The 57,671-nt window shown below is 45.1% G+C and carries 55 protein-coding genes and 6 pseudogenes (1 of these 61 only partly in view); 51 read left to right on the top strand and 10 right to left on the bottom strand.

Features of this window, described 5'->3' with window-relative positions:
- The 13 genes from QFZ78_RS05160 to QFZ78_RS05100 form a co-directional block, all read left to right on the top strand.
- Positions 1–852: the 3' portion of an NAD(P)-dependent alcohol dehydrogenase gene (locus tag QFZ78_RS05160; protein ID WP_307545967.1), read on the top strand. It extends 189 nt beyond the left edge of the window; 852 of the gene's 1,041 nt are visible here — the last part of the coding sequence; the start codon falls outside the window, past its left edge; it ends in the stop codon at positions 850–852.
- A 373-nt stretch (positions 853–1,225) separates the two neighbouring features.
- Positions 1,226–1,375 (top strand): hypothetical protein, encoded by a 150-nt coding sequence (locus tag QFZ78_RS05155; protein WP_307545966.1) that lies wholly within the window; start codon positions 1,226–1,228, stop codon positions 1,373–1,375.
- 246 nt (positions 1,376–1,621) lie between these two features.
- On the top strand, positions 1,622–2,821 hold the full coding sequence (locus QFZ78_RS05150; protein WP_307545965.1) for an ROK family transcriptional regulator: 1,200 nt from the start codon (positions 1,622–1,624) through the stop codon (positions 2,819–2,821).
- Positions 2,814–3,803, top strand: coding sequence for a Gfo/Idh/MocA family protein (locus QFZ78_RS05145; protein WP_307545964.1), 990 nt, complete (start codon positions 2,814–2,816; stop codon positions 3,801–3,803). Before QFZ78_RS05150 ends, QFZ78_RS05145 begins: the two co-directional genes overlap by 8 nt.
- Before the next feature lie 62 nt (positions 3,804–3,865).
- Positions 3,866–4,453 (top strand): Gfo/Idh/MocA family protein, encoded by a 588-nt coding sequence (locus QFZ78_RS05140; RefSeq protein WP_307545963.1) that lies wholly within the window; start codon positions 3,866–3,868, stop codon positions 4,451–4,453.
- Positions 4,443–4,796, top strand: a complete 354-nt coding sequence (locus QFZ78_RS05135; RefSeq protein ID WP_307545962.1) for a Gfo/Idh/MocA family oxidoreductase — start codon at positions 4,443–4,445, stop codon at positions 4,794–4,796. Before QFZ78_RS05140 ends, QFZ78_RS05135 begins: the two co-directional genes overlap by 11 nt.
- Before the next feature lie 65 nt (positions 4,797–4,861).
- A complete protein-coding gene (locus tag QFZ78_RS05130; protein ID WP_307545961.1) occupies positions 4,862–5,830 on the top strand; it encodes an ABC transporter permease in 969 nt (322 codons plus the stop codon).
- A gap of 15 nt (positions 5,831–5,845) precedes the next feature.
- On the top strand, positions 5,846–6,727 hold the full coding sequence (locus QFZ78_RS05125) for a carbohydrate ABC transporter permease (protein WP_307545960.1): 882 nt from the start codon (positions 5,846–5,848) through the stop codon (positions 6,725–6,727).
- 33 nt (positions 6,728–6,760) lie between these two features.
- Positions 6,761–8,386 carry an extracellular solute-binding protein gene (locus QFZ78_RS05120; protein ID WP_307545959.1) on the top strand — a complete coding sequence of 542 codons (1,626 nt, stop codon included), beginning with the start codon at positions 6,761–6,763 and terminating at the stop codon, positions 8,384–8,386.
- 217 nt (positions 8,387–8,603) lie between these two features.
- Entirely contained in the window at positions 8,604–9,341 is a 738-nt protein-coding gene (locus QFZ78_RS05115; protein WP_307545958.1) for an endonuclease/exonuclease/phosphatase family protein, read from the top strand.
- A 9-nt stretch (positions 9,342–9,350) separates the two neighbouring features.
- Positions 9,351–9,593, top strand: a complete 243-nt coding sequence (locus QFZ78_RS05110; protein WP_307555496.1) for a DUF2716 domain-containing protein — start codon at positions 9,351–9,353, stop codon at positions 9,591–9,593.
- Positions 9,594–9,731: 138 nt separating this feature from the next.
- Positions 9,732–10,061: an HIT domain-containing protein gene (locus QFZ78_RS05105; RefSeq protein ID WP_307545957.1), complete on the top strand. Its 330-nt coding sequence runs from the start codon at positions 9,732–9,734 to the stop codon at positions 10,059–10,061.
- A 284-nt stretch (positions 10,062–10,345) separates the two neighbouring features.
- On the top strand, positions 10,346–10,642 hold the full coding sequence (locus QFZ78_RS05100) for a hypothetical protein (protein ID WP_307545956.1): 297 nt from the start codon (positions 10,346–10,348) through the stop codon (positions 10,640–10,642).
- 255 nt (positions 10,643–10,897) lie between these two features.
- On the opposite strand, the gene QFZ78_RS05095 is transcribed toward QFZ78_RS05100, so the two are convergent.
- On the bottom strand, positions 10,898–11,542 hold the full coding sequence (locus tag QFZ78_RS05095) for a hypothetical protein (RefSeq protein ID WP_307545955.1): 645 nt from the start codon (positions 11,540–11,542) through the stop codon (positions 10,898–10,900).
- 218 nt (positions 11,543–11,760) lie between these two features.
- On the opposite strand from QFZ78_RS05095, the gene QFZ78_RS05090 reads away from it, so the two are divergent.
- The 3 genes from QFZ78_RS05090 to QFZ78_RS05080 all read left to right on the top strand — a co-directional run bounded on the left by QFZ78_RS05090 (position 11,761) and on the right by QFZ78_RS05080 (position 14,600).
- A complete protein-coding gene (locus tag QFZ78_RS05090; RefSeq protein ID WP_307545954.1) occupies positions 11,761–12,042 on the top strand; it encodes a hypothetical protein in 282 nt (93 codons plus the stop codon).
- An 816-nt stretch (positions 12,043–12,858) separates the two neighbouring features.
- Positions 12,859–13,428 carry an SF0329 family protein gene (locus QFZ78_RS05085; protein ID WP_047680329.1) on the top strand — a complete coding sequence of 190 codons (570 nt, stop codon included), beginning with the start codon at positions 12,859–12,861 and terminating at the stop codon, positions 13,426–13,428.
- A 563-nt stretch (positions 13,429–13,991) separates the two neighbouring features.
- A complete protein-coding gene (locus QFZ78_RS05080; RefSeq protein WP_307545953.1) occupies positions 13,992–14,600 on the top strand; it encodes a DUF4309 domain-containing protein in 609 nt (202 codons plus the stop codon).
- Positions 14,601–14,927: 327 nt separating this feature from the next.
- On the opposite strand, the gene QFZ78_RS05075 is transcribed toward QFZ78_RS05080, so the two are convergent.
- Complete coding sequence (locus QFZ78_RS05075; RefSeq protein WP_307545952.1) at positions 14,928–16,373, bottom strand: alkaline phosphatase PhoX; 1,446 nt, start codon at positions 16,371–16,373, stop codon at positions 14,928–14,930.
- Between the two features lie 151 nt (positions 16,374–16,524).
- Between QFZ78_RS05075 and QFZ78_RS38410 the strand changes: the two are divergent.
- The 3 genes and pseudogenes from QFZ78_RS38410 to QFZ78_RS05065 form a co-directional block, all read left to right on the top strand.
- Positions 16,525–17,042: pseudogene (locus QFZ78_RS38410) on the top strand (DDE-type integrase/transposase/recombinase); the annotation flags it as partial.
- A 396-nt stretch (positions 17,043–17,438) separates the two neighbouring features.
- The gene (locus tag QFZ78_RS05070; protein WP_307545951.1) at positions 17,439–17,885 is read left to right on the top strand and encodes a DMP19 family protein; all 447 of its coding nucleotides are present in this window, start codon (positions 17,439–17,441) and stop codon (positions 17,883–17,885) included.
- A gap of 287 nt (positions 17,886–18,172) precedes the next feature.
- Positions 18,173–18,952, top strand: coding sequence for a class I SAM-dependent methyltransferase (locus QFZ78_RS05065; RefSeq protein WP_307545950.1), 780 nt, complete (start codon positions 18,173–18,175; stop codon positions 18,950–18,952).
- Here the strand turns inward: QFZ78_RS05065 and QFZ78_RS05060 are convergent, their stop codons facing one another.
- On the bottom strand, positions 18,953–19,312 hold the full coding sequence (locus QFZ78_RS05060; protein WP_307545949.1) for a DDE-type integrase/transposase/recombinase: 360 nt from the start codon (positions 19,310–19,312) through the stop codon (positions 18,953–18,955).
- Between the two features lie 231 nt (positions 19,313–19,543).
- Positions 19,544–20,065 carry a DoxX family protein gene (locus tag QFZ78_RS05055; RefSeq protein ID WP_307545948.1) on the bottom strand — a complete coding sequence of 174 codons (522 nt, stop codon included), beginning with the start codon at positions 20,063–20,065 and terminating at the stop codon, positions 19,544–19,546.
- Positions 20,066–20,384: 319 nt separating this feature from the next.
- Between QFZ78_RS05055 and QFZ78_RS05050 the strand changes: the two genes are divergently transcribed.
- The 8 genes from QFZ78_RS05050 to QFZ78_RS05015 all read left to right on the top strand — a co-directional run bounded on the left by QFZ78_RS05050 (position 20,385) and on the right by QFZ78_RS05015 (position 28,144).
- On the top strand, positions 20,385–20,789 hold the full coding sequence (locus QFZ78_RS05050) for a hypothetical protein (protein ID WP_307545947.1): 405 nt from the start codon (positions 20,385–20,387) through the stop codon (positions 20,787–20,789).
- A 403-nt stretch (positions 20,790–21,192) separates the two neighbouring features.
- Positions 21,193–21,591 (top strand): MarR family winged helix-turn-helix transcriptional regulator, encoded by a 399-nt coding sequence (locus QFZ78_RS05045; protein WP_307545946.1) that lies wholly within the window; start codon positions 21,193–21,195, stop codon positions 21,589–21,591.
- 47 nt (positions 21,592–21,638) lie between these two features.
- Complete coding sequence (locus QFZ78_RS05040; protein ID WP_307545944.1) at positions 21,639–22,982, top strand: SCP2 sterol-binding domain-containing protein; 1,344 nt, start codon at positions 21,639–21,641, stop codon at positions 22,980–22,982.
- A 43-nt stretch (positions 22,983–23,025) separates the two neighbouring features.
- Positions 23,026–23,157: a hypothetical protein gene (locus QFZ78_RS05035; protein WP_307545942.1), complete on the top strand. Its 132-nt coding sequence runs from the start codon at positions 23,026–23,028 to the stop codon at positions 23,155–23,157.
- Positions 23,158–23,245: 88 nt separating this feature from the next.
- Positions 23,246–24,028: an SDR family oxidoreductase gene (locus QFZ78_RS05030; protein ID WP_307545940.1), complete on the top strand. Its 783-nt coding sequence runs from the start codon at positions 23,246–23,248 to the stop codon at positions 24,026–24,028.
- A gap of 411 nt (positions 24,029–24,439) precedes the next feature.
- Positions 24,440–25,567 (top strand): NADH:flavin oxidoreductase, encoded by a 1,128-nt coding sequence (locus tag QFZ78_RS05025; RefSeq protein ID WP_307545938.1) that lies wholly within the window; start codon positions 24,440–24,442, stop codon positions 25,565–25,567.
- Between the two features lie 764 nt (positions 25,568–26,331).
- A complete protein-coding gene (gene msrA, locus QFZ78_RS05020; protein WP_307555495.1) occupies positions 26,332–27,342 on the top strand; it encodes a peptide-methionine (S)-S-oxide reductase MsrA in 1,011 nt (336 codons plus the stop codon).
- 373 nt (positions 27,343–27,715) lie between these two features.
- The gene (locus QFZ78_RS05015; RefSeq protein WP_307442810.1) at positions 27,716–28,144 is read left to right on the top strand and encodes an organic hydroperoxide resistance protein; all 429 of its coding nucleotides are present in this window, start codon (positions 27,716–27,718) and stop codon (positions 28,142–28,144) included.
- A gap of 275 nt (positions 28,145–28,419) precedes the next feature.
- Here QFZ78_RS05015 and QFZ78_RS05010 read toward each other — a convergent pair whose 3' ends face one another.
- Complete coding sequence (locus QFZ78_RS05010) at positions 28,420–29,568, bottom strand: glycoside hydrolase family 26 protein (protein ID WP_307555493.1); 1,149 nt, start codon at positions 29,566–29,568, stop codon at positions 28,420–28,422.
- On the opposite strand from QFZ78_RS05010, the gene QFZ78_RS05005 reads away from it, so the two are divergent.
- The 18 genes and pseudogenes from QFZ78_RS05005 (at position 29,567) to QFZ78_RS04930 (ending at position 49,935) form a co-directional block, all read left to right on the top strand.
- Positions 29,567–30,313 carry a DUF5110 domain-containing protein gene (locus QFZ78_RS05005; protein WP_307545936.1) on the top strand — a complete coding sequence of 249 codons (747 nt, stop codon included), beginning with the start codon at positions 29,567–29,569 and terminating at the stop codon, positions 30,311–30,313. The genes QFZ78_RS05010 and QFZ78_RS05005 overlap by 2 nt on opposite strands.
- Before the next feature lie 41 nt (positions 30,314–30,354).
- Complete coding sequence (locus tag QFZ78_RS05000; RefSeq protein WP_307545934.1) at positions 30,355–31,338, top strand: ABC transporter permease; 984 nt, start codon at positions 30,355–30,357, stop codon at positions 31,336–31,338.
- Between the two features lie 59 nt (positions 31,339–31,397).
- Complete coding sequence (locus QFZ78_RS04995; RefSeq protein WP_373460401.1) at positions 31,398–32,237, top strand: carbohydrate ABC transporter permease; 840 nt, start codon at positions 31,398–31,400, stop codon at positions 32,235–32,237.
- A gap of 64 nt (positions 32,238–32,301) precedes the next feature.
- Positions 32,302–33,876, top strand: a complete 1,575-nt coding sequence (locus tag QFZ78_RS04990) for an extracellular solute-binding protein (RefSeq protein ID WP_307545930.1) — start codon at positions 32,302–32,304, stop codon at positions 33,874–33,876.
- A 98-nt stretch (positions 33,877–33,974) separates the two neighbouring features.
- Positions 33,975–35,705, top strand: a complete 1,731-nt coding sequence (locus QFZ78_RS04985) for a sensor histidine kinase (protein ID WP_307545928.1) — start codon at positions 33,975–33,977, stop codon at positions 35,703–35,705.
- Between the two features lie 3 nt (positions 35,706–35,708).
- Positions 35,709–36,449, top strand: a complete 741-nt coding sequence (locus tag QFZ78_RS04980) for a response regulator transcription factor (protein WP_307545926.1) — start codon at positions 35,709–35,711, stop codon at positions 36,447–36,449.
- Positions 36,446–38,773: a glycoside hydrolase family 95 protein gene (locus QFZ78_RS04975; protein ID WP_307545924.1), complete on the top strand. Its 2,328-nt coding sequence runs from the start codon at positions 36,446–36,448 to the stop codon at positions 38,771–38,773. Before QFZ78_RS04980 ends, QFZ78_RS04975 begins: the two co-directional genes overlap by 4 nt.
- 1,206 nt (positions 38,774–39,979) lie before the next feature.
- Positions 39,980–40,420 (top strand): annotated as a pseudogene (locus QFZ78_RS04970) (aldo/keto reductase); the annotation flags it as partial.
- A 78-nt stretch (positions 40,421–40,498) separates the two neighbouring features.
- A pseudogene (locus QFZ78_RS38405) lies at positions 40,499–40,606 on the top strand (IS1595 family transposase); the annotation flags it as partial.
- Between the two features lie 75 nt (positions 40,607–40,681).
- Complete coding sequence (locus QFZ78_RS04965) at positions 40,682–41,446, top strand: IclR family transcriptional regulator (RefSeq protein ID WP_307545922.1); 765 nt, start codon at positions 40,682–40,684, stop codon at positions 41,444–41,446.
- 86 nt (positions 41,447–41,532) lie between these two features.
- The gene (locus QFZ78_RS04960; protein ID WP_307545920.1) at positions 41,533–42,414 is read left to right on the top strand and encodes a fumarylacetoacetate hydrolase family protein; all 882 of its coding nucleotides are present in this window, start codon (positions 41,533–41,535) and stop codon (positions 42,412–42,414) included.
- Between the two features lie 49 nt (positions 42,415–42,463).
- Positions 42,464–43,933 (top strand): alpha-ketoglutaric semialdehyde dehydrogenase GucD, encoded by a 1,470-nt coding sequence (gene gucD, locus QFZ78_RS04955; RefSeq protein WP_307545918.1) that lies wholly within the window; start codon positions 42,464–42,466, stop codon positions 43,931–43,933.
- A gap of 46 nt (positions 43,934–43,979) precedes the next feature.
- Entirely contained in the window at positions 43,980–45,962 is a 1,983-nt protein-coding gene (locus QFZ78_RS04950; protein ID WP_307545916.1) for a YjhG/YagF family D-xylonate dehydratase, read from the top strand.
- A gap of 15 nt (positions 45,963–45,977) precedes the next feature.
- A pseudogene (locus QFZ78_RS04945) lies at positions 45,978–46,427 on the top strand (family 43 glycosylhydrolase); the annotation flags it as partial.
- 415 nt (positions 46,428–46,842) lie between these two features.
- Positions 46,843–46,914 (top strand): annotated as a pseudogene (locus QFZ78_RS38400) (PEP-utilizing enzyme); the annotation flags it as partial.
- 5 nt (positions 46,915–46,919) lie between these two features.
- On the top strand, positions 46,920–47,126 hold the full coding sequence (locus QFZ78_RS04940; protein ID WP_307545914.1) for a hypothetical protein: 207 nt from the start codon (positions 46,920–46,922) through the stop codon (positions 47,124–47,126).
- Between the two features lie 470 nt (positions 47,127–47,596).
- Entirely contained in the window at positions 47,597–49,645 is a 2,049-nt protein-coding gene (locus QFZ78_RS04935) for a hypothetical protein (RefSeq protein WP_307545912.1), read from the top strand.
- Positions 49,642–49,935, top strand: coding sequence for a hypothetical protein (locus QFZ78_RS04930; RefSeq protein ID WP_307545910.1), 294 nt, complete (start codon positions 49,642–49,644; stop codon positions 49,933–49,935). The genes QFZ78_RS04935 and QFZ78_RS04930 overlap by 4 nt, the downstream gene beginning before the upstream one ends.
- Before the next feature lie 15 nt (positions 49,936–49,950).
- On the opposite strand, the gene QFZ78_RS04925 is transcribed toward QFZ78_RS04930, so the two are convergent.
- From QFZ78_RS04925 to QFZ78_RS04915, 3 genes are all read right to left on the bottom strand, one after another.
- Positions 49,951–50,580, bottom strand: coding sequence for a hypothetical protein (locus tag QFZ78_RS04925; RefSeq protein WP_307545908.1), 630 nt, complete (start codon positions 50,578–50,580; stop codon positions 49,951–49,953).
- A gap of 763 nt (positions 50,581–51,343) precedes the next feature.
- On the bottom strand, positions 51,344–51,868 hold the full coding sequence (locus QFZ78_RS04920; protein WP_307545906.1) for a hypothetical protein: 525 nt from the start codon (positions 51,866–51,868) through the stop codon (positions 51,344–51,346).
- Positions 51,865–52,131, bottom strand: coding sequence for a DUF4236 domain-containing protein (locus tag QFZ78_RS04915; protein WP_307545904.1), 267 nt, complete (start codon positions 52,129–52,131; stop codon positions 51,865–51,867). Before QFZ78_RS04915 ends, QFZ78_RS04920 begins: the two co-directional genes overlap by 4 nt.
- Positions 52,132–52,495: 364 nt before the next feature.
- Between QFZ78_RS04915 and QFZ78_RS04910 the strand changes: the two genes are divergently transcribed.
- The 6 genes from QFZ78_RS04910 (at position 52,496) to QFZ78_RS04885 (ending at position 56,170) form a co-directional block, all read left to right on the top strand.
- Positions 52,496–52,930 (top strand): hypothetical protein, encoded by a 435-nt coding sequence (locus QFZ78_RS04910; protein ID WP_307545901.1) that lies wholly within the window; start codon positions 52,496–52,498, stop codon positions 52,928–52,930.
- Between the two features lie 103 nt (positions 52,931–53,033).
- The gene (locus QFZ78_RS04905; RefSeq protein ID WP_307545899.1) at positions 53,034–53,387 is read left to right on the top strand and encodes a hypothetical protein; all 354 of its coding nucleotides are present in this window, start codon (positions 53,034–53,036) and stop codon (positions 53,385–53,387) included.
- 561 nt (positions 53,388–53,948) lie between these two features.
- A complete protein-coding gene (locus QFZ78_RS04900; protein WP_307555491.1) occupies positions 53,949–54,683 on the top strand; it encodes a beta-galactosidase trimerization domain-containing protein in 735 nt (244 codons plus the stop codon).
- A 117-nt stretch (positions 54,684–54,800) separates the two neighbouring features.
- Entirely contained in the window at positions 54,801–54,980 is a 180-nt protein-coding gene (locus tag QFZ78_RS04895) for a DUF6431 domain-containing protein (protein ID WP_307545897.1), read from the top strand.
- 235 nt (positions 54,981–55,215) lie between these two features.
- Positions 55,216–55,773 (top strand): DJ-1/PfpI family protein, encoded by a 558-nt coding sequence (locus QFZ78_RS04890; protein ID WP_307545895.1) that lies wholly within the window; start codon positions 55,216–55,218, stop codon positions 55,771–55,773.
- An 85-nt stretch (positions 55,774–55,858) separates the two neighbouring features.
- Positions 55,859–56,170, top strand: a complete 312-nt coding sequence (locus QFZ78_RS04885; RefSeq protein ID WP_307545893.1) for a P-loop NTPase family protein — start codon at positions 55,859–55,861, stop codon at positions 56,168–56,170.
- 565 nt (positions 56,171–56,735) lie between these two features.
- On the opposite strand, the gene QFZ78_RS04880 is transcribed toward QFZ78_RS04885, so the two are convergent.
- Together QFZ78_RS04880 and QFZ78_RS04875 are read right to left on the bottom strand one after the other, a co-directional pair.
- The gene (locus tag QFZ78_RS04880) at positions 56,736–57,335 is read right to left on the bottom strand and encodes an NADP-dependent oxidoreductase (protein ID WP_307555488.1); all 600 of its coding nucleotides are present in this window, start codon (positions 57,333–57,335) and stop codon (positions 56,736–56,738) included.
- A gap of 3 nt (positions 57,336–57,338) precedes the next feature.
- Positions 57,339–57,614, bottom strand: a pseudogene (locus tag QFZ78_RS04875) (alcohol dehydrogenase catalytic domain-containing protein); the annotation flags it as partial.
- Positions 57,615–57,671: the final 57 nt, after the last annotated feature.

Genomic DNA, 57,671 nt, shown 5'->3' with positions numbered 1-57,671 from the left:
GAGATTGCCGGAATAGTCATCCAGGTTGGTTCGGAAGTTACAAAGTATGCCGTTGGCGACCGAGTAGGGGTAGGCTGCATGGTTGACTCCTGCAGAGAATGTGAACACTGCCGTAAGGGAGATGAACAGTATTGCCTCAGTGGAAATACCGGCACCTACGCCGCGATCGATAGGTACGGGCAATATACGCAGGGCGGTTATTCCACTCATATCGTCGTAACCGAAGAATTCGTGGTCCGAATTCCTGACAGCCTTGGGCTTGACGTTGCCGCTCCGCTGCTGTGCGCCGGTATTACAACGTACTCGCCGCTGCGCCACTGGGGAGCTGGCCCTGGCAAGAAGGTAGCCGTTGTTGGATTTGGTGGGCTTGGCCATATGGCAGTAAAGCTCGCTCATGCCATGGGGGCAGAGGTTACGGTTTTATCACAGAGCCTGAAGAAGAAAGTAGACGGTTTGCGTCTTGGTGCGGACCAATATTATGCCACGAACGATCCAGAGACGTTTAAGACATTGGCGGGTTCGTTCGACCTTATCGTCAATACAGTAAGCGCGAAGATTGATATTAGTGCCTACCTTTCGTTGCTGGCGCTGGACGGTACACTGGTCAATGTCGGTGCCCCAGCCGAGCCGATGGAGGTTAACGTATTTCCGCTTATCCTTCAGCGTCGGTCGTTTGCCGGCTCAATGATCGGCGGCATTCGCGAAACGCAGGAAATGCTTGATTTCTGCGCTGAACACCACATTGCTCCTGAGATTGAGGTTATTGCTGCTAAGCAGATTGATGAAGCTTGGGCGCGCGTATTAGCTTCCGATGTCCGGTATCGCTTCGTGATCGACATCAACACGATGTAGAATGAATAACGAGTAATGGGCACGAAGAAGAAGATCCATGAATTATGATCCAAAAAAAAGTAGCAGCAGCAATGGGGAAAATGTATGGATATTTGTGTCAAAAATGCAGGGAGTTTTGTGTCATTAGATGTAGGGTGACAAGAACATATTCTCATTAATAGTCGCGTAAATCGCGGCTTTTATATTTAATGGGATCAAGTTCTTTCTTCTTCATCAGTGGAGGTCTTCCGGTTCTCGTACGCAAGGATGTTTGCCTGCCGCGCTGAGATCTCGCAGAACACTACAAGGATGAGCTTTTCTCGTGAAAGTGGGATGCTCCAACAGGATACACCCTAGAAAGCCCAATTCGCAAGGAAAGGAGAGGGTATTGATTATGACTAAGCTGAGCAAAAGGATTAAAGTAACGACGATCTTAGGGATTTCCTTGTCTTTTGTCATGGCATCATGCTCGACGAAGGATATGGCAGTCAGGCAATCGCCGTTTCCCTCGAATGCCGGTTACAGTGGTTCGAGTTCAAAATAGGTAAAGAATCTACCTATGTTGACGGCATCCACACGGCGACAGGTAATTACGGGAGCCGCGACTCGTCCATCTCCGTGACTATCACCATGGTTGATGACGTTATTTCAAATTTTTATAATTTTCAAAATATATTATAAAATTCGAATAATGTGTGAAGGAATTTTCAAAAATTCATTGAATATCTTTAAAATACTTAATTTGTTCATTGGAAAAAGTAACTGTGAAGGGGAAGGGGCTAATTTATTGATGAATACGGAAATGGCTCGGACCGGGAATCTCCAGCTAATGAAAGAAATTAACCAGGCATTGATATTTAATGCCATTCGGGAGAAAGGGCCTTTGTCCCGTTCCCAATTAGCAAAGGATTTGCGGTTAAGCCCGAGCACGGCAACAGTGATCGTCGATCATTTCATTGCCATTGGTTTCGTAAAAGAAGTAGGTAAGGGAGATTCCAGTGGAGGAAGGAAGCCAATATTGGTCGAGCTGGCAAAGGATGCCGGAATGGTGGTCGCCATAGATCTGGAGCAAAGCCGTGCCGCCATCCTCAATCTGAATGCCGAATTCCTGATCACTAAACCGATTCCTGCCATCAAGCAAGGAGACCTTATCGCGATCCTGCTTGAGGTTATTCACGAAATGGTCCGGAAAATTCAAGGTCCGCGCTTGCTTGGTATTGGCATTGCCGTACCGGGCATCATCGATCCGAATAAGAGCAGGGTCATAACCGCCTCAAGCTTGAATATTAACCACTTGTCGCTGAAAGAGGAGCTGGAGAGGCATTTTCAAGTTCCGACTCTATTGGAGAACGATGCAAATGCAGCCGCCTATGGAGAATTTCTTTATGGCCGAAGCCAGAATGTACAGAATTTTCTTTACCTTCACGTGGGCAAAGCGGTTGGAGCTGGACTGTTTCTCTCAGGTAACTTGTTTACCGGAGGTGCTGGAGGCGCCGGGGAATTCGGGCATATTTCCGTTGACGAATCCGGTCCCCTTTGCCATTGTGGCAACATTGGGTGCCTTGGGAAGCTGATTGGGGCCGAGATGTTGATGGACCAATGGCGTAGCTGGACTGGCAGTGAGGATGTTCCCTCACTAGCGGAGCTCGCTCGGCTTAGCAACGAGGGGGAGTTCCATGCATTACGCTTGATGGATTATGTGGGAGAGATGCTGGGAAGAGGGATTGTGACTCTAGTACATTTGTTTAATCCTTCGTTAATTCTAATAGGAGGTGAGCTTGCATTAAATAACGAGCGTTTGTTCGATCAGGTTAAAAAGCAAGTGAAAACACGCAACATGCGAGTGTTTTCAGAGCACGTACAAATTGAGGAATGTTTGACCCGCTTAAACGCCGGGATTATTGGCGCGGGGTCGCTAGCCTTGAACCATTTTTATCAAAATGTCAGTTTCGAAATGGGAGACAGAACGGAGAGGGCGCATCATGATTAAAATAGGCTTGGTGGGAGCTGGTACGATGGGCAATACGCACCATCGGGCGTATAGGCAGCTAACTGACGTAACCATTGAAGCGGTTTGCGATGTAGACGCAGAAAAGGCGCAGAAGATTGCTGGCGGATGGAATGCCGATATATACAGCAGTCTGGAGGATTTGTTGAAAAATGCAAACATCGATGCAGTCGATATTTGTCTGCCCACCGATCTTCACCGTGAGGCGGTAGAGCTTGCAGCTGCATATGGCAAGCATGTTTTCTGCGAGAAGCCTATTGCGCTTACAGTGGATGACGCTACGGCCATGATCGAAGCCTGCAAAAAGGCAGATGTGACACTGATGGTGGGTCACGTCGTTCGATTTTTCCCGGAATATCGCTCGGCGAGAGAGCTGCTGCAATCCGAGAGGCTAGGCAAGCCGGGCGTTGTTCGGACGATCCGCTCCGGCGCATTTCCCAAATGGTCAACCTGGTTCGGCGATTATGCGCGAAGCGGGGGACCGATTATCGATCTCGCCATTCATGATATTGACTATTTGCGTTGGTGCTTCGGGCCGGTCCGCCGGGTATTCAGCCGGACGCTCGGCGGGAAACACGAAAAATTCGATCATTCGCTTACGCTGATTCGCTTCGAGAGTGGCGTTATGGCGCACGTAGAAGCAAGCTGGGCTTACCCGCAGGGCGCGCCTTTCCAGACTTCACTGGAGATCGCGGGCACCAAAGGAATGGTTCAATACGATAGAGATAAATCAAATTCCGTCGTTCAGTTCAGCGCCACTACAGCGGCAGCTGGCGTGCCGGATAGCCCGCTCGCGAAAAGCCCTTATGCACTTGAACTGGAACATTTTGTTCACTGCGTAAAGAATAAGGAAGTTCCACTTACCTCAGGCGAGGAAGCTTTGGAGTCGCTTAAGATAGGTCTCGCAGCATTGCACTCCGCACAGAGCAACAAACCGGTCGATTTGGAGGTTGTCAATCGATGAACAAGCTGAGGATCGGAATGATCAGTTTCGCCCATATAGGCCATGCTAATAGCTATGCGGCGGTGCTGCAGACTATTGAAGGCGTAGAAATTACCGGAGTTTTCGATGATGACCCGCAGCGCGGACAAGAAGCTGCCAAACGCTTCAACACAACCTTTTACCCCGACTATAAACAGCTCTTGCAGCAGATCGACGGGGTCGTCATCTCTTCCGAGAATAAAAAGCACTTTCCTTTGGCCATCGCAGCGGCTACAGCGAAAAAGCACATTCTGGTCGAAAAGCCGATCACGACAAATGGGGGGGAGGCCCGTGAGCTGATTGACTTGTGCGCTAAGCAAAATCTCGTGCTGCAAACCGCCTTTCCCGTACGTGAGAACGAATCGGTGAAATTAGTCAAACACCAAATCGACTCCGGCGATATCGGCGATATTGTTGCCATTGCGGCAACGAATCACGGAAAAATGCCGGGAGGCTGGTTTGTCGACAAGGCTCTGTCCGGCGGCGGTGCGGTTCTCGACCATACGGTCCACGTTGTAGACCTAATGAGATGGTTCCTCCAGAGTGAAGTGAGAGAAGTATACGCAGAGGCCGATACTCTCCTGCATGATATCCCGGTCGACGATTGCGGGCTGCTTTTCAATGATCTTTGATAACGGCGTAATCGCTACTTTGGATACGAGCTGGTCAAGGCCTGAATCGTTCTCCACTTGGGGCGACGTAACCATGAGGATCATTGGAAAGGAAGGCGCCATTCACTTGGACGCGTTCGCGCAGGCGGGCAGCTTATGGGAAAACGGATCAACCAATTCACATAAAAATGTGAACTGGGGCGATAAGTCCAACACTGCTCTGGTTGCGGAGTTTATCGCCAGCATTCGTGAAAACCGCCAGTCCAGCATCACCGGCTTGGATGGACTGCGTGCCGCCGAGGTGGCATGGTCCGCTTATGAATCTGTCGAGCAAGGCAAGACGATACAGGTAAAGCATTACTGATCTTCCAGCACCCTGATGAAGACAAGGGTACGATATGTTCTATACTGTGCTTTAGGAAGAGGTGAATGTTTTTGCAGGACACTTCATTGCAGCCGCAAAAGGTTGTTCAGCCCAAATCGAGAACGCGGACGATCTTAAAGCCTTACCTTAGAAACTGGGAGCTATATTTGCTCATTTCCCCAGTTCTAGCTTACTTTATCATTTTTGAATATATTCCGATGTACGGTGTTCAAATCGCTTTCAAAAATTTTGTCGCCACCAAAGGAATATGGGGCAGTTCATGGGTAGGCATGAGGCATTTCGAGCGCTTCTTCGACAGCTATTTCTTCTGGCGGCTCATTACCAATACGCTGGGAGTCAGCTTATATCAGCTGGTGGTGGGGTTCCCGGTGCCTATCATTCTTGCTTTAATGATTAATGAAGTAAAGCAATCGAGGATATTTTTCAAAAAAATAGTGCAAACGGTTACATATGCGCCGCATTTTCTTTCCACGGTTGTGCTCGTCGGCATAGTCGTTATGTTTCTCGCTCCGGAAACCGGCATGATCAATAAGTTAATCGTGCTTTTCGGAGGACAGCCTATTTCGTTTATTACGGAGCCGGCTTGGTTCAAAACGATTTACGTCGGATCGGGTGTGTGGCAACAAATGGGGTGGAGCTCAATCATTTACCTTGCGGCGCTGGCAGGCATCGATCCTCAGCTTCACGAAGCGGCCAAGGTAGACGGGGCTACGCGGCTGCAGCGCATTTGGCACGTCAATTTGCCGGGGATTATGCCAACGATTGTCATATTGCTGATTCTAAACATGGGATCGATCATGGGTGTTGGCTTCGAAAAAGTTTTTCTCATGCAGAATGATCTTAACTTAGAAAGCTCCGAAGTCATTTCCACTTACGTGTACAAAAGCGGTATCATCCAGGCGCAGTACAGCTTCTCCGCAGCAATCGGTCTTTTTAACTCGATCATCAACTTTATTCTTTTCATACTCGTGAACTTTGCAGCCAAACGAATGAATCAAACCAGCCTATGGTAATGGAGGGGACACCACATGGATAATAGCCGGGGAGACCGGGTGTTCGATACCATTAATACCCTATTGCTTGTACTAATTACCGTTATTGTTTTGTATCCTCTTTTGTTTGTACTAAGCGCGTCCATCAGTGAACCCTCCGTGGTAGCTAGAGGCCAGCTTTGGCTGCTACCCAAGGGTATCAACTTTATCGGTTACGAGCGCGTATTTCAAAATAAGGAGATATTGACCGGGTACATGAATACGATTGTATACACCCTGGTCGGTACGGCGATCAACCTCGTGCTAACGATATGCGCAGCGTATCCTCTATCGAGACCGGACTTCCGCGGACGCTACGTTATTACCGCTATTATCGTATTTACGATTTTTTTCAGCGGCGGATTGATTCCGTCGTATTTGCTGGTGAAAAATCTGGGCATGCTCAACACCATTTGGGCGCTGATTATTCCGAATGCGATTTCGGTATATAACGTGATCATCATGAGGACGTTTTTCCAAAGCAGCATTCCTCACGAGATACAAGAGGCAGCTTCGATAGACGGCTGCAATAATTTCCGGATTTTACTGCGTGTGGTGCTGCCGTTGTCTATGCCAATCATTGCGGTCATGATTCTGTTCTACGCGGTCGGACACTGGAATGCGTTCTTTAACGCCTTGATCTATTTATCAGATCGTGCCAAATACCCGCTGCAGCTCATCCTGAGAGAAATATTAATTCAGGGGCAAATGGCGGCCATGATTGATATGGCTGATGATTCACTAGCGAAGAAGCTCATGGAAGTCGAAGTCATCAAGTACGCCGTCGTCGTAATCGCCAATTTGCCAGTGCTTTTGCTATATCCGCTTTTACAAAAGTATTTCGTTAAGGGTGTAATGATAGGAGCCCTTAAAGGATAAATCATGTTTCATTAAAAACAGGGAGGTTTATCTATGAAATCGAAAAAATGGGTATATTTGATCCTGACAACGGCGGTATCCGCCGGACTTGTCACAGGCTGTGGGGACGGCGACGCCGGATCAGGCAATAAGAACTCGTCGGCTCCCGCCGGGAACGACAAGGTTAGTGCTACCGGGTTTCCGATTGTGAAAGAGCCGATTAAGCTGACGATGATGGCCGGTAAAGCTCCAACAACGGCCAACAATTGGAATGAAACAATGCTGTGGCAGGAATACGCCAAAATGACCAACATTCATGTAGACTTCCAGCTCGTACCTTTTGACGCGCTGACGGAGAAGCGAAATTTGATGATGGCAGGCGGCGATTACCCCGATGCGGTTTACCTGGGAAGATTTAACACCGACGATTTAATGAAGTACGGCAGCCAAGGCGCGTTAATCAAACTGAACGACCTGATCGACAAGCATGCGCCTAACTTCAAGAAGATCATGGATCAAAATCCTGAAGTTAAAAAGGCGATCACGATGCCGGACGGCAACATCTACAGCTTCCCGAACATGCTCTCTCCTGATTTCCCGTCTGTTCGTATGGGCGCCAAGCTTTGGCTGAAGAAGGAATGGCTTGATGCATTAGGGATGAAGGAACCGAACACGACCGAGGAATTTTACAACTATCTGAAAGCGGTCAAAACCACCGATTTGAACAAAAACGGCAAGCAGGATGAAGTTCCATTGAGCGCGCCTAAACTGAAGGATATATTTCTCCACTTCAAAGGATACTTCGGCCTTCAAAACCGTGGATCAAGCCATTCTTTCGTCGACATGGGAGAGAACAACCAGCTGCGCTTTATTCCGACAGACGACCGCTATAAGGAACAGCTCACTTATTTCAATAAGCTGTGGAGCGAAGGGTTGATCGATAAGGATATCCTGGTAAACGAAAAGGATCAAAACAAATTTTTCGCCAAAGGGGCCGAAGGCGTGTTTGGCGCAATTCGCGTAAGCAGCCCGTTCACTCTGATGAAGCAAACCGGATATTTCGGCGCTCCTTCACTTGCAGGTCCAAGAGGCGACAAACTGCACTCCGAATTCCGTCCGGCCGTTGCGAATCCAGGCGCGTTCGTAATTACGAACAAAAACAAAAATCCGGAAGCGACCGTTCGTTGGATGGATTACTTCTTCAGCGAAGAAGGCAACAAATTATTCTTCATGGGCTTCAAAGACAAAAGCTACATCGAAAAGCCGGATGGAAACGTCGAATATACGGATGAAATTAACAAGAACCCGCAGGGCTTGACCTTTGAACAGGCTCTTGTCAAATACGTGACTTGGCCGGGCGGCGGTTATCCGGGCATCGTGAGAGAGAAATATTTCAAGGGAGCGGAAAGCTTGCCGGAATCTCTGGAAGCCGCGAAGAAAGTTGCAGCGGAGCTGCCTAAGGAAGTTTGGCCGGCATTCAGCTACACTGACAAAGAAACAGATAGAATGCAGGCGTTGAACACCGATATTACCGCATATGTGGATGAAATGACAACCAAGTTTATTACCGGCGCAGTTCCATTATCCGATTGGAACAAGTTTGTCGATACAATCAAGAAAATGGGTCTCGACGAATATTTGAAGATTTACCAAGCCGCATACGATCGTTACAAAAAGTAATAAAAAAACCAGCTAAGTAAATATCCTATCGTTTCATCCTTTAATCAACCGCTCTCCAATTTGGGAACCGAGAAAAGGGAGCTTCTGGAAGCAGATATCGAAGTGAATGGCACCCTAGTCCGTACTTCACGACACACATATATATGTGATGGCCACCGCGGATGACGGATTGACCACCAAAGAATATCGAGTTCATTTCACAGGGGAGAAAACAGACTTGCATTTTCCAATTAAAGTGATGTCGTATAACATTCATCACGGTGCCGACCCGTTTGAAAATTACAGTCTGGAAAGAATTGCCGATGTCATTAGGCAGTCCGGCGCGGAGATCGTCGGACTGCAGGAAGTGGACCGCTATTATTCCAGCCGCAGCAACAACGAAGATACGATTCAAAGATTGTCCGATATGCTTGGGATGCAGTTCGCGTACGGGGCTAATCTGGACCGTCCGCCGTCACAACCGGGGCAGCCTCGAAGACAATATGGCACAGCTGTTTTGAGCAAGTACCCCATCGTGCAGAATCAAAACTACTGGCTTACGAGCTATGGCCAGGAGCAGCGCGGGGTGCTCGAGACGACCATTGACATTCAAGGGGTTCAGCTAAGCTTCTATTCCACTCATATGGGGCTGGATGCCGTTCAGCGCAATACCCATGCGAATGAAATCTTAGCCATTATGGCGAAGCGAAGCGGGCCGAAAATTCTCGTGGGGGACTTCAACGCGAGACCGTATGTTCCGGAAATGACCAAATTCACGAAGGAACTTCAGAATCAATTCGCAGACCAACCAAACGCGTTTACCTTTGATTCGATCAACCCGTACACCACGATTGATTATATTTTGGCTTCCAGCGACGTAAAGCTCGGCGAACGCGAGAATGCCCGCGTTATTCAGACGCAAGCATCCGACCACTTCCCGATCATCAGCAACTTGTATTTGGAACGGCAGTTGTGACAGCTTACGCTGGACAGGACCGATTGGAAGACTGAATCGTTTCATTACAATCCTCATTTGGGTCCACCGAGGACAATTTCCTTTTATCCAGATGGTGATTATTATCTCTTTATAAATAAAGATTTCTTATGGGGTTATTTAGGGCATCCATGGGAACAAACAATAAGTATCTTTGGCGGAGATCTAATTCATCAGTTTGAAATTAATAGGCCAAAATTGTTTGGCGAAGTAGTGATTAGGGGATTATGCTAAACGGAGGACGATAGCGCAAAAAACACACCACGACGAGGCTGCCGAAATAATAGGCAGCTTTGTTGCGCTAACGGGCAGGATGCTGTCAAAGTTTTACGAATTTTAAAACAAGGAGAATGAGAGGCGGAGGTGATATGTTTGACTGAGGATTTTTATTGCGATGAGGTATTAAGTGGTCGTACTTCTGTACAAAAGGTATTGGAGACGGATAACGTTCTTGCATATCATCACACTCGGCCTTTTTATCCCGTTCACATTGTTACGATTCCTAAGAAGCATATCTCATCACTTCTTACACTGGAAGAAAGCGACAATGAGCTCTTAATTGAGTTGATTGACGTCGTTAAAAAGGTGGCATCGCAGGTGCTGTCTGAGCATGGAGCATGCAGGGTGCTGACTAATTTGGGGAAATACCAAGACTCAAAACATCTTCATTTTCATGTATTTTACGGCGAGCCATTACGCTAATCGTATTTGTCTTGCTCGATGAACTATCGTCTACTGGATGATGCCATAAAGCATAAATCCGACTGGCTATACATCAGTGGGCATTGGCTGACTGAGTTACCTAAACGAATCCGCGATCTTACAGAGATGCGGGATCTTGAAATTTTTGAGCAGGATCTTTAGCGTCTACCGGAGGGGTTGTTCGAGTTAAGAAAGCTTGAACGCTTAAGCATCCTGACGGCTGAATTGGAGAGTATTCCTGCATCCATTGCCAGGCTCAAGAATCTGAAGCAGCTTTGCATACAGTGTGCGAGCTCGGATCGGCCGACTCCCGGGTGGCGGTCAAGCCGAAAGAAGAGATCAGCCTAAACCGCATCCCACCGGAGATTGGGGAGTTGGAGCAACTGGAGCAGCTTACGATTCAATACACCTCGATCCAGGAACTACCGCTCGAGTTAGAGAGGCTTAAGAACCTGCATATCTTGGACTTAGGAATGTGTATGATCAGTCAAAATCCCGATTTCCTCAATGGTATGAAGCAATTGAAATACATAAATATTTCAAAGGATTCGTTATGGGAAACGATTGAATCAGAGCAATAGCTTAACTAACGGGCAAATGCATTAAGCAAGCTAAACCGAGGGACGGAGAACGATAGTGTAGGAGCTTGCCTTGCGGCAGCCCTTTTTTTGTTCATTTAAGTAACGTACGGGAGACCGGAAGCGGCATACGCTGGTAGGCAAGTGTGGTAGGGGATGAAGATAACCGGAAAAACGTATAGCAGCTTGCAAAGGGCGAATACAGAGCATGGCGGGATAACCACCGTTGCTCTGTATTTTTTATGCCATCGAATCCACTTAGAAACCACACTGTATGATACAAACCGTCTGCGCGGTGAAACAGATCGGAGCGCATAAGGCAGCGAAGATGCCGCATGCAGCCCGGCAATTGTTTCCAATCTGAACACATCTTGCTCTGCAATCGGGATCGGCAGCGCCTCTGCGTCTACGTGGAATCAGCTTCTTTAGTTCACGCTCAAGCTTCGTGAATAGTCTCTTCAGGGCAAACTCAAGCGATTTGTCGATGGAGATCTTCAACGTTGTGCCGTCTTTGAATCGTACTTTTTTCGTACCCGTGCAAGAGCACCCGTTTTGACAGCCGCAATGAAATTTAATGGGAACGATGGCTTTTTTATTAATGAATCCTCTAGCGGTGAGCTTGCCGTTCTTATCTTGGAGAAGGATGTTGGCGTCGGAGACGCCCTTCACTGGTTTGCCGAAGGAAGCGGTGAGTCTGCTGCTTGTGCGCGTCAGCGATTGGATTTTGATCGTTGCGAGGTTGCATGCATTCTGCGTGATGTTCAGGAAGAAGTCCGAGACGCCGCGGCTGGCATTCGTGACCAATTCGATGTTCGCGCTTAAAATGCCTGCTTGCTTGGATCTCAAGCTTGCCGTTGCGAAAAGGGTGGTCGTTCCGTTGACTGTGCGTAACAGTCCGGGCATAGCTATCACTCCCTCAATACGAATAATGTGTGATCTCCCACAACATATTCGGAACCGATAGACTTGGAGTGGGGGAATAACTAGAGGGGCCAGTAAATTAAGCCTTCTTGGCTGTTTCCGGATGTGAAATTTCGACGACATAGGTATTTGTCCACTCCGAACACTCCTTTAGCACTTTGATGGTGTATACACCATCAAAGTGCTAAAGGAGCATGATCATGCCGGGTTTATTTCGAACGATCGGTGGAACGACTTCCATGACGGCCGCAGCTAGCTTGAAGTACAAAGAGGCGGGCATTTTAAGCGCAACGTTGGGACTGGTGGTTAATCAACAGCGCGGCGTGTTTGATTTTCTGCTGAACATTACGCAAAACGCATGCAACTTGGCCACGATTAAGCTTCGGTCGCTGAACCCTACGCAGAGCAGGCTCACCGCTTCCTTTGGCAAGCAAGTCAAAGGGATAACCAATGCGAATATACATCAGTGGGCATTCGGCTGACTGAGTTACCTGAATGAATCCGCGATCTTACAGAGATGCGGGATCTTGAAATTTTTGAGCATGATCTTTATCGTCTACCGGAGGGGTTGTACGAGTTAAGAAAGCTTGAACGAAAGCATCCTTGTCCAAACATGGAGTTACTCATAGATAAGGTAAATTCCGATAGGAAAGAAATATTGAAAAATTTAATGACATTTTATTTACACGACTTATCCGAATTCAGTAGATTTGCAATTAGTCAGGCACAAACCAACACTCCAGCCGTAAAATTTTTGTCTATGTAGCATATGGAGTAGTTCCTTATGAAAAAGAAGAAATTGAGGATGGAATAAAGGTAGTATATCAATACTTCAAAACACATTCATCATTCAACTAACGGAGAACGATAGCAATAAAACAGCGGCAGTCTAGACTTTATTTTCTCATCCATGCTGCAGCTGTTTCTTTTATTGGGGTCAGTCTAATACTTATTTTTACGAAGTCTGACGAGATTGTAATTCGAAAAGACGCGTGGGATCAACTCATCCAGTCTAAATACTTTATTTTCTTTCAACACCAACTTAGGCAGTTTCGATGACACCCCATAAAGGGTTTTAGGAATAGACGTGGCAAACCCGCTTCTATAGGAGTTGGATGTTGATGGTAAGAAGCCCCGATTTCAACTTGTGCTATAAGTAAATGGGGGAGGTTCACTATGATCGAAGTGTTGGTTATTGTATTATGGATAATAGAACGACTTGCCTCAATAGGATATAGAAGCCTTTATGGAATTCGAGGTGTTAGATGGCAAGTTCACTCATTAAATAGGAGGATTACATGGCCTGGAGCAAATTGAAACAACTTCTGGAAAGCTTTCTCTGTCCTGCGCTATATGGAAGGTTTGAATACCGCGCAACCAGCTACCGTTATTTACCTGATAAAGCAGGACTTTGTTATATTGCGGTAGATAAAAAGAACGTACTCAATATGAGTGATATAACTACCTTAATCAGATGGTATCATACGGAGCTGGAAATAAAGAATGATCCAGATATCCAAATTCCTATCAACAATGAAGAAATTGAAGCTGTCAGAAAAGATACCAAGGGGATAGTTCCGGAGGATCGTCTCAAAGTAATTGCAAGAAATAGAAAAATATCAGAATATGCAAAGGAGCTTTTATCAGAACAGTCAGCATTAAGTAAATCTAATTTTATTGTTGTAGCAAATAAGTTTTTATCTATTTCTATAGAGGAAAGCCTAGAGAGCAATGATATCTTATTGAATATTTTAGCTTTGGTGGACAGAAGAGTTGGAAAAAAGCGAATTTTAAACATGACCGAGAAGATGAAGTTAAAGCATCCAATTGTGCAGTATTTTTATGAGCTACGGCTTAGCACGTTATGAATGTTAATAAATAGTGTTTATTATGTTACATGCTGGAATTTAATATTTATCCCCCAACCCCCTAAACGCTACTACATCGAAACAACAAAAATATATCATAATTCACTATTCGGTATTAACATTTTCTAGTCCTAAAACCGACGGGCTACGGCAAAACGACTCTACTAAGTGAATCATACAAGTGAATACACACATGGGGAGAGTGGGTCATTTCACTCTTTTTTTTTGAGTTTGACGCGGAAAGGAGTAGTTGTCGGAAATTAAAGTAAAATAGATGTATCTGTTTATGAAGCAATCATAATGTATCAATACACTCGTGCATTCCCATTCGGTTTGCACTGAACTGATGGCATGGAATGAGCAATTGGAAAGCGGGAATTAAAAATACAACAAGAGTGTCATCACTATTTATACCGATTCATTATGTTAACGGGCAGGATAATGGATAACAATCTGCCTAAATTACATTAATATTATTTTGAAACAATATCTCAATATATTCGTCTAATTAGAAATTGATCAATAAAGAATCGAGCAGTAGAAAAGGAAGATAAGGGGAAAAAATGAAACTAAAATCTAGTATATTACTTTTTTGTACTCTAAGTTTGTTACTTACAGGATGTTATGAAGGCAAAGTTGATGCAATTAATGAACCAAACGAAATTATCAAGACTACAGCATTGGATCAGCAAGTTACTGTAAAACCAGTAGAAAAGCCCTTAACGCTGGATGCAGAATTTTTGGAAAACGTTAAAAAAGGATATATTCCAGGAATAGAGTTTGGGCTAACTACCAATTTAGACAATATAAAATCCAAATGGGGAGAACCGCAAGAGAGAAGAATATTGGGCTTTGAACCTAATGACAAGGCTTACCGTTGGAAAAATTACCAGTACCATTACCTAAAGCTGGACAATCAAAATGAACGAGCGTATAGAATGGAAATATCTGGGAATGTATTACCATATTCACTAACAGATGTAATTAATATGCTCGGTAAACCGAATACAGACAAATTAGATACTGACGGGAACCATTATATTGTTTATCTTATCGGTTACAATACATTATCATTTCACGCGGAAACAAAAACATCTTCTATAAAATATGCTTCACTTAACATAAACCAGCCCGAAATAGACTTTGAAAAGTATCAGAAAGAAAAACTGTAGCTGTACATTAAACAGCGCAATGACTTAAAATTTTATTAAGAAGCAGATTCTATTTTTTCAGACACAACATCTACTTTTTAAATAAAACGTTTTTTCACTGATTTTATAAAATATAGTAAACCGTTTTTACAATGACGATTGTGGTACTGACAGGTGGTATAACCGACGAGACAGCTGTATTTAAAGCAGAAGTATAAAAAGAGGTCTGGGGGTTTTCTATGAAACTCTCCCAGCCATTTACTTTTAAATGAAATTAGTAAAAAGAAAAGATGTAAACCATACAAAGTATTGGCTTACTCTTTTTTTAATTGAATCCTGTAAAACAGTTTAAATCATCTTCACTCCGTGGCGCTCAAATGCTGCAGCTTCTAGAATTGACATCCCTTGACTCTCGGCAACTTGAGCCAGTTTGTCCGAAACTTGCGGTGCAAAATGCTTCGCAGGAGCAGCATAAGACATTTCCCTTGCGCGCGCAGAGTTTCTGCGTTGGAACGGTCCCCAGATAGCAAAGGTTTTGCCCGGGCTTTGAATATTGACAAAAAGAGTGTTTCCGTCAGGTGAGAAGATAGGTCCTGCCAATTCAGATCCACTTAGACGGTTGTGGGCAAAAGGATAGATTTTGCCTTCTGGTGTAATCCCCATAATTCGATCATCACCTGAACCATCTTCTGCAAACCAAAGGTCGCCCCACGGAGTCATGCAAATATTATCTGGATATTCCATGTCATTTGCATCCCTTCCCTCATAGAAAAGCTCCAAGGTATTGGTTGCTGGGAAATAGCGGTAAACGCGTCCAAGTTTTTTGTCACCGGCAGAGGTGTCATCGAACCAGAAGACACCCGCTTGGAAGAACGCTCCCTCTAGTCTACTGAATTCAATACAGCCTTGTGCCTTGGCATCCTCGCGGCAGAGATGAGGATCTAGTTCCTTCCAAACAATCTGAAATTTTTGTCCTGTTTTAAATGTGCTTGCTGCTGGATCAGTTACCGCTTCAATCGCTGCCGCATAAAGCTTTCCGCCTTTTTGTAACGCACCCGGATTTTGGCTCTTGTCATTTGGGATAAAACGGTATAGGTAACTTGGGCTAGCATCCTCGGTTAAGTATACAAATCCTGTCGCTGGGTCAATCGCGCAGGCTTCATGAGAAAAGCGTCCCATATCCTTGATTGGGGTTCTGGACATTTCGTTCTCCGGCTGCTGCGGGTCCACTTCGAATACGTATCCATGTGTCGCGGAACGTGTTTCTTCACAAGTCAGCCAGGTACCCCAAGGTGTCGCTCCTCCGGCACAATTTCGGATTGTACCTGAAGAGGTTACATATTCTTTGATGACTTCTCGATTTGGACCAACAACTATAGCTGTTGTACCACCTATAGCGGCAGGATTATAAGGGTTGATTCCAACTACCGGATTGGCTCCGCTTGTCCCTAATTCATGATTGCGAACAAGAATGGTTGTATGGTTAGGTCCTTCAAAAGCTGCCATTCCATCAAAGGCTCCAGGGATTTTTTCGCCGTTTGTCAGCTGACCACCCTCTTCGGAAATAATTTTGTAATGAAAACCCTCTGGAAGATCAAGAATACCGTTTGGATCCGGTACTAAAGGACCATACCCGCCAAAGCCGCTGGTTGGATTATTGGTTGTATCCGCAGATGTTTTTGAACCGAGTGCTAATACTCCAGTCGATCCAAGGGTAAGAGCAAGTGTGCCCATTCCTCCCGCTTTTAAGAAATCTCTCCTATTCATGCCATTATTAGATGTTTGACTACTCATAAAGTACATGTCTCCTCACCAATAATTTTTTAAATCTAGTAATAGTTTAAATGGCAATTGTTAAAGAAAAACCTGAGTTTTGTAAAACTCCAGTAATCAATCAGTTAAGAAAATGTAAAAAAGAAATTTTGGAAAGTAAATGCCCTACTAGAAGAGCAACCCTTATAAAAAAATGTTGAAAGCTACCCAAGAACACTCGTCCCTATCAAATTTACTAAACCGAGAATTCAAACAAGATATCCCAGGTAAGGTACTACTTACTGACATTACTTATTTATATTGCGGAAAGGGACAAAAGACTTATTTGTCCACTATTAAGGATAGTTCAACGAATGAAATATTGGCTTATAACGTTTCAAATGGACATACGCTAGATTTAGCTACGGATACATTGATAGAATTAAAGAAAAATAGACGATTAAAGTTTGCAGAAGGAGCCTTTATTCATTCAGATCAAGGAGTACACTATACTAGTCCCACTTTTCAGCGGCACGTAAAAAACTAGGGCTAGGAAAATCAATGTCAACCAAGAGGAAACTTTTGGGATAACGCTCTACAAGAGTCTTTTTGGCCATTTTAAAGATGAGGCATAATAAAACCGTGTAATTCTTTAGAAGAACTCAAAACGGAAATATGAACTACTATAACAATTTCAGATGTATCCATTAAGGTAAATGGTTGAACTAACGGAAACTATAGTTCAATAAAAGAGCAATTTTATAGAAGTGAAGGTGAGTGTTTGAAAAAAATATTGAGTTTAGAAATACTTCTGTACTTCTTGCTATAACAATTAGAATTAGCTCAAGTACCTGTTGAAACTCTGATCTCTTTCCCATTGTTGAGTGCTGAATATACCATGGAAAAAGAAAGAAAGGATGATAATCTTGAATGATCTTGCTCATTTTATATTGTTTGTAACTTTTGGGATCATGCAGAACGAAAGTTCAATCAATAAGGGCTGCCAAGAGGTGGCTCTTTGCTCCGCTAACGAGCAGAATTCTTAAAGAAGGTAGATGGAAATATTTATTGAAATTATATGTAACTTAAATGAAAAGAGGGGCTTTAATGGTCTTATTACAGTATGAAGATTGGCAACCGCATTGGCAAAAGTTATTTGAAAAACTTGATAAGGAAAGCTATAGTAATTTGACCACTGATGAAAGAATTTGGTACAACGTAAGAGGTGTCATTGATAGTATCAGCGACGGTGGAATCATTAGTTTTTATTACAATTCTGGTGCTGATACAATGGAAGATACATTGGAAGACCTGTATAAAATTAACGCCTCACAAGTAGTTGACCAATTAAAAAAAGTGAATTTATTATTTCCAAATGGCAAAACACCCCAAAATATTGATGAAAGAAATGAAGTAATTAATTCATGGAATGATGGAGAACACGATCACTTATTTGAATTATTTGAAACGCTAGACAATCAGTTCTATAACGAACTCAGTGAGGACTTGGAAACGAAGTTAAAAACTGTTGTAAAACGAATTATACAAACTTGACCATTCAACTAACGGAAACGATAGCTCCATAACATCAAGACGAGGCTGCTGCGGGATTAAAACGGCAGCCTCGTTGAAGTTACGGGAGAATGTTTTAATAAACAGAAACTTTCCGTTGTCCAGTTTTTTTCTGCGATGTATTCTAAAGGTATCCTTTTAGAAAGCGAGTGATTATCGTGAAAAATATTAAATATGTTGGCAACGCAATTATTTTTGAGGTGCGGAAGGGATAATCACTAGCAGTGTTCTCCTCCGTGCAAAGCCCAAATCACGGAGGGAGAGCATATATGTCTTTCAGTAATTACGGTGAACTATGCACAGAGGTCTATGACCTAACCAAGAAAATTGGGCAATCATTAGGCGGAGACATTGAGTATTATCGCGAAAAGCTTAAGCATTGCAATGGGCGCATTCTGGAGGCCATGGTTGGCTCTGGACGTGTGATCATTCCTCTTCTTGAATTGGGCTTGATTGTAGACGGCGTGGATTATTCCCCGCAAATGTTGGCTTCATGCCGAAGTCATTGTGAAGAACGCGGACTAACTCCCAACTTATATGAGGCAAACTTACAAGAACTTTCTTTGCCGCACAAGTATGAGGCAATCATCATTCCCGCGGGCTCATTTTTGTTGATTGAACAACGGGAAGAGTCGTTGCAGGTTTTACACCGATTGTACGATCATTTGGAATCAGGCGGGCAGTTGATCCTCGATTTGTTCTTGCCAGACAACAAATACAACAATTCCGAGCTTGGAAGATGGGGAGGATTCGTAACATACCACTTGCCTAACGGTGATATAATCACGATGGAAAGCAAGTGCATTGAAGCTGATTTATTCTTTAATCAATACCGAGTAAGTTACTTGAAATATGAAAAGTGGCGTAATGGGACATTAGTCCAAACGGAACTGCAGCGTTTTGCATTGCGCTGGTATGGAGTTGAGGAATTTAAATACGTCCTTGAGAGCGTTGGGTTTTCAAATGTAATCGTTTTCGCAGATTTTGACGATGAAAAAAAGCCGACCGGCGGTAATCAGAGATTTATCTATCAAGCTGTTAAATCATAATTAAGAAAGCCCCCTGTACAAGATGGTCAAAGACCCCAAATTGTAGACAATGAAAAAAAGCCCTATGCTGCAAGCTGGCGCCGATATTCTATCGGTGTCAGCTTGTTTAGCTAACTGTAATCCTTGATCGCTATGAACGATCACTCCAGTCACGTCTTTGTGTTGTTTAAAGGCCTTGTCAAACGTCTTTAACACTAACTCGTTGTCGTTACGATGGCTGATGTGAAATGCGACTATGTCGTTGCCGTATAGATCCTTGATGGCCGACAAATATAGTCGCTGATCTCCCACACGGTACGGTGTGACGTCGGTAACCCATTTGTCATTCGGCTTACCTGCCGTGAAATCTCTATTTAACAAGTTTTTAAAGTATGCATATTTATATCATTTACTTACCAAAAGGAGAGTGCTTGTGCGTATAAATAAGGAAGTAAAAAAAGCCTATATCGATTAGGCTTTTTAACTTATTATCCTATACGTCAATCTCCTGATACATCTGAATGAAATGAAATAATTGAAATTGGAGATCAATTACAGAAAGTAAGTATTAATATTTTAGGATAAAGGTAAAGTTTTTGCAGCTTATTTAGTCTAAGTGGTTTGGGATTGTATGGAAGATTGCCCGTTCCGAGAAAGTTTTCGGGCATATTTCCTAACCCAAGGAATAACCCAGTAATCCCCGCCGAAGCGACCCGCGTTCATCCCCGCTGCCAAGAGGAAAAATTGGATGAGGATCAGGTTCGGATTGAGGCTAATCGTCCCGGCAAACAAAAAATTGAAGTTCATGAAGATGCCCATGAATGCCGCGAACGTGGTGAGAGTACCTGTGATCAAGCCAAGACCAACGAGAAACTCGCCCCATGGGATCAGGAAATTAAAAACATCCACATTCGTCAGGGTGAAATCTTGAAGGAAGTCCCCGTACCATTGTTGAACAATAGGCTTTTCTCCACCCGCTTTGGCAATCGCTCCCTTCATAAATCCGGAAGCATCGAACGGCTTGTCGCTGGATAATTTTCCCCACCCGGCTGAGATGAATTTCCATCCCACATACAGCCGTAACACAGTCAAGAGTCCTGCCGCCGTCATACTGTTTCGCAACCAATTCATCATGAAAAATCCCTCCAAAATACGTATTTGGTCATCATTATTCGACCAGAAAAGAATTGTGCACTGTTTGCAACTTTGTTAAACCACTCCCCCTATGTTTCCCTATGGAATAACTTTAAACATAGGTACACATTTTTGCATTAGGGAAACTTTTGATGATTTTAATATACGCTGAAGAAAGGTTTTTGTAAACCGAAATTTACTCGCGGCAACTCCTATTTTTGTTCATTCAAGTAACGGGCAAGTTTAACGCAACTTTCTGACTGCTGGAGGAGTCAATAAAGATGTTAAGAAATAGAGATCATCAGAGCAGGTGGATAATTTGAAACGTTTACTCTCCCTGATAATGGCTTTTACAATGGTCTTCTTTTTTTCAAATGAACAAGATGTTAAAGCTTTGTCGTGCGTTGATGTGGGAAGTCCCCAAGCAGCTTTAGAAATGTTTGGTGGAGCTGTTTACGGTGAAGTTAAGCAAATAAAGGTGGACTTGAAGCAAGAGGGGTTTTCGGGGACAAAAGAGAAAATTAGATATATTTTAGTTGAAGTTGAACGAAGTTGGATTACTGAAGTTGATTCGCAAATTATTGTAGCAACTGATTACACCTGGGGCTATGAATTCAAGGAAGGGAATAAATACTTAATATACATTAGCGAAGTGGATGGCGAATTAAGCAGCAGTTCGTGCAGCACGACAATTGAAATAAGGCAACCCTACGCAAGTAACTGAACTGTTCGGTGAAGGATTACGACCAATACTACAAGTAAACGTAGAACACAAGATGTGGTTTATGTTTGAACAGGATATTGATGTGTACATTGTTGTAGTTGCATTAGTGTTCGTAGTGATCGCTGTCCGTTTCATGAGAGCAAGTAAGAAAAAAGGTTAAGGGTACGAATAGCAAACATTGCGCTAACGGGTACGATGCTTCATAAACAAATTGTAAAAGAAGAAAGCGGCGGGATATTTCCAGCCGCTTCTTTGTACATAATAAAAAAGGATACGTTCAGGTTTAAGATGATTATAAAGATTGACGTCGACACAATATGTGTATATACTCATATTTATGAGAGAACATAATTCAACTTCAGATTTTTCAGGGACGACCGATTATACAGCAGAGTGCGCTTGCTTGAATTTAAGAAAAGCGTCCCGGTTCATTACCAGTTTATATGATGAATATTTAAGACCAGTCGGGCTTCGGGCAACCCAATTGTCTGTCCTTATGGCACTTGAACAGGCCGGGTCTGTCACCATTACATCTCTCTCCGAAATACTTCTGATGGATAGGACCACATTGCCACGGGATCTCAAGCCGCTTGAGAGACAGGGCTGGGTGTCGATCACGGAAGGGGAGGATCGCAGGAAACGATTTATTGCTCTGACACCCGACGGCCGGGACCTGCTTAAGCGTACGCTGCCGTTATGGGAACAGGCGCAAATCCGTATTCGAGACTATATGGGCGATGACCCTTATAAAGGTTTGCTTGGTCAATTGTCTGATATCGTTAAGCTGAATAGGCGAGATTAATTTTTTTTCACCTAAAAGGTGTATATACACTTAATGAGAAAGGATAGATGAAAGTGGCCGATATGAAAAAACATCCAACAGTTGTGCGTTACTACGAATCCTCTGCGCAATCCGCCACTCTTGACAACGAAACGCTTGATTATGAGTGGATACGTGAATTGTGTCTTGAGGCCGGAGCTGACGATGTCGGGGTTATATCCATTGAACGCTCCGAATTGGATGATCAGCGTGATGACATTCTGTCCGTATTTCCGCATGCTAAGACGATGATCAGTTTCGTTGCCAGAATGAATCGAGAACCGATCCGCACACCAGCGCGATCCCTTGCCAATATTGAATTTCATCATACCGGCGATAAGGTAGCTGAGACAGCCCATCATATCGTGTCCGCGTTGGAAGCGAGAGGAATACGGGCTTTAAATGCAGCAATGGGTTTCCCGATGGAGATGGATAAGTTTCCCGGCAAGACCTGGGTCGTATCGCTCAAGCCTGTTGCCGTTGCGGCAGGGTTAGGCCATATGGGCATCCATCGCAACGTGATTCATCCGAAATTCGGAAACTTCATTCTGCTTGGCGCCGTTATGATCGATGCCCGGGTCAACAAGGAAGACCGGCCGATTGACTACAACCCGTGTCTGGAATGCAAGCTTTGCGTATCTGCCTGCCCTGTGGGCGCGATCGGTGCGGACGGACAATTTAATTTTTCTTCATGCGCTACGCACAATTATCGTGAGTTTATGGGCGGTTTCAGCGACTTTGTGGAAACGGTCGTGGACAGTAAGAACTTCAAAGAGTACCGGAATGAAGTACCGATAACCGAAACGACTTCCTGGTGGCAAAGTTTGAGTTTCGGGGCTAACTACAAAGCGGCTTATTGTTTATCGGTTTGTCCGGCGGGCGATGATGTGATCGGGCCGTTTCTGAAAGACCGTAAAGGGTTCATGAATGATATATTAAAGCCGTTGCAGGCCAAAGAGGAGACGATCTATGTAACCCCGGGCTCCGATGCGGAAGCGTATGTCATGAAACGTTTTCCCCATAAAACGGTAAAACGCGTCGGGAATGGACTCAGGCCGAACACGATCCGCCTTTTGATCACCCTGATGCCTCATGCATTCCAGCCGAAGCAGGCGTCGGGTTTAAACTGCACCTATCATTTTACTTTCACCGGAGATGAAACGAAACAAACAACAATCGACATCCGTGACAATAAGCTCCAGATTAGGGACGGTTTTCACGGCAAGCCGGATATTCAGATTACGGTGGATAGCAAAACGTGGCTTAAGATCGTGGCGAAGGAAAAAAATGTGGCTGCGGCATTGTTGACAAGAAAACTTCGGATCAAAGGGAACCCCAAATTGTTGATGAAATTTGAGAAATGCTTTGCTTAATAAGAGTGTGTATACACTATTATGCATAGTGGGATTGAATCCGATGCATTATTGGAGAAAGACGGCAATCATTGGTGGTTCGATGAGAAGCATGAAAAAACATTCAAAACCGAAGGCGGCGAACGATATGCCTATCTCACAAACCATTGATCAATTAGCGATCGATATGATTTAAGTTGAAGGTTGTCGATCGACGCTTTGAACCACGCCGGGCACATTCGTTCGAGCGGAATCAATCATTTATAGAGAAAGGATTGATTTTTATGAAAATGGATTCCAACACAATTCTTATAACGGGTGGAACATCCGGGATTGGATTCGAGCTTGCTACTCAGCTCGTTCAGCTTGGGAACACCGTAATTATTACCGGGCGGGATCAGTCCAAGCTGGATCTAGCAAAAAAGAAACTTCCATACGTTTACACATTTCAGTGTGATGTAAGTGATCCAAAGGCCATTTCCGACCTTTTTGAAAAAGTAACCAGTCAATTTCCAGAACTGAATTTTCTGATCAATAACGCTGGGGTTATGCGTAAATTGAACTTTCATACCAAAGAGGTTGATTTAGAGGATATCAGTAGCGAGATTGAAATTAACCTCAGCGGTTCGATCCGGATGGTGAACCAATTCTTATCGCATTTAAAGGCGAAGAAATCCTCTGCGATTATGAATGTCTCATCCGCACTTGCATTTGTTCCTTATCCGGTATTGCCGGTATATTGTGCGACGAAAGCCGGTATTCATTCTTTTACACAATCACTGCGAATGCAGCTAAAAAATACGAATATTAAAGTGTTTGAATTAGCGCCTCCAACTATTCAGACCCCTTTAATTAAAGCTCTTGATGGTTACGAGATCAAAGGCGTAAAGCCAATGGATGCCGGTAAGATGGTTAGGTACGCAATCAAGGGTTTGGAAAAGGATCGCTTTGAGATCCTGCCGGGCCAGAGCAGTGCGCTGAAGTTTATGAGTCGTGTTGCACCTCAGTTTATTTTAAATCAGATGAGTAAAACCGTTGATAAAATGCTGGCTCAAACCAAGAGTTAACTATACGGAACTGTATTCACGCATCGGTCCATTCGGGCCTAGATGCCAGAAGTCGATTAAGCTAACGGAGAACGTTAGTTGAATAAAACTGCGACAGTCTAGGACTTTATTTTCCTGTCCATAACTGTCGCTGTTTCTATTTCAGGGTCAGTCTAATACTTATTTTACGGGACCTTACGTTCTAAATATTAAAATGGCCGCCTAGGATCGGCAAGGTCAGTCTAATACTTTGTTTTCCTTCTACACCGACGCAAGAACCGCGGCTGCGGTATGCAGAAAACAGTAAGTAAAAAGTAGTGCTTTTGGAGAAAGTATGGTATAGTAAATTCAATAACTGTAATATTTTACATGACAGTTTAAGTGGCAAGGCTTATGAAATCAGAATTTATTCATAATGGAGGTAATGCTAAAATGAATAATCAAAAAATCCAACCTGCCTCCAAGCTAGGACCTTTATTCGAGTCCTCCAAGCTTGGAACTTTGAACCTAAAGAACCGGGTCGTCATGGCTCCAATGACGAGAGCTTTCTCTCCAGGAGGAGTGCCGGGTCCTGATGTGGCCGCTTATTACCGTCGCCGTGCTGATAACGGTGTTGGGCTTATTATTACGGAGGGTACTCTGATCAATGATCCGGCTGCCACCAATAATCCGAATATTCCGAATTTCCATGGGGAGGAAGCGCTAAAGGGTTGGGCTCGCGTCGTCGCGGAAGTACATGAAGCCGGCGGGCTGATTATGCCGCAGCTATGGCATATCGGCACGGACCGTAAGGTAGGAGCCGTTCCGAACCCGGAGGAGCTGCCGATCGGACCTTCAGGCTTGGATCTCGCGACCGGGGAAAAAGTCAATGAGCCGATGAGTCAGGAAAGGATCGATTCCGTTGTTGCCGCTTACGCACAAGCGGCGGCGGATGCCAAACGGATCGGCTTTGACGGGATTGAGCTTCATGGCGCCCACGGCTATTTGATCGATCAGTTTTTCTGGGAGAGAACGAACCAGCGCACCGACAGCTATGGCGGAGACCTTGTGAAAAGAACCCGTTTTGCGGCTGAAATTATTGCGGCTTGCCGTCGCGCGGTAGGACCCGATTTCCCTATCCTACTACGGATATCGCAATGGAAATCAAGTGATTACGAGGCGAAATTAGCAGCCAATCCGGATGAACTGGCCAAATTCCTTGCGCCGCTTGTAGAAGCGGGTGTTGATGTATTTCACTGCTCGACCCGCCGCTTCTGGGAACCGGAGTTCGCCGGTTCCCACCTGAATTTCGCAGGCTGGGTTAAAAAATTAACCGGCAAACCTACAATCACTGTGGGCTCCGTAGGTCTGGATAATGAGTTTCTATCTTCGTTTAGAGGGGAAAACGCAGGTACGGCGAACGTGGATACCTTGACCGACAAGCTTAACAATAGAGAGTTCGATCTGGTTGCAGTCGGCCGTGCGCTGCTGGTTGATCCGGCATGGGCGGCTAAGGTCCGCGATGGCCGGCTTGACGAGCTGAAGCCTTTCACCCCTGAAGCGCTGCGTTCGCTATCTTGATTCTGCTGTAATTCTAACCTTTTGTTTATATGATTGGGCACTCCGAGTTAGTGGGAGAGCCCGTTTTTTTGTTTGACGACTTAACATGTGTTATAGCCATTCCTGCAATTGGCGATAGCGGGCGGAATTGATCGGTGGCCTTTTCAGAACTAACGGGCAGGATAATACGGTAAGTTAGTGAATTTATTATTATGGAATCTTGCTGGAATTTCTCTAAAGAGTGGTGAGTAAAGTCATGGATCTAAACAATTTCTTATGTAAAATCTTTATTGATACTGATGTACAATACGAGTATTTTAGAACGCAAGCTGCGCTATTCTCAGTTCGCCATCTATTATAATTGAAAGAGCATGACTTTTGGCATAGAGCATGAAATTTATCATGCTTTAGCGATCAAATGTTGTGCTCTTTTTGATGTAAAGACATGACTTTCCACAGGTTTGCATGCGCGCTATTCTTGTTAAAATCTAAGTAATGAAAACAAAAGAAGGATAGGCGTGAAAATACTTGGCTTAACGGTTCGATTCGTCCTTGTGGTTGTTGTTATTACATTAGTGGTTGGAACTTTGTATGAAGTAATTTGTTTTCTGAACTATTAAGAGACTAGGGTGTACGCTATCCAAATATGTACCGCGGAGGTGTAAGGGAACATGAAGGTAACAAACCGCAAATTAATGGCGCTGTCCATAATTCTACTTGTCTTTCTTGGTTACTCCTTTTTCAGTTCAAATCACAAAAAAGACATCGTGAAAGCTCAAGATGCGATGACAACAACGAATGAAATTTCGAACACGCCAGACGAAACGGCTATTTTTGCAGGTGGCTGCTTCTGGTTGATGGAAGAGGTATTTGAGAAGCTTGATGGTGTGTTAGGCGTTGAAAGCGGCTATACGGGAGGCCATAAAGAAAATCCTACTTATGAAGAAGTGGGGTCTCAAACTACGGGACATCTCGAATCGGTGGAAGTTCGATATAACCCGAATCAGATTTCGTATGATAAACTACTGCAAATTTTCTGGCGAAACGTTGATCCAACGGACGCAGAGGGACAATTTGCTAATCGCGGCAGCGAATATCAAACCGCCATATTTTATAAAAACAATGAACAAAAGGAGTTGGCTGAGGCGTCCAGAGATGCTTTAGTAGCTTCAGAAAGGTTCAAAAAACCGATTATAACGAAGATTGAATCTGCATCGACGTTTTACAAGGCGGAAGCAGAGCATCAAAACTTTTTCAAGAATAACCCGATCAGTTTCAAAATCAATTTGCTCGGCTCCGGCCGCGATGCAAGCTTAGAAAGAATCTGGGGGAGTGACAGAAACGTGAACATTCAAAAAGGTTTTAATAAGGAAGAAAAGCTGAAAACGCTGACCAAACTCCAATATGAGGTCACTCAACATGGGGTGGACGAAGAGCCATTTAACAACGAATACTGGGACAACAACGAGCAAGGCATTTACGTGGATATCGTTTCCGGCGAGCCGCTGTTTAGCTCGAAGGACAAATTTGATGCAGGTGTAGGCTGGCCAAATTTCACAAAACCACTGGAGCCCAACAATCTGATTGTGAAAAATAGCTATGGCTTTGTGTCTGTAGCTCCCGAGGTTAAAAGCAAGAATGCCGATTCATTTCTTGGCCACAAGTTCAATAACGGTCCCAAACCAACGGGAGTACGATACTGCATTAATTCAGCGGCTTTAAAATTTATACCGAAGCATGAACTTGAAGAAAGAGGCTACGGTGCGTATGTCCAGCTTTTTGATGAACAGTCATGATGAGTTCGATTTTCATAAACCAAAAACAGCTTTCGAAATTTGATTTACTCCATTTACGGTAGAGTAGTTAAACCAGCTATTGGAGTTGGAACAAATTTAGAGCAACTGTCGCCGCATAATTTGCCGCATGCTTGGAAGGTGCGATGGGTACTATATTTAAGGATGCGAGTGGTTATGTACTAGCCATGAATATGAGCATCGCTATCAGAGGGCATATAAATCAGAGTGGTTGTGGAAAGCGTTCGCGGAAGCCCATCTAGTTTGCCTTATGCCAAAGCAACCCGTGGTAATATCGAATTAGTACCGAACGCAGTTGGTTTATCAGCGCACAAAAAGTATAAAATAATCCAGTAATAAAAGGAGAGTTTCGGAAATGGTAAAAATGGAAAAGAAATTGTATACGGCTACTGTAAACGTTAAAGGCGGAAGAGATGGCAAAGCTGTTTCCAATGATGGCAATCTTAACTTGGACTTGAGATATCCTAAGGAATTAGGGGGTAACGGAGCTGGAACAAATCCAGAACAACTCTTCGCTGCAGGATTTGCCGCATGCTTTGAAGGTGCGATGGGTACTATTCTTAGAAAAAAGAATATTAAAGCGGAAGGTATAACAATCGTTTCTAATGTTACGCTTGGCAAGGATGCGAGCGACGGCTATGTACTAGCCATGAATATGGACATCACTATAAGTGGCGTAGAAACAAGCGTGGCTGAGGAAATCGTCGCGGAAGCCCATCTGGTTTGCCCATATGCTAAAGCAACCCGTGGCAATATCGAAGTAGTAACAAACGTAGTTGGTTAATCAGCACTTACTTCGTCGTGATACATATTGATCCATACGTGTATCCGGTTTTGGTTGTGATTACTTTCACGGTTTATGCAGCAATTTTCTGGGTCGTTCGATACGTTAAACGAAAGAACCTGTAAGCTTTCGATGAATGAATCAATGATTCGTTACGCTAACGGAGAACTATAGGCTGAATAACAAAAGGTCAGTTTGCTTTTGCAGACTGACCTTTTGTTATTGTTTTCTTATCAGGGGGATCGCTATTCATGAAGGCCCTGTCTCACTTTGCACTATTTGTAAGCACCCGTGCTGATAGCAGTTACTTCCATCTTGGCATTGTAAGCCAACGCGTACCAAGGTTCTGAGCCCGATTCAGTACTTACTTGAATTTCTATTTCCCAAGGAGCCTCATAACTGACGCCAAGAAACTGATTGCCTTGGTAAATGGCGATTGCAAATGGGGGTTCACCCAGCTCATTCTCAAGCGTAGGATATACAAGAACGTTTTGTTTCCCAGTAGGAAGAGAACGACCTAGGAATGGCGTATAGCGGTATTGAATTGGATCCACACCCGGCTCGATTTTACTTAAAAACCAATCTGATGCTATCAGTCTTTGATAAAACCCGTCCATGAATGGATTCTCCCCGATATCGTACACGTAATTTCCGTTCGTTCGAACCGCCTGTGATCGGCTGAAGTTAAAGTATGTGATGGCTTTAACCTGAGGAAACAATCGCGGCAGCAAACCGTACATGTACCCCAACTGGCTTTCCGCCCAGCTCCAGTAAGCTTTGTTAGTGGGTAAATACGTGTGAGCAATAGCTCCCTCTGAAATCATAATAGGCTTATGACGATAGCGGTCGTAGAGAGGGGCGAAGGTATCGATAACGGTGCCCTTTAGCTGTTCTTGACCTGCTGAGAAGGGGGTGCTATACAAGGGAAAACCGACCCAGTCCACGTAAGAGTCCCCTGGATAGTAGTCATCGATCGTATCCGGCGGCCAGAAATTAGGAGACCACACCATAGCTACATTTGGAGCATCTTCGGCCATAATGTCGTGAATAAGACGGAATTTCTCAATATATTTCTGGGGTTCTCCGTGCCATGGCACCCATGCTCCGTTCATCTCCGAAGCATACCGTAGGAAGATCGGAATGCCGGAGGCCTTGGCTTCACGTGCGAAACGGCGGACGTATTCGTCATCCTGCACGTCATCTATGCCGTAGCGCGGTTCCCAACCAATCTGGAGTGCACCGTCAAGCGCCTTCACTCTTTCGGCAGTCCGAGCGGGGAAATATGTGTTCGTATCGGTCTGCACCTTCCGCCATCCAACATAAGCCAAGTAAAGAGCGTGCTTGCGTCCGTATACGTCTTCAATCTTCGTAACATCATAGCCGACCCTGCGATCTGCCCCGAGCATGCCGATATACGATATCATGGTCAAATTTTTAAAGCTTCGATACAAGTTAATGCCGTACATCTATTCTCTGGAGGCGCTATTTCTCATAGAGGCATTTGACTTCCGGGAAGATGTGCAATCGCATAACGTAGACGATCAATTCATGTTCGGACCAGCACTTCTAGTTTGCCCAGTCACAACAGCGATGTATTACGGTCCGGAATCCCGTAAGCTTCACGGCGTAAGCAAGTACCGCAACGTCTACCTTCCCGTCGGCGATTGGTACGATTATTGGACGGACGAGCGTACGGAGGGCGGAAGGACAATAAAATCCAAAGCCAACCTAGAGACGATGCCGCTATATGTCCGTGCAGGATCCATCGTTCCGCTGGGAACGAATATCCAGTATGCTGACGAACATCCGGCAGGGGATATTCGTTTGAAGGTTTATCCCGGCAAGGATGCTATATTCATCTTTTATGAGGATGAGGGAGACAGTTATGGTTACGAGGAAGGAGCTTTTGTCACAATTGAGATCCAATGGAACGAGGCTTATGGATTGCTGGCGAAGCCGGTCAATGCACGATCTCTTACCATGGTGAGCCACTCACAATCAGGCAAGACGATGTCAGCTAATCCGGGTAACTCCGACAACTTCAGCATGGCCAAGCTGTTCCAAAAGTTTGGCCATGTTATTATTTCTCCGCAAAGTCCGTTATATATACCTGATGAGATCAGATCAAAAATTGACAACGCTTTCTCAAAAATTTTGGCTTACCGGTGAGTACTGCAGGGATGTAGTATGGGATTAAGGGAGGAACGAACATGGAACTAGATACGCAGCTAGCAAGACCTTCAGCCAAAGTAGGTGAGAAAGCGCTTTTATGGAAGCGGTTTAAACAGCAAAAGATGCTTCATTTATTCGTTGGGCTAGGGATGATTTTCTTACTGATTTTTTCCTACACGCCTATGTTCGGCATCATCATGGCGTTTAAGGATTACAGCATCTCATCCGGCATTAAGGGCATTTTCACCAGCGAATGGGTCGGTTTAAAATATTTCGACGAATTCGTAAATGATTACCAATTCGGAACCATCGTTCGCAATACGCTCATGTTGAGCTTGCTGAAGGTAATCTTCACCTTCCCCGCACCGATCATTTTTGCGATCATGCTTAACGAAGTGAAACACATGGCCTTCAAACGATTAGTGCAAACCGTCAGCTACTTGCCTCACTTCATTTCATGGGTTGTCGTCGTCAGCCTCGCCTTCTTCTTCCTATCAGCAGACGTCGGACTTGTGAACAAGGCGCTATTGGGACTTGGTCTCATAGACAAGCAGCTCGATGTTCTGACCAATGCGAACTACTTCTGGGGACTGGCGGTCGGAAGTGCTATGTGGAAGGAGATGGGCTGGTGGACTATTATCTTCCTGGCGGCCATCACGGGCATCAATCCGGCTCTATACGAAGCGGCGCAAATCGACGGTGCCGGGAGACTGGCACGTATCCGCCACATTACGATTCCAAGCATGAAGGGAACGATCATTGTCGTCCTTATTCTCACAATTGGCAGTATTCTCGGCGGTGGTCTGGTCGGCTCGAACTTCGAGCAGGCGTATCTTCTTGGGAACACCATCAACAATCCAACCTCGGAGATTGTTCAGACCTATGCGTTTAAAGTCGGCCTACGGGATGGTCGTTTCTCATACGCAGCAGCCATCGACCTGATCCAATCCTTCATCTCGGTTTTGTTGATCTTCTCCAGCAATTACATCGCCAAGCGAAAGTCGGATTCAAGCCTATTCTAGTGAAAGGAGGAACGTTCGTGCTCCATAACCAAAAACAGAAGGACATTCTTCTAGACAGCATGATTTACGTGGTTCTACTCATCATCATGCTCACCATGTTGTATCCGTTCTACTACGTTCTGATCGTATCGTTCAACAGGGGATCCGATTCGCTTCTCGGAGGCGTATACTTGTGGCCCCGAAGTGTTACTTTAGAAAATTACAAAACATTCTTGGCAGATCCAAAATGGTTTCGCGCTTTTCTGGTTACGGTTTCCCGAACGGTGCTGGGTACTACGCTGGGCGTTCTATTTACATGTCTGGTTGCTTATGGTCTTTCACATCGGAATCTGTTATTCAGCAAATTTTACTTCACGGTTATTATTTTCGCGATGTATTTCTCCGGCGGCCTCATTCCGTACTACGTATTGCTACGCTCGATCGGTTTACTGAATACGTTCGGTGTATATATCATCCCGTCCATGCTCAGTACTTTCTTCCTGCTTATTGCTATCTCGTTCTTCCGTGAGATACCCGGCGAACTGATGGAATCCGCTCACATGGACGGCGCGAGCGAATTTGTCGTTTTTTTCCGGATCGTCCTGCCGGTTTCGATGCCGCTCATCGCGACGATGTCCTTGTTCATGGGCGTAGGTCAATGGAACTCATGGCTGGATTCGGCTTACTTTGTACAATCGGAGAGCCTGCGAACGCTCACATACCGCATGATGGAAATCATCAACAAGTTCAATTCGCCGATGGATGCGCTCGCAGTCGCGAACGGCTCCTCGTCGGGAGTAACGAGCTTCTCGCTTCAGGTGACGGCGATGGTTGTCTCGATAGCGCCTATCGTGTGCATATACCCGTTCCTGCAGAAGTACTTCGTCCAAGGAATCATGCTTGGCTCTGTCAAAGGATGAAAGCTTGCATCGATATTAAAGCATTTGCTTTAATATACAAATCAACAACATTGGAGGGGTCGTCTTGAAAAGAACAAAAGGTTACAAAGTACTTGTCACGGCACTGGCATTTGTACTCGTTCTGATGCTGTTGTCCGCCTGCAGTAAGGTCAATAACAGTGGCTCGAATACAAACCAGGGAGCCGAAAAGAACAACGCGTCTTCCGTGGGGAATTCGGCGGAGGAGCTAACACTGTTTATCGATGCACCATGGTACCCTGTCAAGGAATGGAAAGGTCCGATCGCTGATAAAATCACCGAGAAGACGGGAGTTAAGTTGAAGGTGACAGTAGCAACGGACGACAAGCAATTGCCGCTGATGATTGCATCGGGAGATTTACCGGACTTAGTGTTTACGTATGGAAATGTTAGCCGGCTGTCTGACTCGAAACTGTCTTATCCCTGGAATGAGCTGATCGAAAAGTATGCGCCTGACTTTAAGATTGATAAGACGCGGATTGCAATCCATACGATGGATGACGGCAACTTCTACACGATCCGCAATGCTTTCGCAACTCAGGAAGAATGGGCGGCAAATAAATACGCATTGGGCAACAACGGCAATCCGGGCATTGCCGTACGTGAGGATATCTTGAAGCAACTCGGGAACCCACCCATTAAGACGCTGGACGATTTCGTCAACGTGCTGGGCATGGTTAAGGACAAGTATCCAGACATGGTACCGCTTATTATGGACAAGGAATGGATCGAGCAATACTTTTTGATGCAGTTTGGCGTGGATGCGACCTTTGGCAGTCCCTGGTTCGAACAAGGAGGCAAAGTAGACTTTTTCATTCGCCATCAGAAGATGAAGGAATATTTCAAGTTTATGAACAAGCTATACCGAAGCGGCTACATCATGGCGGAAAACTTCGCACACGCCAACGATAAGATCGACGATCAGTACGCGACAAGCGGTAAAGCGTTTGCCCACATGTATACGGTGAGTGTCGCCGACAGCGACAATGCCGTGGTCAAGCGCGAAGGGGGCGCCTTCACATTCAAGATGCTGCCGACCTCTCTGTCGAGTGATGCGAAAATTATCAGCGGAGGGGTTGGCTTCGCAGGTACGTTCATTACGAAGAAAAATAAAAATCCTGAGAAGTCGATCAAATTGCTGCAGTACTTGGCAACCGACGAAGGTAAGAAGCTCACGATGTTCGGAATCGAGGGAGAACATTGGACCTGGAACGAAGAAGGTTATCCGAATCTGAAGTATAATCCGAATAACGCCCAATTTGTCGAAAGCAATGGGATTAAATGGTGGTATCTGTATAACGATGGCATAACGGAAGGGCTATGGAGCTACGTACCGGGTACGATGACGACCCAATCGCTCATGGAAATCAAGAAAATTACCAAGTATAAGCCGGAGCTTGGCCTGATTCAGGCAGGGCCGGACTCAAAAGAGAGAACAATGAGGACCAAGATTGATGAAATGATCAAAAACGAGAAGGTCAAGGTATATCTAGCCAAATCCGAAGAGGAAGCGATGGCCAACTACGAGAACATGGTCAAGAATGCAGAGCAGCTCGGACTGCAAAAACTCGTTGATTGGGCTAATGAGACCTACCAGAAAAGGAAAGATTTATTCAAGTAAGCAAACGGTAACCGGTAGGGGCAATTATGCCTCTACCGGATTTTGGTTGCTCATGATATGGTTATAAGGAAATTCTGAAGGCAGAGGTATCTGTGATCATGAGCATAGTCCGCAAAATTATTGTTGGTTACATCGTACTGATTTTTATTCCAGTCATCGTTTTTGGATACTACTACTACAATCAAATCTATGGAAATCTGACGAAGCAATTCGTTGAAAGCCGGCAAAAGATACTGGAACAAGCATACGCAAATATGAAAGCAGATCTAACACGAATACAATCCATCCATCGTCTCCTACAATACAATCCATATGTGACTGATTATCTGGATGGCCTTTATGAATCGGACGCCGAGAGTATCTTTGCTTATACGCGTTATATCAATCCGATATTCACACAATCTTTTTTTTCCAACCCGGAGATAGAATCGCTGAGAATTTATAAGATAAAGCAACAGGTACTCACAATCACCGATCGGTTTATCGACACATCCTTGCAAGGGGGAGAAGCTGACGAGATTTCCCTTTCGTTGAAGCCGGGTTATGGAAAGTGGACACTGCTCGAGCCACAAGCTCCGGAACCACAGCTAATCTATTATCAGAATATTTATAATAACAATATAACCGAGAAACTTGGACTTCTAGAGATACGTATCAACTGCGATTTGATTCATAGGTTCTATAAAGCAGCAGGGGTTGAAGGGAACTGGAAGTCCTCTTTACTGTCTGAGATCGGCAAGCCATTGGTCAATGGAGAAGCTACATCGAGACTTGATGATAAAACACTGAAACTGCTAGAAGCGAATGAAAGCAATGCTTACGTTATCACTAGGCAAACGATCGTGAATCAACTGGATATCAAGGAACTTGGGGTTCGAATCGTCATTATGGGGAAGGTAGAAGAAGTATTTCGCGCTGTAAAAGAAAAGGAAGCTGTACTGATCTTAACAATATTCGCTTTTCTGGCAGCCTTGTCCTTTGCTTACTATCTGCTTGCATCAACCATCACAAAGCGCATCCTTCGGCTTGCAAGACATATGCGCAATCTTGGTGACGATAATATGAAGTTGATTGTCAACCGCCATGACAATCAAGATGAAATAGGATTTCTCATCAACACATACAATAACATGATCAACCGAATGGATGAGCTTATCAACAACGTCCATCGCGCTGAATTACGAAATAAAGAAGCTGCCTATCAAGTGCTTCAGGCGCAGATCAAGCCGCATTTCTTGTATAATACCCTGGAAACGATCCGGATGCTCGCCGAAATCGCCAATAACAAAGAGGTAGCGAACATCTCGTTCTGGTTCGGGAAACTGATGCGCTACAGCTTGTCTTCTCAAAAGGAAGAAACGGTGCTCGCGAGGGAAATTGAGACGGTAACCTTTTATCTCAACATTCATAAAATGCGGCTTCTTGACAGGCTGACCTACGAAATTAATGTTAATGTGAATGCAGATAAAATTGCATGTCCGAGATTCATGCTTCAGCCTCTTATTGAGAATAGTATTGTTCACGGAGCGTCAACTGTGATTCGGCCCGTTCATATTCAGGTTCAAGCAGAAGAAACCGTGGATGAAACCCGGATCTACATTATTGACAATGGGGCAGGCATCCCACAAGAGAGATTGCACACCATCCAAAGTAAATTGTATCGCGACATTGAGACGAAACCATTGAGTGAGGGAGGAGGACTAGGGCTCTATAATGTCAGCGAGCGTATCAAATCTTTCTATCGTGGCGCGTCTCGGCTGGAACTTACAAGCGAACAGGGTAAAGGCACATGCCTGACCATCATAATTGATAAAAGGGACGGCGAGTAAACGATGAAAATACTGATTGTCGATGACGAGCCACTGATTCTGAAGGGTCTTATGAAGGTTGTTAATGAAGTGGCGCCTCCTGGTACGAAAGTTCGTGTGGCAAATAACGTGTCTGAGGCACTTGTGGTCATGCAGGCATATTTGCCGGATGTCACGGTTACGGATCTGAATATGCCGGAGAGGAACGGATTTGAATTGATCGAGGAAGCTCGAAAAGGCGGATTGTGTGATCGATTTATTATTTTGACTGGATATGAAGATTTTGATTATGTTCGTAAAGCGCTGCGCGTAGGCGTCGTGGACTATTTATTGAAACCGATCGACAAGAATGAAATTGCGAATCTACTGGCGAGAATTGCAGAGGATCTACCTCCCGACTCGGATTCGGATTACACTATTCATTCCAAACGGATCCTTCTTTACATGGAAAGCCATTACATGCAAGACCTTTCGTTGGGGCATCTTGCGGATTTAATGAATCTTCATCCGCACTATATCAGCAGATTGTTCAAGAAGGAAACAGGCGATAACTTTGTAAATTATTTAAACACACTGCGAATCAGAGAAGCGCAGAAACTGCTGAAAGCTCGCTGGCATCTTCCTGTAAATGTGATCGGACAGAGGGTTGGGTTTGAGAACAAGCATTACTTTACGAAGGTTTTCAAAAAATATACGGGTATCACTCCAGGAGCATATCGTGAGGATGGAGTGACTGAATCTACCGATGGAGGGGATAGTTGTTGACAGATCTTAAGTTGTTATTTAAGAGTCCGGCTACGAAATGGGATGAGGCACTGCCGATCGGTAACGGCAGGCTGGGAGCGATGGTGTATGGACAGACTCAACTGGAACGATTGCAATTAAACGAGGACTCCGTCTGGTACGGCGGACCACGGGACCGTAATAACCCGGATGCAAAGGCAAATCTTCCGGAAATCCGACGTTTGATATTTGAAGGAAAGTTGAAGGAAGCTGAGAGGCTCGCTGTCTTGGCGTTGTCCGGTTTGCCGGAATCGCAGCGGCATTATTTGCCTCTCGGTCACCTTTTTCTTGACTTCTCTCTTCCAGACGGCGAACCGGATAATTACGAACGTACACTTGATATGGAAAAAGGCACCGTTTCGGTCACCTTCAGTCAGGGCGGCGTTTTATTTAGACGCGAGTTCTTTGCCAGTTACGTTGATCAGGCAATCATTATGAGGCTTACAGCAAATCGGTCTGGTGCAATCGGTTTCACCTCACGTCTGGAGCGTGGCCGTTGGCGGTACGCTGACAATGCCGGACGAGAGGGAAACAACGCGATCTGGATGAGCGGGAATTGCGGTGGTGAAGGGGGCAGCCAGTATGGTGTAGTGCTGAGAGCAACAGCTGAAGACGGCACGGTAAAAGCAGTCGGCGAGCACCTGGTCGTGGAGAATGCAAGTAGTGTGACACTTGTTCTGTCCGCCGCAACTACATTCCGTTTCCTTGATCCGCTGGGGGAAGCAAGGGAGAAAGCGGAGAGTGCCGTTCTTCTCGGTTATGCAGCGCTATATCGGCACCACATAGACGACTATTGCGAACTGTTCGGACGAGTATCGCTGTCGATGGTTACGAAAAACGTGGAAATCGGACGCATGAGCCTATCACAACGCATGGACAGGCTCAGCGGTGGAGAATCTGATCCCGACCTTTTTGCGCTCTATTTTCAGTTCGGCCGTTACTTGCTCATATCCTCCAGTCGGCCTGGCTCGCTGCCCGCTAATTTGCAGGGCATCTGGAACGAGCAATTCCTTCCGCCGTGGGACAGCAAATATACGATCAACATCAACGCGCAGATGAATTACTGGCCGCCGGAATCGTGCGCGCTTTCCGAATGTCACGAGCCTCTCTTTGAGTTGCTGGACCGGATGCGCGAGCCCGGCCGGCATACGGCGTCCGTCATGTACGGCTGCAGGGGGTTCACTGCTCACCATAATACCGATATCTGGGCGGATACTGCTCCACAGGATACATGGCTACCCTCCACCTATTGGCCGATGGGAGCCGCATGGCTCTCGCTGCATTTATGGGAGCATTACCAATTTACAATGGATGTGGAGTTTCTCGGCAGCGCATACCAAACCTTGCGGGAAGCTGCGTTGTTCTTGATCGATTACGTCGTGGAAACTCCGGGCGGTGAGTTGGTTACCTGCCCATCTGTGTCACCGGAGAATACATATATCCTTCCAAACGGAGAATCGGGCGTACTATGCGCCGGACCATCGATGGACACGCAGATCATTCGTGAACTATTCAAAGCAGTACAAGAGTCCGAACGGATACTCGGCATTCAAAAAAGTGAGGCTCTAGGACCGGAGTTGCAACGGGTACTGATGAAGCTTCCTCAGGAGAAAATTGGACGGCACGGCCAACTTCAGGAATGGTATGAAGATTATGAAGAGGCGGAGCCGGGTCATCGCCACATCTCCCATCTATTTGCCTTGTATCCCGGCAGCCAGATCACGCCCGATGGCACACCCGAACTGGCGGCAGCGGCACTTCGCACGCTGGAGAGGCGGTTGGTGAACGGTGGAGGCCATACCGGATGGAGTCGAGCATGGATCATTAATTTCTGGGCTAGACTTAGGAACGGCGAGGAAGCGTTGAACAATCTTATCGCGCTTCTCACGCATTCAACGCTACCAAATTTTTTCGACAATCATCCGCCTTTCCAGATTGATGGAAATTTTGGCGGTGCGGCTGCGATCGCTGAAATGCTTCTTCAGAGCCATGCCGGCGAGATACATCTTTTGCCTTCGCTACCACAGGTGTGGCATTCGGGGAAGGTGACAGGTCTTCGTGCCAGAGGCGGCTTCTCGGTCGACATTGAGTGGGCGGAAGGAACTCTAAAATTCGCTCGGGTTGTTTCTTGTAAAGCCGCTGCCCTATGCAAGGTGCGTAGCAGCATCAACGTATCGGTAACGGCTAACGGAGCACCGGTCGATGTCTGGCAGGAGAATGGAGTCGTCGTCTTCGAGACCGTTGTTGGAGGAGTTTATAACCTCGAGGCGTCCATACCGAACATTTTTGGGCCATCTGGGCGGTAAAATTTCGGTACAACTAATTTCCTTTTAAAAATCGGGATGTTTTATCGAACGAATATCCGAGTAAGCAGCTGATGCTAGAAGAAGTGAAGCAACGCACCTATACGATTATGAAAGAGGCGCAGGTGGTGATCAACGTTTCCTAAGCTCACCTTTACACTCGGTGTCGGCACACCACATCTTGGTGTCGACAGCTTGATTCGTCAAGTTTGGCATAAATCTTCACATACACACGAGATGAAGTATAATGAGGTTTCTTATATAGATATTACTGATTTTTTCCGATCTATGATTTCGTACAACCTTTTCCAAATGTTTTTTCCCAAGTAACATACGACTCCATTTGACACGGAGAGTTTGGTACTGTCTTGTTATTTGTCAAAAATATATTGAACTATTAAATCATTGAATTAGGGAGCAGTGGCGGCTACTGCTCTTTTCATTTATTCGGAAGAATAGCTAAGCTTCGGTAGCATCGCTGCGAGCGACACATGGTCACATTACTAGCTGCTTATATTAGAGGTATTTTCATGTCCAATAAATAAAATGAATGTGCATTGTCGAGATAATCTTGTCGCTAATGGGTATAGTTTCTTGTCGTTAAAAAAAGTTGAAGTACAACGACATGAAGTTCCCTATTAAGAAACCTTGATAAGTCAAAGGTTTCTTACAAGTAATTACCCCGAATAAATTCTTGCGGCATGAAAATCCCATCAAAACGTGAGAAATACAACTCTTCGAGGAGTAGTAGTGAAAAAAAGAATCATACAAAATATACGTTTGTATGATTCTTTTGATATAACACTTATTTTTTTAAAAGCGAATGATTTGTTTGAGGGCAGTCGTTTTTTTAATGTGTTACGCCGGACGTCGAATTGGACGAAGGATATGTCCAAATTTAGAAGGACCGCAGAAGGCCTGGGAAATCCTCATTCACCCCTCCTAATTCTGAAATCCTATAACTTTATATAAAAATGGTTCTTGGTCCCAGTAACTAACAACTGTTATAATATCACCGATTTGTGCATAACCGTTTAATACTTTACATTTCATTTCTAACACATCCATTTCCGTGTTCCGGTATATTCTTTTATTTGCCAGGGTGTTTTCTTTTGCTTTGTAAATTTAAGTAATCAGCTTGAATGCACGATTAGCGTTCTAAGAAATAGCATTTCAAGGACTGGAAAAACTGATCGAGCTTTGCGCGGTCGATTGCGCCTAAGACGGCTGACTTCCAATCAGCCGATCTACAATATGCTTGAGCGCTATATTGAGCGTGAGGTGCTTCCCGTCTCTGGGCAAAATGGACTGGGGCAGGTCGTTTTCTCCCCGTTAGCCCAAGGAATCTTAACCGGTAAATACAAGCTAGGACAACCGCTTCCTACCGATAGCCGTGCAGCCAACAACTCCGTGAATGGCGTCATCAACAGCTACCTTAACAATAGCGTCCTGCTTACTGTTCATGAGCTAGAGCAAATTGCACTTGGACTAGACATCACGCTCGTTCAACTTGCCCTTGCATGGGTGCTTCGCCAGCCATGTGTAAGCTCAGCGCTGATTGGCGCGACAAAGCCTGAACAGAATGAAAAAACGACCCTCGCCCCAATAAAAACTGGGAATGAAAGTCATTTTTTTATGCGTATCTTTTAGATTGCTCTTAAAAACTACAGGTTCTTCAATGGCCTCGACTCCCTAAGCTCTCTTCGTTACTCGTAATACGTGCTTAACCTGGCCAAGGAAGGCTTCCAGCATGTAGCCCACAAATACGATCTGAAAGGAAATCCAGATCATCTGAAATGGCTTCACACAATTATTTCAAATGCAAAAGCATTTATTAGTGATAAATAATAACTTAATCTTGATTGTATGGTTGTAAAAGATTATTATGGACTTGTAGATAGGAGTGATACCATGCCTATTATTCAAGCGCTGGACAGAGCATTGAAAATATTGGACTTATTCGACGAGCATACGACTGAGCTGAAAATTACAGAAATCAGCGCAAGAATGGAGCTTCACAAGAGTACGATACACTCCTTATTGAAAACTCTTCAGTTACACGGTTACATCAATCAGGATATAGAAACGGGAAGGTACAAGTTAGGGTTAAAGCTCCTGGAAAAGGGACAGCTTATGCTGCAAAGCCTAGATATCCGTACAGTTGCCCGAAAGCACCTGGCTGCTTTGTCGGAGCAGACAGGTCAAACAACCCATCTTGTTATTCTTGATGGGAAGGAAGGCGTGTATTTGGATAAAGTGGAAGGGGAAAAGGCTGCGATCCGTTATTCCCGAATAGGCCGCAGAATTTCACTTCACAGTAGCGCGGTAGGAAAGGTGCTGGCTGCCTTTAGAACAAAGGAAGAGATCGATAAGCTCCTTCGGAATTACCATTTCTCCAAGATTACAGAAGCGACGATTACGGAGATTGAGGCATTCCTTAACGAGCTGATTCTGGTAAGGGAGCAAGGGTATTCCATTGACAATCAGGAGAACGAACCGGGCGTACGATGCGCTGCAGCACCTATTTTCGAGCATAATGGCTCGGTTGTAGCAGCGATTAGCATATCATCATTGATTTCAACGGTAGATGATTTATTGTTTAAACAGTATATTGCCTTACTTAAGAAAGAAGCAGAAACGATTTCACAGACCCTGGGGTTTCGGCAAGTTTTGTAAAGCATGTCGAGTCCAGGCATTTTTTACACTATTATTTGAGAACACTGTTTTATAATATAAAACAAATTTAGAGGAGTGAGCAATTTATGAAAATTATCCGTTTTATAAATGAAGGGCTTTCACAGCTAGCTGCAGTTAATGACGAAGGGCAAATTTTCGAATTGCTGCAAAGCGATTTTTTAGCTTTGATTCAAGAAGCTGACGAAAAAGAGATTTCACCTCTCGAGTTGGTTTTGAAAATGATCGAAGGCCGTGAAGCGCTAGCATGTCAAGTAGATCAGCTGGAGCTACTCGTTCCAATTGAAGCGCCAGAAGTATGGGCTGCTGGGGTTACCTATGAGCGAAGCAGAGACGCACGGAATTATGAGGCGACCGAAGGCAGACTGGATGCCTTGACCTTTTATGATAAAGTTTATGACGCTGTGCGCCCGGAGATTTTTTTCAAATCGACGGCTGCCCGAACGGTAGGTCCAGGCGGCGAAGTACAACTCCGAAGCGATTCCGTGTGGCAGGTGCCAGAACCGGAGTTAGGTCTTGTTCTAAACGCTATGGGGAAAATCGTAGGATACACCATTGGCAATGATATGAGCTGTCGGGATATTGAAGGCGAGAATCCGCTCTACCTGCCTCAGGCCAAAGTATGGAAGCGTTCCTGCTCCCTGGGACCAGCGATCCGTTTAGCCGAAACGGTAGACGACCCTTACAACTTGCAGATTACAAGCCGAATATATCGCAATGGGGAAAAAGCTGTCGAGGGAACGGCTAATACCAATCAGCTAAAACGAAAGCTTGACGAATTGACCGAATTTTTAATTCGGGATAATGAATTGTTTGACGGGACCGTGCTTCTGACGGGAACGTGTATTGTGCCGCCTAACGAGTTTACACTTGCTCACGGAGACCGGATCGAAATTGAGATTAGCGGTATTGGGAAACTTGTTAATCATGTTGTAGGTGCAGGAAGCTAATCTATAATTATCCGATTGGTAGATAACATACATTTAAGGAGGAATATATATGACATCCGTATTTGTTGGAGGGCAAACTTATTTAAATTATATAAACGGTGAATGGTGTGCAGCCGGCGCTGGGCAAACTGTTCCCAGCATAAACCCAGCTAAAAGAACTGAAGTCGTGGGCTATGTCCAATTGTCGTCATTGGAGGAATTGAACCAAGCCGTTGCCTCCGCCAAAGCGGCGCAGCAAGGTTGGAGAAAGCTATCGGGATCGGCGAGAGGGGATTATTTGTTTAAAGCGGCCAATGCACTTGAGAGACGCATCGATGAAATTGCCGAGACGATGACACGGGAAATGGGCAAAACATTGCCGGAAGCAAAGGGCGAAACTGCACGAGGGATCGCAATCTTGCGCTACTATGCGGGGGAAGGGATGCGGAAAATCGGGGACGTGATTCCCTCCACGGATAGCGAAGCGCTGATGTTTACGACCCGTGTGCCCCTTGGGGTTGTCGGAGTTATTTCACCTTGGAATTTTCCAGTGGCGATTCCGATATGGAAAATGGCGCCAGCCTTAATCTATGGCAATACGGTTGTGCTGAAGCCTGCTCAGGAGACAGCCGTAACGGCTGCCAAAGTCGTGGAATGCATCGCTGAAGCGGGACTTCCTGCAGGTGTATTAAATATGGTGACAGGCAGCGGATCTGTGATCGGGCAAGGTCTTGCAGAGCATCCGGATGTAAACGGAATTACGTTTACCGGCTCCAATCAAGTTGGCAAACGGGTCGGTCAAGCGGCACTAGCCAGAGGGGCGAAATATCAGCTTGAGATGGGCGGGAAAAATCCGATCATTATCGCTGAGGATGCCGATTTGGATTTGGCTGTCGACGCGACGATCAGTGGTGGAATCCGTTCGACAGGACAGAAATGCACGGCAACAAGCCGTGTCATTGTATTGCGTGTTGTGTATGAAGCTTTTAAAGAAAAACTTCTGATCAAATTAAAAGGTATAACAGTTGGTCACGGTCTGGATGCCGGTACATGGCTGGGCCCATGCGCCAACGAAAATCAGCTGCGAACGGTGCAGTCCTACATTCAGAAAGGGATAGAGGAAGGAGCGGAGCTTATATTCGGCGGAGCATCACCGGATCACCCAGATCTCGCCGAAGGCTTCTACATTCAGCCCACCGTGTTCGATAAAGTAACTTCGGAAATGGCGATTGCCCGGGAAGAAATATTCGGCCCGATACTCGCGCTAATTCAGGTCGAATCCATGGAAGAAGCCATTCAACTGGCTAACGATTCGGATTATGGTCTGAGCGCTTCTATTTACACGCAAAGCATAAGCAACATTCTTTTGTTTATTCAAGATATGGACGCCGGTTTAGTAAGAATTAATTCCGAGACAGCCGGGGTGGAGCTGCAGGCTCCGTTCGGCGGAATGAAGCAGTCTAGCTCTCATTCGCGCGAGCAAGGCCAGGCGGCCATTGAATTTTTCACATCGATAAAAACGGTATTTCTCAAAGCGTAAGCGTATCACTTTTGCTATGAAACCTAATTCGGAAGGGTGAGGGTTGATGACAGAGCAATTAAAATCGATTATGGCAAATGAAAATAACGATTTGTTTACTATCCGTACGCACACGCAGGGCCCAAAAGGCTCATTGCCACTAACAAAAGAAATGTTATTGCATGCTCCAAGCGGAGAATTGTTCGGACTTACCCAAAATGTTGGGATGGGGTGGAAACCGTCTCGCCTGAAGGGTAAACAGTATCTGTTGTTAAGCACGCAAGGAGGCATACGTAAGGAAGACGGGAGTCCAGTTGCGCTCGGCTATCATACCGGTCACTGGGAGGTTGGCCTGCTGACGCAGGCTGCTGCAGAGGTGATCACAGAAAGCGGAGGGGTTCCTTTCGCCGGATATGTGAGCGACCCTTGCGACGGTAGGTCCCAGGGCACGGAAGGCATGTTTGACTCTCTTCCTTACCGCAACGATGCAGCGATCGTTTTCCGGCGACTTATCCGCTCCTTGCCTACACGCAAAGGAGTGCTCGGTGTGGCGACCTGTGACAAGGGACTGCCTGCCATGATGATTGCTCTCGCCGGGATGCACGAGCTCCCTTGCGTAATTGTGCCCGGCGGAGTGACATTACCTCCCACGGAGGGCGAAGATGCCGGGAAAATCCAAACCATAGGTGCAAGGTATGCTAATGGCGAAATCAGCCTAGAAGATGCTGCCGACCTCGGCTGCCGGGCTTGTGCTACACCGGGCGGAGGCTGCCAGTTTCTTGGAACGGCAGCTACTTCGCAGGTTATTGCAGAGGCTATGGGCATGACGGTGCCTCACGCTGCGCTTGCACCATCAGGACAGCCCGTATGGGAAGAAATGGCTAGGCAGTCGGCCCGAGCGATGATGACGCTAGAGGAAAAGGGAATCCGGATGAAGGATATATTGACCGAAGCGTCCATCCACAATGCGATGGTTGTTCATGCGGCCTTCGGCGGATCGACCAATTTACTGCTGCATATCCCTGCTTTCGCTCATTCGGCAGGGCTGCCCATTCCGTCTGTTCAAGATTGGATTCGTATCAATAAAGCCGTACCAAGGCTAGTCAGCGTATTGCCGAATGGTCCGGAATATCATCCGACTGTGCGCGTGTTTTTGGCCGGAGGGGTACCGGAAGTGATGCTGCATCTCCGACGTTTGGGGGTACTGAAAGAAAATGCGTTGACCGTAACTGGTGAAACGCTTGGTACTGTATTGGATTGGTGGGAAACGAGCGAGCGCCGTCAACGAATGAGAAGTCTGCTTATGGAAATGGATGGCATCGATCCGGACTACGTAATTATGAGTCCAGAACGTGCCAAAGAAAGGGGATTGACCTCGACGGTTACGTTTCCTACTGGGAATCTGGCTCCGGAAGGTTCGGTGATTAAATCGACGGCGATTGACCCATCAACTATTGGAGAGGATGGGGTATACCGCCATCGGGGCAATGCCAAGGTGTTTACCTCGGAGAAAGCGGCTATCTCGGCAATAAAGAAAGGCGGCATTCAAGCCGGAGATATTATGGTGTTGATTGGGCGCGGACCATTGGGTACCGGGATGGAGGAGACCTATCAATTAACCTCAGCACTAAAGCATTTGCCGTTCGGCAAATACGTATCCTTAATTACCGACGCCCGGTTTTCGGGCGTATCCACAGGTGCCTGCATCGGTCATGTTGGACCTGAAGCGTTAGCTGGCGGTCCGATTGGTAAACTGCGGGATGGAGATACAATCGATATCGTAGTTGACCGAAATCGTTTGGAAGGCAGCATCCATTTTCTAGGCGATGGTGGCAAATTGCTGCCCCCAGAAGAAGGAGCCCGTGTGCTTGCTGCCCGCGACCCTCACCCAGAGCTCGCCTCAGACGAAAAACTACCAGCAGATACTCGTTTATGGGCTGCCTTACAGTCTGTCAGCGGTGGAACCTGGGCAGGGAGTGTTTATGATGTGGATCGAATTCTCGCTGTATTGGAAGCAGGTACAAAAGCATTGGCTGTGCAGAACAATTAGGAGGGGAATGATGAGATGACCCATATTACGAACCCAATTTTGCCCGGATTCAATCCCTGTTCCTTCTATTCTTAGGGTAGATGATAATTACTATATTGCCACATCCACGTTTGAATGGTTTCCCAGTGTTCAAATTCATCATTCAAAGGATATTATACATTGGCAGCTGCTTCGTCACCCACTATCAAGAAAGTCTCAAATAAATATGGAAGGCATCTTGGATTTCGGTGGAATCTGGGCGCCATGTTTAAGTTATCATACGGTGTTTATTATTTGATCTACACGGATGTAAAAAGCAGAATTGGAGCTTTCAAGGATACCCATAACTATTTGGTAATAGCTACAGATATTAGTGGGCATTGGTCAGAGCCTATTTACCTAAACAGTAGTGGATTCGATCCGTCTTTGTTTCACGACGATGATGGGCGCAAGTGGCTCGTCAATATGCTTTGGGACGGGAATAAAGTAAGACCTGTTCAAAAATACGAGCAATTCACAAATCATATAATAAAAGGTTGATCTACCGATGCAATGTAGATCAACCTTTTTTTGTATTTTTATTAAGAAAGTAAATGTTTGTTTTAAAAGTAAATAAGCGCGTTTATGTAGGAACATTTGCGTCGTTAGATTTTTTTTCCGACAACAAAAATTGTTCGACAACTATAGGAGGACAAGAACATACATTCATTAGGATCCGCGCGGTGCGCGGGTTTTTCATTTTAACGATGAAAGTTCTTGTCCAAATGCTCAGACATGAACTTACATCGTTACCCGAGTAAAGACAAGAACTTACAATCTTAACCGTCGAGGTTACTTAACGGAGCTTCAACACGATTGCAGCATGCCAAAGATTGGTAGGACTGTAACCGAAAATAGGGCTGGAGAAAATCTCCTAGCCGAAGCGATAGTTGATCTGCCTGTTTCTTCCGGAGTTATTGAGGGAAGAGCACGTGGCACATGCTGATCGACCAAATTTCCACGGTCTACAATCAGATCGTCTCGCTCATTTGTAAATATTACAGCAACAGCGATGCTAATCTCGATATCGAATATTTGAGCTACTTATCAAATCGTTCGCCATTACGGCTCCATCGAACAGCTGTTCGAGAGGATCAAGGCCATATTCGAGCAGCGAGCCGGAGATATGCTGCCGATTTCCAATGAAACGGTGAAGAAGATTATCGACGATATCGATTCCAGCTTTACGGAGGACATTTTACTCGGCTCTTTATCCAAGCAATTTAATATTAATCTCGGTTATATTAAGCACACTGATTAAAAAGTAAACGGGAAAAACCTATACGGATTATGTGGTCAGCAAGAGATTGAATTTAGCCAAAGATTTGTTGAGCGACGCATCGTTGTCCATACAAGAAATCATGGAGCGCGTGGGGTATAAGGATTAATTCCATTTCAACAAGCTGTTCAAAAAGCATTACGGCAACACGCCAAGCAAATATCGAAAAATATAGCGCCTTTCAATAATGAACACCAAAATATAAAAATACAGACATATGATATGGTGGGGCAGCGGCTATGATGTCCTTAATTAGGGGGGGGGATTACCTATAGTCGAACCGAATGAAACCGCTTTATTTATGGTTGATTTTAAGACGATTTGAAGGAGGAGAAGTATGAGTAAAGGTCTGTTTAAGCCAGTCATGAAGATCGCCGGTCATGCGAAGCGAGCTTTGGCAGTCGGTCTTATATCCGCATTGATTATTCAGATTGTGGCGTCAATGTCGGCAATTGCGGAATCGACTGAAACGACGAATGCGACAGCTGGATCTACAGCAGCAAATGCGAATGGTTATTTGGACAAGCTTGTTTTCGGCAATTCCGCTTCTGAAAGCGCACATAATTTTATTGGTCACAATACAAGCACCATCACCGGCTTTATGGGCGAGCCTGCCCGGGTATCGAACCCGAGGGTTCCGGCTGCAGGGCAAGGCGGAGACTTGACGTTTACGATGAAGGTCGATCCGTCTCTCCGCAACTATCTGACCGTGAAGTTCTCGGGAGAAGAAAGCAGCTCGGGCTATACCAGCATGGTCAACATTAACGGCGAGCAGGTCGGTTTTTTTGCGTACGGAGATCATGAAGCCATTAACAAAGGCTGGATGCTGCCGAACCGCTTCTACTACAATACGATCATGCTGCCGCTTGAGTCGACGGCAGGGAAAGAAATCGTCGAGATTACGATCAAAACGTGGGGGAACAGCAGCTCCGCCTCAAGAGGCTATTACAATGCCTACACCCACACGCAAGCCGATATCAACGTGGATGGGGAAAAGCAGGGCTATAAATTTAAGGCCGATCAGAATCCGGATACGATGCTTCCGCCGGATTTGACGGATGAGGAGAAAAAGGCGAAAATCGACGGCTACACGCAGGGTAATATTAACCTGTTCAACAATTTGTCCGCGAAAGTGGACGCCGGTGCGGGCGGCAAAATGTCGATCATTCGTTATCAGGATGAATTGAAATTTTACGCGAGTGCTTTGAAATACAGCTGGTCTCCGGCGAAGACGCCGGAGGAGAAAAAGGCGGCGCTTCAGCGCATTTTCAAAACGATCGACAACCATGTCAAGGATTATTACGGGAATACGAGACTCGTGCTGCGGGGCGGACACCAAGGCGACTGGGGCGGCTACTACGGCGCGCTCGGGGAAGCGATGTACATCGTAAAGAACCTGATTAAAGACGATTCCATCAATGGGAAAGCAGCGTTCAACGCGTTCCTGGATGAGCCGTTCGTCACCGGAACCGTTGCGGGAGAGTTCTCCCTGGCAGGCGCGGACTGGAACGGCGGCGAGCTGACGCGCCGCGAAGCGTGGGAGCGGGTTCTGAAAGCCAATTTCGACTTTGCCCGCACACGGCTTTCCTATATTTATAACCAGGTGCTCTATACGTACGAAGGCGCATGGGAAGCTCACGAAGGGTTGCGTTTGATCGGTTCACCGTTCTTTGAAGGCAAAGAGCGAAGTCATCAAATCTTGCTTGAATCATTGGGGATTAGGCCATTCCTCGGTGAAGAAGTGTTGGTCGGTCCCAGCGGCGAAGAGCTGGATCTGTATCATTCCCTGTTCTACCATGACGGGCAGGCGCAGTTCACGGACGATTTCGTCCACATTGTCGGCAAAGGGCTTGCCAAGAGCAAGCTGGACGAGAACGGCAACGTGGTGCGCCGCAAGCCGTACGATGAACATTACACCGGCTTGACGGAGGCGGGGCTTACAAGGGAAAACGGCTATGTCGCCAATTATGGCGAGGCGGCAAACTATGTTCTGAATTATTACTATAAAACCTTGAACCACGCCGGAGACGAGGAAATCAATGACGAAATCTTGAAAGCGGCGCTGAAAAGCATCCATGCCCGCGGATTTGTCCGTTATTCGTCTTTGGATGGCGACGGAAAACGAGTGATGAGAGCGGAACAAGTCACGGATGAGCGAAACTCGGGTCTCACCGGTTTCCCTGCTTATGGCGCGAGAGTGGGCCTTGGAATGGGAATGCAATATGCATCCCTGGAAATGGCGATGTCCCAAAACGAGCAAAGATACAGCGGTCCCGAGTGGGACGAGTACTGGCAATATGCGAAGAGGCGGTCGGTTTTGTGCAGCAGCAGCTTGCGGATCATCAGTTGTTGCATACGAGTGACTTCGGACATAGAGGAACGATGAGCGGACCGGATTTTCTGCTGTCGGAAACCTGCAAATATATCACGGCCGATCGGGCCAATTACAGCCGGTTTGGCGGCAAGGTCATGGCAGGGGCTGTCCTACCGCAAACGGATTTCGATTCTTACAAGCCCGAAGAAATTGCTGCCCTGGGCGTCAATCAGGGCGACTACGAGAGGTTTGCGTGGGCGGACATCACTTCCATTATACCTGCATTTTCCAAGCAAATAAATGAATGCAATCTTGAAAACCAAAGAGACTGCAAGTTAGTCCCTGCGGTCTCTTCCTCTTAGAGAAGCTATCATTTTCTAACGCAAACAATTAGCCAGACATATGGCGTTTGCAACGCTACAGGCAATTAAGCAAGGCGGGAAAAAAATGGAGCAGATGTTATTACATTGAAAAAAAGCTATTGAGCAATTAACCTGACAATCACCACTTTGCGTAGGTCTGTTCTTCAAAAACAATCGGACTTCTCTGCTCAGCTTCGCAGATACCCGCCGAATAGCTCGTTCCAAGTTTGGATCGATCGTTACCGTTAATATACCTCCGTTCTGAAAACGTATGGAATCCGGGCCGCTGCATTGCCCGTTACGGCAGCGAATGGTAAACGGAACGATTCGCTTGCCATCGATGACACCGCTAACATTCACACGGTTTCCATTGACCGTTAAACGGAATCTGGCCGTTCTAAGCCCTCGAATATCAGTTCCGGCAGATATGGTGATAATTGTCGTTTTAACGTTTATCGCCCTCGTCCTAATGGTCGCCAATCTATGGCCGTTCAACCTGAAATCTCTCAGATTTTGGTGCACCCCGCGATTCGGATTCGTGATGGATAAATAAGATTCGTTCAGAGTACCTACACCTTTTGCAAATAGACTGGTGTTCGCAAAAAAAACGGTAGTTCCATTTACTTCTTTTAATTGAACTGCCATTTAATCAACCTCCTCTGCATAGTTGCTAAATATCATATGTAAACGAGGAGATCTTTGTCTGGGGGGGGAGCCTGTCATCATGGAAATAGGTGCAGACGAACAAATATGACCGTATCGCTCCGATTGAAATCACAATATTCTATCGCTTCAAGACCTTGGCCGGGGCTGAAATCAGTCTGTAGAACGAAGACGAGGGGCATTCATTCCTTGTAAATCGTAATAAAGGTGGTTATCTAATCTCATGAATCCTAAATCGATGATACTCTTGGGGGCGAATATGGTATGGGCCATCAATTGGAAAATGCGGTATAATAAGAAGAAACAATAATGAAATGGGACATGTTTTTTTATATGATATTAGCGTACTAAATACGATTTTCATTCGCTAACTAAACAGAATTCCAGCGGACATTAGATTGCAGCATAATGTTAAAATGATAGATTCGGGGAATGCTATTTTCATAGGAAGGTGTTAATATGGCACTTTTAAAGAAAAAAGCTCTTATTAATCAATATCATTTTCTTATGTACATAAAAACAGGAGACCAACAACACCTGAAGAAATTAAAAAAAGATAGATGAATCGCTAATAATGAAGATTCTGACTACGAAAACACGGCCTAGAAATATAAGCCGTGTTTTCGTTATGGTTTTAATAAAAACCGTCAAAATGTTCATGACGGTGGGTCGGGGTATCTTAATGATGTTCTCAATGTATATTAGTCGTGGAAGGGAGGACACATATATCGGTTCGGTATGTGATCTACGATATTCGGTTAACGGGTTCGAAGCCTGCTGTTTTCTTGAACTTCATTTGGTGATCGAAGTTGCTAATGGTGTCCGAGCAATCAAGGGCATCAAAGTTAAGGCCCTGAATGGCAGAGCGATGGATCTTCACCGATAAGAGAGGTACACTTTCCCGATGCCCCGTTGCTGAATTCAGACGTTCATCCAGCGCATGTATGATGACTTGGTTAAGCGGTAAGAGTGCGAACAGATCCCGGGCGATCCTTAGAACGCAGCTGCACACGTACTCCTGTTGAAGATCATAGTATTGGCTTTTGGACATTTCTTTCGTAGAAATTTTTCCAGATTTGGTTAGAGATATGATATCTTTTGGAATCACTTCTTCTAGACGAACGTCGAATTCTACCTCTAGTTCATATGACTTCTCAGCAAAAAACTCGAACCCTTCGTATTCGGTGAGATCATCCAGTGGCGCGAACTGCTCGATGACGACAAAATATGATTCAATATCACCCTTCAAGACCTTAAAGGCAAGTTTCACCCAGCCTTTCGTTGATATGCAGGGCTCCGGTAAGATCTTGCTGCACCGCCGTGAGATGACTGATAATATAAGCCAGTGCCAGGGATACTTGCGGTTGTTGTTCGCCGGCCACTAGAATGAATACTGTGGCGGAGCCCTTTAACACCAAAACTTATGCCTAACCCACCTTGACTTGCGTTTAAGCGTAACCTAGAGCGATTTTGAAACTCTTGCGCCAACCAAATCCCATGAATACACCGTCCTGTGAATGAATTTATTAGCATGTTTATCTAACTGTCCGAATTTAACCTATTCCTAACCAATCAAAATACACTTTTCATGAGAGTGCTCTCTCACTACCGACACATAGCACTCCACATGTGTCGGATACACAGTGTGAACAATCCATGGAGTGGGTAATATTCGCTGATTACTACTACAACAAGAATAATGACTATTAAAGACGAACACGAGAAAACAAAAGAATTCTTGCCCTAATTGCAGCGGGAAACCGCAGGGGAACTGAACCATTTAAACAACTGGCATCTTTATAATATAAAGTATTTGGGTAGTGGATGGTAGCCGTGACCTCTAATAAATCCAAACATACATCTAAAGTATCTAAATTTCGAAAGAAGGGATCATTTAGTGAAGAAGTCCGGAAATTTCAAGCTAAAAATAAGAACTCAATTTAGTTTTCATACTAATGATCATAATCTCAATCGTATACTTAACGGTATTGCCAATGGAAAAGCAAATATTACAGCATATTGCCAAACCCAAAAAAACAAAATGAATTCAGTCAAACTTGTCGTTGGATCCTCTGATTCCGAAAATTTCAGAGAGAATAACGTTGTACGGGAGGTACTACGTTCCCTAGGTATTATGTTTCGTGAGAAGAAAGTGATCCAGATCCTTAATATTGTAGCAGGGATACCGGGTGTCATAAGAAGCATATATGGAGCCTTATTTCGCAAGGTCAAAGTAAGTGCCTTTTATGACGGTGAGGAGAACGCTTCAATTGTTAGTGTATCGAACATTAAGCTAGCTATACAAATCTTAAAAAAACTTGCCATTAGCTAACTCCGCATTATGATCGGTATGCAAGACAGGTGAGATGTTAGCCGTGTCAATCTATGATTCACAACATATCATATTTCATCTGCAGATAGGGGGTGAAGAACCTTTGGCAATGAAAAAATTTTCAACCGGTCCCATAAATAATCTTACTTTTGGCAACAAGATTGTTTCGAAAAATATTATTATTAATGCCAATCATCGTGGTGTGAACGACCAGGAAAGAGTTAACGTCAAAGTATATGCATTAAATGGAAGACGGAGATTGATTGCCTCTCTCTCCTTTATAGTCGGCCCGTTGTCTTCTGCGGTTAAATTCATTGATGTTTCTAAGACGAAGGCGTACGAGGTGCAATTTTCGTCGATCGATAAAGATATAACGTTTGCTGTATGGGGTGTCAGTCCTACAAACAAATATGTAGCGGCACATCGCGTCGTACATTCGGAGCTGACACGTATATAATGATATTCGTCACCGCCCGATAGGAAAGTCACGCTAGGTTTTTGACCATGTCCTGAGCAACGACGACACTAAGTAAGTCATGTGTTGTAAAAGGACAAGAACATATATCTATAGAGATCCGCGCGCTGCGCGGTTTTTTTATTTTAAGGATACAAGTTCTTGTCTTTTACGCAAGACAAGAACTTGTATCCTTTTCCGATAGTGGACAAGAACATACATCCTTTGCCATGGTCGAGTTAGAGGCATAATATTACACTTTAAAGGAGTGTTATGGGGTCACCATTAAATACCATATATGGTATTATTTAATCAATAAACAAAAAATGTGCTAAGAACATATATCTTATGCCGAATTATTGTACAAGAACATATAACAATTACCGTAAATATAGTCAAGAACTTATATCGTTAGCTGATTTTTTAGACAAGTACAACGTATTATTGCCACAATGTGAAATGAAGCAACAAGGTGAAATGAAACAACAAGTAATTGTTAACAATCTCTTCTGTGATGGTCGATGGAAGGTCATTGCCTGTTGAGCTCCCTATTATTTCGACAATCTGAAAATGTACCATCGCGCTTTGACCAAATTAGGCGTCATGACAGATGTGGTGAACACAACAGATGATTTGAGCGGTTATCGACTTATTGTTGCGTCATCTCTCTATTTACTGGATCAACGCATGACTAATGATTTGGAGAACTGTGTAAGGAACGGAGCTACCTTAATTCTGACGAATCGTACCGGCGTAAAAAACATGAACAACGTTTGCTGGATTAAACCGTTGCCCGGTCCGTTGGCTGAAGCGGCAGGAGTGTACGTGTCGGAATATGATCCGATCGGAAAAGATGCTCATACCATTCGAATGAAAAAAAATGGGAAAACGTATTCGTGCAGACAATGGTGCGATATTCTTGAGCCTTCCGGCGCGGAACCGATCGCTTGGTACGAAGACGATTTCTTTGCCGGCAAACCGTCCGCAACCGTCCATTCTCTTGGAAATGGCACAGTGTATTTTTTGGGGACCATCGCAGAGGAGAACTTTTATTTAGACTTTTTTCAGGATGTAGCTGATGGTGCCGGTGTGAACCGTTTCGCTGGTCTGCCTGAGGGGGTTCAAATTGCGGTTCGGAAGAAGGGGGATAAACGTTTTTTGTTCTTATTGAATCTCACACGAAAGCAACAGTCGGTAATTCTCGGTCATGAGTATACAAGCCTTCTCTGGGAAAGGCAAGTTGGACCGTCGTTGGTCATGGAGCCTTACGGGGTGGAGATTGTCGAGCTTGCTGAGTAGCCAAAGAGAGGATGGGGACATAACAATGGGAAACAAGCTCTGTTACCAAACCGTGCCGAGTCATTGGGACGAAGGTCTGCCCGTAAGCAACGGAAGCTGGCAGCATGGTCTGCGGGGATGAAGCTGCTGGTCATTCGCAGGCTTCATTGTTCGCAATGCCTTAAGATCCATCATGAACTACCAGACTGTATCGTTCCTTACAAACGTTATGAATCAGAGAGAACATATAAGCTTAAAAGTCGTGTAGTTGCGGCTTTTTTTGTTTTAACGATATATGTTCTTGTCAAAAGTCAATGACAAGAACATATATCGTTTGCCGAATGATGCCAAGAACTTGTATTGTTATGCGTAATTGAAAACCTTTCTCAACAACAGGTTAAATTAGATGAAATTCAAAACGTAAGCTGGAAAGGGGCAACGATTGAGCTAACGGGCAGCATAGTTCTATTCAAAATTTAATGAACATAGAATATCCTTCCTAAGGAAGGAGTATGAATTTGAAGGGAGAGTTTTTTAAAAAGGAGTGACATTTATGTCAAAGAAAATCTTGATTTTGACAGGTGATGCGGTAGAAGCCTTAGAAGTGTATTACCCGTACTTTCGGATACTGGAAGAAGGTTATGAGGCCGTAATTGCTTCGCCGAAGAGAAAAGTGCTGCGCACTGTCGTGCATGATTTCGAGGGATGGGATACATACTCAGAAAAGCCGGGCTATCAACTTGGATCGCATATCTCATTTAGCGAAGTCATTCCCGAAGAGTACAACGGCTTGATCATTCCGGGCGGCAGAGCTCCCGAATACATCCGACTGGACAGACATATCCCCAGAATCGTCAGTCATTTTTTCGATATGAACAAACCCGTTGGCGCGATATGTCACGCTGTGCTTGTGCTGATTGCGTTGAATAAAAAATGGTACTTTGAAGGGCGAACCATGACCGCCTATCCTGCCTGCCGTTTCGATGTGGAAAATCTGGGTGCCATCTATACAAACAAAACGCCATATGTGGACGGAAACCTTGTATCAGGACAATTATGGCCGGATCTTCCCGGTTTCATGAGAGAGTTTCTTAAGCTCGTGAGGATTTAATGCACAACATCTTTTGCTACCAGAGGTTTATTTCTACCGTATAGCGAGAAATTAATAAAACCTACCGTAGGATCACGATCACCTAATGTATTACATGTTGCTGTGGCTGTATGCTTTTTTTAAGAAGGGGGTTAAACTCTCCGGTAGTCAGAAGCAGAGGTTTGCAATGGCTCGGGTCATTCTATGTGGCGCGCCGATCATTGTTTTCGACGAAGCAGCATCACAGTTGGATCATGAACCGGAGAAAGAGATTCATTTCATGATCGATCGGCTAGCCGGCGAGAAGACATTTATAATCATCGCACACCGGCTCTCATCGATCATTGGCGCGGACCATATTATTTTTATCAATAATGGAGAAGTGGAAGGGCAGAGGTATCATGAGTATTTATGGTAAAACAGTGAAACCAACCGTTCCTTGTTTCGCAAACCGATTAATGTAGCTAGTGCATGAATGAGATGATGGTGTGGATACATGCTTTTTGTTAACAGGTAAACCCTCGGATGGGGAAAGGCGAATCAGTATATACTATCTAAGAATGTTTGTAAAAAATTCCAATTGCAATAGCTTTTCGCTTCGTCTTCTTTTAAGTGGTGAATTTTGAAAAATTTTTGTCTAGGTCTAATTTGCAGTATTGGTATAACCGCGACAACTGCTGTTTATGCATAACATATTGAATGCCCAGATTGAACTAACGGAAACTATAGTTGAATATTCAACTAGAACAAGGCTGCCGGCATGAACGGCAGCCTTTCGTTCACCTAACGGGCAGTTTAGTTGAAGATTAATTCCGGTGAACATACCATAAGTGAAGATGAAAAATTTTCTTGGGGGAAGTGACCAAACAATACGACTAGCCAGAATAGTTTTATGTGAATGAAGAAAACAACACTTAGTGTGGTATACACTCGTGTTGCTCTCGTGTTTTAATATCCAAACTTCTATTTCATACATGTTGTTGTTAGATTGAGTTTATGTGCAGCAAAATTCTTCCGCGTCCATGTCTTGCTTCGCTTTTCTCCAGTGCTTTATTAGCTTGGTTTAGCGGGAATATGGAATCAATCGCTGCTTTAATCGTACCGTCGGCAATTAATTCCGTTAAGGTCTGCAGATTCGCGTATGTTGGGAATTTGGTGTTAAATTTAGCTGTAACGCCATACTTTTGAGCGTTCTCTTGAGATGGATCCTGAGTCAAAGAGACGAGAATGCCTCCCTTCTTCAGAACGGCCCATGATCGATTCTCGGTCTCGCCTCCAATGGAATCGACGACCAGATCCACTTCTTTGACGACGTCTTCGAAAGCCGTCATGGTATAATCGATGACTTGATCCGCACCCAAAGACTTGACGAAGTCCATGTTAGAGGTTGAAGCCGTAGCGATCACGGTTGCTCCCTTCCATTTGGCCAGCTGAACGGCAAACTGTCCAACGCCGCCTGCTGCAGCATGAATGAGAACGGTTTGGCCAGACCGGAGTTCACCTTCAGTGAACAACGCTTTCCAAGCCGTTTCGGCTCCTGCTTTAATCGTTGCTGCATCTTCAAAGGTGAGAATATCGGGCATCTTAACTAATTCCTGGACTTTCGCAATGCCATATTCTGAGTAGGCTCCTCTAATACTACCAAAAATGCGATCACCGGGCTTGAAATCCGTTACACCTTGCCCTACTTCTTCGACAACTCCAGAAGCGTAAAATCCAGGAATGTAGGGGAGGGTTACAGGAAAAACTTCTTGAAGCCAACCGTTACGGATTTTATAGTCTAGCAAAACAGAAGGAGGGGATTTTCGTGGATATTTTATTTCCCTTACTGATTTTTTCTTTATGATGTTATTCCTAAGCACACTTCGTGCGTTGATAAATAAGGATGAAGAAAATAGTACACTACTTACTATTGCTTC

Origin of the sequence: Paenibacillus sp. V4I5, assembly GCF_030817255.1 — a bacterium.
GTDB lineage: Bacteria > Bacillota > Bacilli > Paenibacillales > NBRC-103111 > Paenibacillus_E.
Note: the sequence above shows the minus strand (reverse complement) of the source record. Positions and strands in the feature narration are given on the sequence as shown.

Coding starts and splice junctions, on each gene's coding strand:
- QFZ78_RS05155 (WP_307545966.1), top strand. CDS start 1,226: ATGACTAAGCTGAGCAAAAGGATTAAAGTAACGACGATCTTAGGGATT.
- QFZ78_RS05150 (WP_307545965.1), top strand. CDS start 1,622: ATGAATACGGAAATGGCTCGGACCGGGAATCTCCAGCTAATGAAAGAA.
- QFZ78_RS05145 (WP_307545964.1), top strand. CDS start 2,814: ATGATTAAAATAGGCTTGGTGGGAGCTGGTACGATGGGCAATACGCAC.
- QFZ78_RS05135 (WP_307545962.1), top strand. CDS start 4,443: ATGATCTTTGATAACGGCGTAATCGCTACTTTGGATACGAGCTGGTCA.
- QFZ78_RS05130 (WP_307545961.1), top strand. CDS start 4,862: ATGTTTTTGCAGGACACTTCATTGCAGCCGCAAAAGGTTGTTCAGCCC.
- QFZ78_RS05125 (WP_307545960.1), top strand. CDS start 5,846: ATGGATAATAGCCGGGGAGACCGGGTGTTCGATACCATTAATACCCTA.
- QFZ78_RS05120 (WP_307545959.1), top strand. CDS start 6,761: ATGAAATCGAAAAAATGGGTATATTTGATCCTGACAACGGCGGTATCC.
- QFZ78_RS05095 (WP_307545955.1), bottom strand. CDS start 11,542: ATGCCCGGACTGTTACGCACAGTCAACGGAACGACCACCCTTTTCGCA.
- QFZ78_RS05090 (WP_307545954.1), top strand. CDS start 11,761: ATGCCGGGTTTATTTCGAACGATCGGTGGAACGACTTCCATGACGGCC.
- QFZ78_RS05085 (WP_047680329.1), top strand. CDS start 12,859: ATGGCCTGGAGCAAATTGAAACAACTTCTGGAAAGCTTTCTCTGTCCT.
- QFZ78_RS05080 (WP_307545953.1), top strand. CDS start 13,992: ATGAAACTAAAATCTAGTATATTACTTTTTTGTACTCTAAGTTTGTTA.
- QFZ78_RS05075 (WP_307545952.1), bottom strand. CDS start 16,373: ATGAGTAGTCAAACATCTAATAATGGCATGAATAGGAGAGATTTCTTA.
- QFZ78_RS05070 (WP_307545951.1), top strand. CDS start 17,439: ATGGTCTTATTACAGTATGAAGATTGGCAACCGCATTGGCAAAAGTTA.
- QFZ78_RS05065 (WP_307545950.1), top strand. CDS start 18,173: ATGTCTTTCAGTAATTACGGTGAACTATGCACAGAGGTCTATGACCTA.
- QFZ78_RS05055 (WP_307545948.1), bottom strand. CDS start 20,065: ATGATGAATTGGTTGCGAAACAGTATGACGGCGGCAGGACTCTTGACT.
- QFZ78_RS05040 (WP_307545944.1), top strand. CDS start 21,639: ATGAAAGTGGCCGATATGAAAAAACATCCAACAGTTGTGCGTTACTAC.
- QFZ78_RS05035 (WP_307545942.1), top strand. CDS start 23,026: ATGCATTATTGGAGAAAGACGGCAATCATTGGTGGTTCGATGAGAAGC.
- QFZ78_RS05030 (WP_307545940.1), top strand. CDS start 23,246: ATGAAAATGGATTCCAACACAATTCTTATAACGGGTGGAACATCCGGG.
- QFZ78_RS05025 (WP_307545938.1), top strand. CDS start 24,440: ATGAATAATCAAAAAATCCAACCTGCCTCCAAGCTAGGACCTTTATTC.
- msrA (WP_307555495.1), top strand. CDS start 26,332: ATGACAACAACGAATGAAATTTCGAACACGCCAGACGAAACGGCTATT.
- QFZ78_RS05015 (WP_307442810.1), top strand. CDS start 27,716: ATGGTAAAAATGGAAAAGAAATTGTATACGGCTACTGTAAACGTTAAA.
- QFZ78_RS05005 (WP_307545936.1), top strand. CDS start 29,567: ATGGTCAAATTTTTAAAGCTTCGATACAAGTTAATGCCGTACATCTAT.
- QFZ78_RS05010 (WP_307555493.1), bottom strand. CDS start 29,568: ATGATATCGTATATCGGCATGCTCGGGGCAGATCGCAGGGTCGGCTAT.
- QFZ78_RS05000 (WP_307545934.1), top strand. CDS start 30,355: ATGGAACTAGATACGCAGCTAGCAAGACCTTCAGCCAAAGTAGGTGAG.
- QFZ78_RS04995 (WP_373460401.1), top strand. CDS start 31,398: ATGATTTACGTGGTTCTACTCATCATCATGCTCACCATGTTGTATCCG.
- QFZ78_RS04985 (WP_307545928.1), top strand. CDS start 33,975: ATGAGCATAGTCCGCAAAATTATTGTTGGTTACATCGTACTGATTTTT.
- QFZ78_RS04980 (WP_307545926.1), top strand. CDS start 35,709: ATGAAAATACTGATTGTCGATGACGAGCCACTGATTCTGAAGGGTCTT.
- QFZ78_RS04965 (WP_307545922.1), top strand. CDS start 40,682: ATGCCTATTATTCAAGCGCTGGACAGAGCATTGAAAATATTGGACTTA.
- QFZ78_RS04960 (WP_307545920.1), top strand. CDS start 41,533: ATGAAAATTATCCGTTTTATAAATGAAGGGCTTTCACAGCTAGCTGCA.
- gucD (WP_307545918.1), top strand. CDS start 42,464: ATGACATCCGTATTTGTTGGAGGGCAAACTTATTTAAATTATATAAAC.
- QFZ78_RS04950 (WP_307545916.1), top strand. CDS start 43,980: ATGACAGAGCAATTAAAATCGATTATGGCAAATGAAAATAACGATTTG.
- QFZ78_RS04940 (WP_307545914.1), top strand. CDS start 46,920: ATGCTGATCGACCAAATTTCCACGGTCTACAATCAGATCGTCTCGCTC.
- QFZ78_RS04935 (WP_307545912.1), top strand. CDS start 47,597: ATGAGTAAAGGTCTGTTTAAGCCAGTCATGAAGATCGCCGGTCATGCG.
- QFZ78_RS04930 (WP_307545910.1), top strand. CDS start 49,642: ATGAGCGGACCGGATTTTCTGCTGTCGGAAACCTGCAAATATATCACG.
- QFZ78_RS04925 (WP_307545908.1), bottom strand. CDS start 50,580: ATGGCAGTTCAATTAAAAGAAGTAAATGGAACTACCGTTTTTTTTGCG.
- QFZ78_RS04915 (WP_307545904.1), bottom strand. CDS start 52,131: ATGCTAATAAATTCATTCACAGGACGGTGTATTCATGGGATTTGGTTG.
- QFZ78_RS04895 (WP_307545897.1), top strand. CDS start 54,801: ATGAAGCTGCTGGTCATTCGCAGGCTTCATTGTTCGCAATGCCTTAAG.
- QFZ78_RS04890 (WP_307545895.1), top strand. CDS start 55,216: ATGTCAAAGAAAATCTTGATTTTGACAGGTGATGCGGTAGAAGCCTTA.
- QFZ78_RS04885 (WP_307545893.1), top strand. CDS start 55,859: ATGTATTACATGTTGCTGTGGCTGTATGCTTTTTTTAAGAAGGGGGTT.
- QFZ78_RS04880 (WP_307555488.1), bottom strand. CDS start 57,335: ATGCCCGATATTCTCACCTTTGAAGATGCAGCAACGATTAAAGCAGGA.